Annotated in this window: 50 protein-coding genes and 1 tRNA gene (1 of these 51 running past the window's edge); 18 read left to right on the top strand and 33 right to left on the bottom strand. The window is 70.1% G+C overall.

Features of this window, described 5'->3' with window-relative positions; genetic code table 11:
• The 13 genes from ACO07H_RS04715 to tssA form a co-directional block, all read right to left on the bottom strand.
• The coding region (locus tag ACO07H_RS04715; RefSeq protein ID WP_422011664.1) for a type VI secretion system Vgr family protein at positions 1-2072 on the bottom strand (2072 nt) is incomplete at its 3' end.
• Positions 2073-2089: 17 nt separating this feature from the next.
• On the bottom strand, positions 2090-4765 hold the full coding sequence (gene tssH, locus ACO07H_RS04720; protein ID WP_422011666.1) for a type VI secretion system ATPase TssH: 2676 nt from the start codon (positions 4763-4765) through the stop codon (positions 2090-2092).
• Between the two features lie 57 nt (positions 4766-4822).
• The gene (gene tssG, locus ACO07H_RS04725) at positions 4823-5893 is read right to left on the bottom strand and encodes a type VI secretion system baseplate subunit TssG (RefSeq protein ID WP_422011668.1); all 1071 of its coding nucleotides are present in this window, start codon (positions 5891-5893) and stop codon (positions 4823-4825) included.
• Positions 5890-7755, bottom strand: coding sequence for a type VI secretion system baseplate subunit TssF (gene tssF, locus ACO07H_RS04730; RefSeq protein WP_422011670.1), 1866 nt, complete (start codon positions 7753-7755; stop codon positions 5890-5892). Before tssF ends, tssG begins: the two co-directional genes overlap by 4 nt.
• 88 nt (positions 7756-7843) lie before the next feature.
• Positions 7844-8377 (bottom strand): type VI secretion system baseplate subunit TssE, encoded by a 534-nt coding sequence (gene tssE / locus ACO07H_RS04735; protein WP_422011672.1) that lies wholly within the window; start codon positions 8375-8377, stop codon positions 7844-7846.
• On the bottom strand, positions 8377-9237 hold the full coding sequence (locus ACO07H_RS04740) for a type VI secretion system accessory protein TagJ (protein ID WP_422011674.1): 861 nt from the start codon (positions 9235-9237) through the stop codon (positions 8377-8379). The genes tssE and ACO07H_RS04740 overlap by 1 nt, the downstream gene beginning before the upstream one ends.
• Positions 9227-9799: a double zinc ribbon domain-containing protein gene (locus tag ACO07H_RS04745; RefSeq protein WP_422011676.1), complete on the bottom strand. Its 573-nt coding sequence runs from the start codon at positions 9797-9799 to the stop codon at positions 9227-9229. The genes ACO07H_RS04740 and ACO07H_RS04745 overlap by 11 nt, the downstream gene beginning before the upstream one ends.
• Before the next feature lie 37 nt (positions 9800-9836).
• Positions 9837-10697 carry a hypothetical protein gene (locus tag ACO07H_RS04750; RefSeq protein ID WP_422011678.1) on the bottom strand — a complete coding sequence of 287 codons (861 nt, stop codon included), beginning with the start codon at positions 10695-10697 and terminating at the stop codon, positions 9837-9839.
• A gap of 1 nt (position 10698) precedes the next feature.
• Positions 10699-11250, bottom strand: a complete 552-nt coding sequence (locus ACO07H_RS04755) for a hypothetical protein (RefSeq protein ID WP_422011680.1) — start codon at positions 11248-11250, stop codon at positions 10699-10701.
• Positions 11251-11404: 154 nt separating this feature from the next.
• Positions 11405-11905 carry an Hcp family type VI secretion system effector gene (locus ACO07H_RS04760; protein WP_422011681.1) on the bottom strand — a complete coding sequence of 167 codons (501 nt, stop codon included), beginning with the start codon at positions 11903-11905 and terminating at the stop codon, positions 11405-11407.
• A 101-nt stretch (positions 11906-12006) separates the two neighbouring features.
• Positions 12007-13500 carry a type VI secretion system contractile sheath large subunit gene (tssC, locus tag ACO07H_RS04765; protein ID WP_422011682.1) on the bottom strand — a complete coding sequence of 498 codons (1494 nt, stop codon included), beginning with the start codon at positions 13498-13500 and terminating at the stop codon, positions 12007-12009.
• Between the two features lie 57 nt (positions 13501-13557).
• Positions 13558-14052, bottom strand: coding sequence for a type VI secretion system contractile sheath small subunit (gene tssB / locus ACO07H_RS04770; RefSeq protein WP_422011684.1), 495 nt, complete (start codon positions 14050-14052; stop codon positions 13558-13560).
• A 97-nt stretch (positions 14053-14149) separates the two neighbouring features.
• Complete coding sequence (gene tssA, locus ACO07H_RS04775; RefSeq protein ID WP_422011686.1) at positions 14150-15232, bottom strand: type VI secretion system protein TssA; 1083 nt, start codon at positions 15230-15232, stop codon at positions 14150-14152.
• Between the two features lie 212 nt (positions 15233-15444).
• On the opposite strand from tssA, the gene ACO07H_RS04780 reads away from it, so the two are divergent.
• From ACO07H_RS04780 to ACO07H_RS04790, 3 genes are all read left to right on the top strand, one after another.
• A complete protein-coding gene (locus ACO07H_RS04780) occupies positions 15445-17289 on the top strand; it encodes a serine/threonine protein kinase (RefSeq protein ID WP_422011688.1) in 1845 nt (614 codons plus the stop codon).
• A gap of 158 nt (positions 17290-17447) precedes the next feature.
• Positions 17448-17975 (top strand): hypothetical protein, encoded by a 528-nt coding sequence (locus ACO07H_RS04785; RefSeq protein WP_422011690.1) that lies wholly within the window; start codon positions 17448-17450, stop codon positions 17973-17975.
• Positions 17976-18118: 143 nt separating this feature from the next.
• The gene (locus tag ACO07H_RS04790) at positions 18119-18685 is read left to right on the top strand and encodes an RNA polymerase sigma factor (RefSeq protein ID WP_422011692.1); all 567 of its coding nucleotides are present in this window, start codon (positions 18119-18121) and stop codon (positions 18683-18685) included.
• 13 nt (positions 18686-18698) lie between these two features.
• Here the strand turns inward: ACO07H_RS04790 and pdeM are convergent, their stop codons facing one another.
• From pdeM to ACO07H_RS04810, 4 genes are read right to left on the bottom strand one after another with little or no spacing between them, the layout of a single operon-like run.
• The gene (pdeM, locus tag ACO07H_RS04795) at positions 18699-19352 is read right to left on the bottom strand and encodes a ligase-associated DNA damage response endonuclease PdeM (protein WP_422011694.1); all 654 of its coding nucleotides are present in this window, start codon (positions 19350-19352) and stop codon (positions 18699-18701) included.
• Positions 19349-21865: a ligase-associated DNA damage response DEXH box helicase gene (locus ACO07H_RS04800; protein WP_422011696.1), complete on the bottom strand. Its 2517-nt coding sequence runs from the start codon at positions 21863-21865 to the stop codon at positions 19349-19351. The genes pdeM and ACO07H_RS04800 overlap by 4 nt, the downstream gene beginning before the upstream one ends.
• Positions 21837-23507, bottom strand: a complete 1671-nt coding sequence (locus ACO07H_RS04805; RefSeq protein ID WP_422011698.1) for an ATP-dependent DNA ligase — start codon at positions 23505-23507, stop codon at positions 21837-21839. The genes ACO07H_RS04800 and ACO07H_RS04805 overlap by 29 nt, the downstream gene beginning before the upstream one ends.
• The gene (locus tag ACO07H_RS04810) at positions 23504-24547 is read right to left on the bottom strand and encodes a ligase-associated DNA damage response exonuclease (RefSeq protein ID WP_422011700.1); all 1044 of its coding nucleotides are present in this window, start codon (positions 24545-24547) and stop codon (positions 23504-23506) included. Before ACO07H_RS04810 ends, ACO07H_RS04805 begins: the two co-directional genes overlap by 4 nt.
• Positions 24548-24723: 176 nt before the next feature.
• On the opposite strand from ACO07H_RS04810, the gene ACO07H_RS04815 reads away from it, so the two are divergent.
• The 4 genes from ACO07H_RS04815 (at position 24724) to ACO07H_RS04830 (ending at position 26848) form a co-directional block, all read left to right on the top strand.
• Positions 24724-24800: transfer RNA gene (locus ACO07H_RS04815), tRNA-Met, on the top strand.
• Between the two features lie 235 nt (positions 24801-25035).
• Positions 25036-25395, top strand: a complete 360-nt coding sequence (locus ACO07H_RS04820; protein ID WP_422011702.1) for a YciI family protein — start codon at positions 25036-25038, stop codon at positions 25393-25395.
• 180 nt (positions 25396-25575) lie between these two features.
• Entirely contained in the window at positions 25576-26085 is a 510-nt protein-coding gene (locus tag ACO07H_RS04825; RefSeq protein WP_422011704.1) for a hemerythrin domain-containing protein, read from the top strand.
• A 262-nt stretch (positions 26086-26347) separates the two neighbouring features.
• Entirely contained in the window at positions 26348-26848 is a 501-nt protein-coding gene (locus ACO07H_RS04830) for a hypothetical protein (protein WP_422011706.1), read from the top strand.
• Positions 26849-27011: 163 nt separating this feature from the next.
• On the opposite strand, the gene ACO07H_RS04835 is transcribed toward ACO07H_RS04830, so the two are convergent.
• Positions 27012-27545, bottom strand: coding sequence for a ferritin-like domain-containing protein (locus tag ACO07H_RS04835; protein WP_422011708.1), 534 nt, complete (start codon positions 27543-27545; stop codon positions 27012-27014).
• On the bottom strand, positions 27538-27828 hold the full coding sequence (locus ACO07H_RS04840) for a hypothetical protein (protein ID WP_422011710.1): 291 nt from the start codon (positions 27826-27828) through the stop codon (positions 27538-27540). The genes ACO07H_RS04835 and ACO07H_RS04840 overlap by 8 nt, the downstream gene beginning before the upstream one ends.
• Positions 27829-28052: 224 nt before the next feature.
• Here ACO07H_RS04840 and ACO07H_RS04845 point away from each other — a divergent pair, with 224 nt between their 5' ends.
• Positions 28053-28688, top strand: coding sequence for a response regulator (locus tag ACO07H_RS04845; protein ID WP_422011712.1), 636 nt, complete (start codon positions 28053-28055; stop codon positions 28686-28688).
• A 16-nt stretch (positions 28689-28704) separates the two neighbouring features.
• Positions 28705-30378: a phosphoglucomutase (alpha-D-glucose-1,6-bisphosphate-dependent) gene (pgm, locus tag ACO07H_RS04850; protein ID WP_422011714.1), complete on the top strand. Its 1674-nt coding sequence runs from the start codon at positions 28705-28707 to the stop codon at positions 30376-30378.
• Between the two features lie 33 nt (positions 30379-30411).
• On the opposite strand, the gene ACO07H_RS04855 is transcribed toward pgm, so the two are convergent.
• Entirely contained in the window at positions 30412-31539 is a 1128-nt protein-coding gene (locus ACO07H_RS04855; RefSeq protein WP_422011716.1) for a mechanosensitive ion channel family protein, read from the bottom strand.
• Positions 31540-31737: 198 nt separating this feature from the next.
• On the opposite strand from ACO07H_RS04855, the gene ACO07H_RS04860 reads away from it, so the two are divergent.
• The 8 genes from ACO07H_RS04860 to ACO07H_RS04895 all read left to right on the top strand — a co-directional run bounded on the left by ACO07H_RS04860 (position 31738) and on the right by ACO07H_RS04895 (position 39663).
• Complete coding sequence (locus ACO07H_RS04860) at positions 31738-31998, top strand: DUF2789 domain-containing protein (protein WP_422011718.1); 261 nt, start codon at positions 31738-31740, stop codon at positions 31996-31998.
• Positions 31999-32116: 118 nt separating this feature from the next.
• Entirely contained in the window at positions 32117-34453 is a 2337-nt protein-coding gene (locus ACO07H_RS04865) for a bifunctional salicylyl-CoA 5-hydroxylase/oxidoreductase (RefSeq protein WP_422011720.1), read from the top strand.
• Entirely contained in the window at positions 34450-35181 is a 732-nt protein-coding gene (locus ACO07H_RS04870) for an SDR family NAD(P)-dependent oxidoreductase (RefSeq protein WP_422011722.1), read from the top strand. The genes ACO07H_RS04865 and ACO07H_RS04870 overlap by 4 nt, the downstream gene beginning before the upstream one ends.
• Positions 35181-35666 (top strand): MarR family winged helix-turn-helix transcriptional regulator, encoded by a 486-nt coding sequence (locus ACO07H_RS04875; RefSeq protein ID WP_422011724.1) that lies wholly within the window; start codon positions 35181-35183, stop codon positions 35664-35666. The genes ACO07H_RS04870 and ACO07H_RS04875 overlap by 1 nt, the downstream gene beginning before the upstream one ends.
• Complete coding sequence (locus ACO07H_RS04880) at positions 35663-36502, top strand: enoyl-CoA hydratase family protein (RefSeq protein ID WP_422011726.1); 840 nt, start codon at positions 35663-35665, stop codon at positions 36500-36502. The genes ACO07H_RS04875 and ACO07H_RS04880 overlap by 4 nt, the downstream gene beginning before the upstream one ends.
• Position 36503: 1 nt before the next feature.
• Positions 36504-37640, top strand: coding sequence for an acyl-CoA dehydrogenase family protein (locus ACO07H_RS04885; protein WP_422011728.1), 1137 nt, complete (start codon positions 36504-36506; stop codon positions 37638-37640).
• A 2-nt stretch (positions 37641-37642) separates the two neighbouring features.
• Positions 37643-39265, top strand: coding sequence for an AMP-binding protein (locus ACO07H_RS04890; RefSeq protein WP_422011730.1), 1623 nt, complete (start codon positions 37643-37645; stop codon positions 39263-39265).
• Complete coding sequence (locus ACO07H_RS04895) at positions 39262-39663, top strand: RidA family protein (RefSeq protein WP_422011732.1); 402 nt, start codon at positions 39262-39264, stop codon at positions 39661-39663. The genes ACO07H_RS04890 and ACO07H_RS04895 overlap by 4 nt, the downstream gene beginning before the upstream one ends.
• A 4-nt stretch (positions 39664-39667) precedes the next feature.
• Here ACO07H_RS04895 and ACO07H_RS04900 read toward each other — a convergent pair whose 3' ends face one another.
• From ACO07H_RS04900 to dctP, 11 genes are all read right to left on the bottom strand, one after another.
• Positions 39668-40996 carry an acetamidase/formamidase family protein gene (locus ACO07H_RS04900; RefSeq protein WP_422011734.1) on the bottom strand — a complete coding sequence of 443 codons (1329 nt, stop codon included), beginning with the start codon at positions 40994-40996 and terminating at the stop codon, positions 39668-39670.
• Positions 40997-41043: 47 nt separating this feature from the next.
• The gene (locus ACO07H_RS04905) at positions 41044-41943 is read right to left on the bottom strand and encodes an acyltransferase domain-containing protein (protein WP_422011736.1); all 900 of its coding nucleotides are present in this window, start codon (positions 41941-41943) and stop codon (positions 41044-41046) included.
• Positions 41940-42794, bottom strand: coding sequence for a triphosphoribosyl-dephospho-CoA synthase (locus ACO07H_RS04910; RefSeq protein WP_422011738.1), 855 nt, complete (start codon positions 42792-42794; stop codon positions 41940-41942). The genes ACO07H_RS04905 and ACO07H_RS04910 overlap by 4 nt, the downstream gene beginning before the upstream one ends.
• A complete protein-coding gene (gene mdcG / locus ACO07H_RS04915) occupies positions 42791-43423 on the bottom strand; it encodes a malonate decarboxylase holo-[acyl-carrier-protein] synthase (protein WP_422011740.1) in 633 nt (210 codons plus the stop codon). Before mdcG ends, ACO07H_RS04910 begins: the two co-directional genes overlap by 4 nt.
• Positions 43424-43425: 2 nt before the next feature.
• Entirely contained in the window at positions 43426-44124 is a 699-nt protein-coding gene (gene mdcE / locus ACO07H_RS04920) for a biotin-independent malonate decarboxylase subunit gamma (protein WP_422011742.1), read from the bottom strand.
• Positions 44125-44598: 474 nt separating this feature from the next.
• Positions 44599-45474, bottom strand: coding sequence for a biotin-independent malonate decarboxylase subunit beta (locus ACO07H_RS04925; RefSeq protein ID WP_422011744.1), 876 nt, complete (start codon positions 45472-45474; stop codon positions 44599-44601).
• A 71-nt stretch (positions 45475-45545) separates the two neighbouring features.
• Positions 45546-45848 (bottom strand): malonate decarboxylase acyl carrier protein, encoded by a 303-nt coding sequence (gene mdcC, locus ACO07H_RS04930; protein WP_422011746.1) that lies wholly within the window; start codon positions 45846-45848, stop codon positions 45546-45548.
• An 11-nt stretch (positions 45849-45859) separates the two neighbouring features.
• Positions 45860-47533, bottom strand: coding sequence for a malonate decarboxylase subunit alpha (gene mdcA, locus ACO07H_RS04935; protein ID WP_422011748.1), 1674 nt, complete (start codon positions 47531-47533; stop codon positions 45860-45862).
• A gap of 13 nt (positions 47534-47546) precedes the next feature.
• Complete coding sequence (locus ACO07H_RS04940) at positions 47547-48905, bottom strand: TRAP transporter large permease (RefSeq protein ID WP_422011750.1); 1359 nt, start codon at positions 48903-48905, stop codon at positions 47547-47549.
• Complete coding sequence (locus ACO07H_RS04945; RefSeq protein WP_422011752.1) at positions 48902-49471, bottom strand: TRAP transporter small permease; 570 nt, start codon at positions 49469-49471, stop codon at positions 48902-48904. Before ACO07H_RS04945 ends, ACO07H_RS04940 begins: the two co-directional genes overlap by 4 nt.
• A 7-nt stretch (positions 49472-49478) precedes the next feature.
• The gene (dctP, locus tag ACO07H_RS04950; protein WP_422011754.1) at positions 49479-50501 is read right to left on the bottom strand and encodes a TRAP transporter substrate-binding protein DctP; all 1023 of its coding nucleotides are present in this window, start codon (positions 50499-50501) and stop codon (positions 49479-49481) included.
• Between the two features lie 171 nt (positions 50502-50672).
• On the opposite strand from dctP, the gene ACO07H_RS04955 reads away from it, so the two are divergent.
• Positions 50673-51338 (top strand): GntR family transcriptional regulator, encoded by a 666-nt coding sequence (locus tag ACO07H_RS04955; protein ID WP_422011756.1) that lies wholly within the window; start codon positions 50673-50675, stop codon positions 51336-51338.
• Between the two features lie 654 nt (positions 51339-51992).
• Here the strand turns inward: ACO07H_RS04955 and ACO07H_RS04960 are convergent.
• Together ACO07H_RS04960 and ACO07H_RS04965 are read right to left on the bottom strand one after the other, a co-directional pair.
• The gene (locus tag ACO07H_RS04960) at positions 51993-53915 is read right to left on the bottom strand and encodes an elongation factor G (RefSeq protein ID WP_422011758.1); all 1923 of its coding nucleotides are present in this window, start codon (positions 53913-53915) and stop codon (positions 51993-51995) included.
• Positions 53916-54418: 503 nt separating this feature from the next.
• Positions 54419-55919: the 3' portion of a tryptophan halogenase family protein gene (locus tag ACO07H_RS04965; protein ID WP_422011760.1), read on the bottom strand. Its footprint extends 38 nt past the window's final position; 1501 of the gene's 1539 nt are visible here — the last part of the coding sequence; its start codon lies beyond the right edge, outside the window — the gene reads right to left on this strand; it ends in the stop codon at positions 54419-54421.

The following is a 55919-nucleotide window of genomic DNA, read 5'->3' on the forward strand; positions in this document are numbered from 1 at the left end:
AGCGTGATGACGGAAGCGCCGCAGACGATCTTGATGCCCGCCGTCGCCTCCAGCACGATCTCGGCACTGCCCTTGGCCTTGACGTTGATGCCTTCCATCAGCACGTCGGCCGCGGACTTGAGCGACACCTTGCCCGTGGCCTGGCCGACCAGGTTGCCCGTCGACTTGAGGTTGATCGCGCCGTCGGTCTGCACGTTCACGTCACCGGCGGACTTGAGCGCCGTCTTGCCGGTCACGTCGATGCTCAGGTCGGCGCCGACCTTGAGGCTGTAGTCGGTGGCGAGCTCGATCTGCCAGGAGGCGCCGCCGGTGGTGAAGACGTCGCCGGCCACCGTGGTGTGGAAGTCCTTGCCCAGGTCGTGCTTCACGTCCTTGCCGACGTTGAGGTACCAGTTCTCGCCCACCGCTTCCTTGACGGTCTTGACGACCTTGCGCGACTCGTTCATCGCCAGGTGGTCGAAGGTGTCGCCCTTGACGTGGCGGTAGAAGTCCTTCTGGGACTGGAACCAGACGTGCTCGCTGCCTTTGGTGTCGCAGAAGCGCAGCTCGTGGTTGGCGTCCTCGGCGCCGTCCTTGGTGGAGTGGCTGATCCACGTGGCCACGTCGGCGTGCGCGGGCAGTTCGTGCGGCGGCGGGTTGGCGTCGTTGTGCACGGAGCCGGTGACCAGCGGACGGTCGGGGTCGCCGCCGATGAAGCTCACCACCACCTCGTGGCCCACGCGCGGCAGCATCCACAGGCCCATCTTCTTGCCGGCCCAGGGCTGCGCGACGCGCACCCAGCAGGAGCTGTTCTCGTTCTTCTCGCCCTTGCGGTCCCACGGGAACTGGATCTTGATGCGGCCGTTGACGTCGGTCTCGATCTCGTTGCCCGAAGCGCCCACCACGGTGGCGATCTGCGGCCCGTACATGCGCGGGCGCGGCGTGCTGCGGTCCGGGCGGAACACGCCGCTGGTGGTGTTCAGCGCGATGACGTGGCCTTCGAAGCCGTCGCGCCGCCGCTTGATGGACTTGATGTCGGAGATGGCTTCGTGGTCGCCGTACTCGGCGCGGAAATCGCAACCGACGATCAGGTACTCGGTGTTCTCGCTGGCCAGCGGCGCGTCGCTGAGCTTGAAGGTCGTGCCGCAGACCATGTCGTAGGCATTGGTCGTGCCGGTGTGCAGCTTCTGCATCGACTGCGCGGCCTCGACCAGCCGCTTGGCGACGGCGGCGGCTGCGGTGGACGCGCTCTTGCTCGTCGCCACCGTCTGGTTCAGCACCGCCTTGGCGGGGAACTGGTAGATCTCCGCCTCGCCCAGCTTGGCGCCGGCTGACGGGCCGGCGTGGGTGGCCTCGATCTCGGTGGCCGACGCCAGGTAGTCGTAGTCGCGCACCACGGCCTTGACCGAGCGCGCCTCCTCGACGGTGTGCCATTCGGTCATGCAATGGTCGCCGTCGAACTTGTTCGACCAGGCCACCGGTTCGGCGCTGTCGCGGCTGCTGTGCTGGCTGATGGCGTCCACCATGACCAGCGTGTGCGCCGTGGCGCTGTGCTCGAAGAAGTAGTACACGCCGTACTCTTCGAGCAGCCGGCTGACGAAGTCCAGGTCGCTCTCTTCGTACTGGAGGCAGTACTCCAGCGTCGGCAGGTCGGCGGCCTTCTCCAGCTTCCAGTCGTAGTCGCTGCTGTAGTCGGTGAGCACCTCGCTGACGATCTCCTTGACCGTCTTGTTCTGGAACACGCGCGAGTTCCGGCTGCGGCTCGCGAACCACAGCCACGGCTGGACGACCAGGTCGTAGCGGTCGTAGCGGCCGTGGCGCTCGCCGCGCTGGACCTTGATGACGTAGCCGTCGATGTGCCGCTTGCTGCCATGCACGTCGAACGTGATGTGCGCCTTCTTCCCCAGCAGGCCGTGGATGTCCACGCGCTCGCGGCCCGTGAGCAGGGAGTGGTTGCCCACCACGTCGACCGTGTACTGGGGCAGGCGGTTCAGGCGCTCGCTGCCATCGACGCGCAGCACCTTGAACTTGTCGTCGTCACCGCCGACGGTGATCGACATGACGTGGGCGCTACCCCCGAGCAGTGCACTCATGGAAGCCTCTGTGCCGGTCAGTCGAAGGCGTAGCTGAAGTCACCGTCCGCCACGCCCAGGCCCACGCGCTGCAGCGGCTGGCCCGACGCGGTGCGCGACAGGTACTCGATGGAGACCTTGGGCAGCACGGTGTTGGTCAGGATGGCGTCGATGATGCGGCCGCCCGACTCCGCGTTGTTGCAGCGCTTGACGATGAGTGCCACCGCTTCGTCGCTGTACTCGAACGGGATGCGGTGGTTCTCGGCCACGCGCTTGACGATGCGGCCCAGCTGCAGCCGCACGATGCGCGCCAGCATCTCGTCGGAGAGCGGGTAGTAGGGGATGGTGACGATGCGGCCCAGCAGCGCCGGCGGGAACACCTTCTGCAGCGGCTCGGTCAGGGCGGTCGCCAGCGACTCGGGGTCGGGCAGCAGCTCGGGGTCGCGGCACATGTTCATGATGAGCTCGGAACCCACGTTGCTGGTCAGCAAGATGATGGTGTTCTTGAAGTCGATCATCCGGCCTTCGCCGTCTTCCATCCAGCCCTTGTCGAAGACCTGGAAGAACAGCTCGTGCACGTCGGGGTGGGCCTTCTCCACCTCGTCCAGCAGCACGACGCTGTAGGGCCGGCGGCGCACCGCCTCGGTCAGCACGCCGCCCTCGCCGTAGCCCACGTAGCCCGGAGGCGCGCCCTTGAGCGTGGAGACGGTGTGCGACTCCTGGTACTCGCTCATGTTGATGGTGATGACGTTCTGCTCGCCGCCGTACAGCGACTCGGCCAGCGCCAGCGCCGTCTCCGTCTTGCCGACGCCGGAGGTGCCGCACAGCATGAACACGCCGATGGGCTTGTTCGGGTTGTCGAGCTTGGCGCGCGAGGTCTGGATGCGCCGGGCGATCATGTCCAGCCCATGCTGCTGGCCGATGACGCGCTGGCCCAGCGTGGCGCCCAGGCGCAGCACGGCTTCCAGCTCGTTCTTGACCATGCGGCCGACGGGGATGCCGGTCCAGTCGGCGACGACGCTGGCCACGGCCTGAGCGTCCACCGACGGCAGGATCAGCGGCGCATCGCCCTGCAGCTCGGCGAGCTGGGCCTGCGCGGCATGCATCTCGGCGAGCAGCGCGTCGCGGTCGGGCTGGGCAGAGGCGGCCTCGTCGACGGGTTGGCCGTCGCCGCGCAGCTTGGCGCGCAGGTCCAGGATCCTGGCGACAACGTCCTTCTCCTGCTGCCAGCGCGCTTCGAGCGTGGCCAGCCGGGAGCGCTCGTTGGCGAGCTTTTCTTCCACCGAGACACCGCGGTCGCCGATGTGCACGCCCACCTGGGCCTCGCGGCCGATGATGCCCTGCTCGATCTCCAGCGACTCGATGCGGCGCTTGCAGTCCTCCACCTCGGCCGGCATCGCATGCTGGCTGACGGCCACGCGGGCGCAGGCGGTGTCCAGCAGGCTGACGGCCTTGTCGGGCAGCTGGCGGGCCGGGATGTAGCGGTGCGACAGCTTGACGGCGGACTCGATGGCCTCGTCCAGCAGCTGCACCTTGTGGTGCTTTTCGAGCACGGTGGCCACGCCGCGCAGCATCAGGATGGCCTTCTTCTCGTCCGGCTCCTCGACCTGCACGGTCTGGAAGCGCCGGGTCAGCGCCGGGTCCTTCTCGATGTACTTCTTGTACTCGGCCCAGGTCGTCGCGCCCACGGTGCGCAGGTTGCCGCGCGCCAGCGCCGGCTTCAGCAGGTTGGCGGCGTCGCCGGTGCCGGCCGCGCCACCGGCGCCCACCAGCGTGTGGATCTCGTCGATGAACAGGATGATGGGCGTCGGGCTGCCCTGCACCTCGTCGATGACCTGGCGCAGGCGCTGCTCGAACTCGCCCTTCATGGACGCGCCCGCCTGCAGCAGGCCGATGTCCAGCGTCAGCAGCGTCACGCCCTGCATGGGCGGCGGCACGTCGCCGCGCGCCAGGCGCAGCGCGAAGCCTTCCACCACGGCCGTCTTGCCGACGCCGGCCTCGCCGGTCAGCAGCGGGTTGTTCTGGCGGCGGCGCATCAGGATGTCGACGATCTGGCGGATCTCGTCGTCGCGGCCCGTGACCGGGTCGATCTCGCCCTTGCGGGCCTTCTCGGTCAGGTCGACGGTGAACTTCTTCAGCGCCTCCTGGCGGCCCATGGCGGCCGGCGCCATCGCGCCTTCGGCCTGGCCGGGCTGGGCGCCGTTCAGCGCGCTGCCGTCGGTGGCACCCAGGCCCGCCTCGCCGGTCTTGCCGACCAGGCTCTGCAGCTTGTCGGCCAGATCGTCGGCCTTGATCTTCTCGAACTGGCGCGAGATGCCGAACAGCGCCTCACGCAGCGAGCGCGTGGAGAGCAGCGCCAGCAGCAGGTGGCCGCTGCGCACCTGGGCGTCGCCGTACATCAGCGTCGCGTAGACCCAGCCTTGCTGGATGGCGTGCGTGATGTGCTCCGAGAAGTCGCTGATCGCGGTCGAGCCGCGCGGCAGGCGGTCCAGCGCGGTCGTCACGTCACGAGCGAGGGCGGCGGCGTCCAGGCCGTAGTGGCGCACGATGGCGCTCACGTCGGACTCGTTGTTCTCCAGCAGCTGCGTGAGCCAGTGGACCAGCTCCACATAGGGGTTGCCCCTGAGCTTGCAGAAGACGGTGGCGCCCTCGATGGATTTGTAGGCCAGCGGGTTGAGCTTGCCGAACAGGGCTTGGCGGCTGATGTCTGTCATTTCCGGTTCTCCTCGGTGCTTGGTGGCACGAGGGCACGGTTCAGTTCCGCAACCGGCTCAATCCAGATGCGCGGGCGCCAGCGAGGCCTTCAGCGGCGTGCGGCAGATGCTCTCGACATTCATGATGAGCTGGTCCGCCCGCTTGCGGGGGCGGCGCGAGTTCAGCCAGGCGCTGCGCCCCAGCATGCCGATGCCGGGCCGCCGGCCCAGCGGGCACAGCGGCACCTCGTCGGGCTTCAGGCGCAGCTGCACGTCCCACGTGAACTCGCCGCCGACGTACTGGCGCACCATGGCCTGCAGCGCCTCCAGCTGCGTGCCGCCGGGCAGCAGCGCGCGGAAGGCCGGCCAGCTCAGCGGGCCGATGACGATGCGGAACTTGTGCTGCACGTCCCAGACGCTGCGGCCCAGCACCGCGCCTCGGCCCAGCGCGGGCGCGCCGAAGCGGGTCAGGTGGGTGCGCTCCTCCACGTCCAGCGGCATCCAGTGCCCGGCGAACTGCTGCACCAGCACCGGCACGCCGAAGTGCAGGCTGATCCAGGACTGCAGCCCGTCGGCGTCGCGCGCCGAGCGGGCCAGGCGGCCGGCGAAGAAGAGCTTGGGGAAGTCGCCCAGCGCGTCGCGCTCGCGCTGCGAGGGCTCGGCCAGGCCGATCAGCGCGCCGACGTGGCGCACGATGGGGGCCTCGCGGCCACGGGCCATGCCCACCACCGGGTTGGCGCGCGCCCAGGCGCGGTAGAACAGCAGGCCGAAGCGGTGCAGCAGCATGTCCACGAAGGCCGCGAACGTGCGGTCGCCGTGGTGCATCAACCGCTCGCGGGCGTACTCGGTCAGGTGGGTCGGCAGCGCGCCGTTGGGCCCGAACAGGCCCAGCACGCGCTGCACCATGCGCGGCGGCCCGTGCGGGTTGGCCTCCATGCGGATGATGGGCGTGGGCGGGAAGTTGAGCGCCGGTTCGCCGGCGAAGCGGATCGGCTCGTCGCCCGGCCGCGACGCGTCGCCCAGGCGAGGCTTGTCGGCGTGGGCGGCTTCCAGCCGGCGCAGCGCCTGGAACAGGTCGAACCGGCCGGGCCGCTCCGTCAGCGCCTGCAGCAGCGCGGCGGCGTCGTCGGCGCCAGGTTCGGGTGTCACAGCAGTGTGCGGGCGCCGGCCAGCGGCGCCCACCGTTTGAGTTCGCCGCGCGTGCGCGAGACCAGCAGCGTCTGCACGAAGCTGTTCATCGACACGTGGCGGCTGAAGTAGTGGTGCAGCACCGCGCCGAGCAGCGTGGCGCTGCCGCCCTCGAACGACAGCTCGTCGACCGTCAGCTGCACCTCCAGCCCGCGGCCGAAGGCGATGGGCCCGGGCATCGGATGGCGGCGCACCACGGGTGTCACGCGCACGTCGCGCAGGCCCTCGATCTGGCGCTGCAGCGCCGGTGGCGCGCCCTGTGCGAACACGCCCACCAGTTCGCGCAGCGCCAGCGCGCCGCGCGTCGGGTCCTCGTTGACCAGCGACAGGTAGTTCAGCGACAGCAGCGACAGCAGCCGCCAGGCCAGCGCGCCTTCGCGCGCCGCACCCACGGGCCTGGACGGGCCGGCGACGATGCTCACGCCCTGCACCGGTGCACGGGTCTCCAGCGTCAGCGCGTTCTGGCCGTTGCCGCTGGGCATGAACAGCGGCAGGTCGCGGTTGGTGCAGCGCACCTCGGCGCCCAGCTGGCGCAGCTCGCGGCGGTAGGGTGCGCGCTGCAGGTCCACCAGCGACAGGAAGACTTCGGAGCCGACGTAGGCCGAACGCGGGCCTTCGCGCTTGCTGCGGTCGCTCTTGAGGCGCGGCTCGCGCTGGCAGCTGAAGAAGCCTGCGGCGCCGGCCGGGTCGGCATGGGGCACGTCGAACAGCGGCAGGAACTGCAGCTCGTCGGTCTCGCTGGAGAAGCCCGTGACGGTGGAAACGTCGAAGACCTCGAAGTCGTTGCCCGCGAGCCGGTCCGGGATGACCTGGAAGGCGGTGCTGCTGTCGTCCACCTTGATGCGCTCGGCGCGGCGCTCGAACAGGTTGACGGCCGGCACGCAGTTCAGCGAGAAGTTGGCGGGCTCGCCGCTGCCCTCCAGCGACGGGTCATGCCGGTCGAACAGGAACACCAGCTCGAAGCTGTTGCCCGGCGCACGGGCAAACGCCTGCGCCAGGCCGCCCACGTCCACGAACAGGAAGCGCTGCGGGAAGGCGAAGTACTCCTGCATCAGCCGCGTGCCGGACAGGCCGCGCAGCGTGACGGGCAGCATGGCCTCGTCGTCGGCCAGGCCGGCATGCCGCACATGGCTGGGGCCGAGGAACACGCGCTGCGCGTCGCGCCCGCCGGTGCCGGCGAGCACGCCCACGCAGCGGCAGGTGAGCAGCTCGTGCAGCTTGAGCGCCACGTCCTGCAGCCCACCCATGAAGAAGCGCAGGCTGTTCAGCGGCAGCTGCGCGAAGCGCAGGCCCGCAGGCAGCTCCAGCCTGACGCGCACGCCGCTGCCGGGACGCTTGCGCAGCGGCAGGCTGCTCATCGGGATGTCGGTGGCGCTGAGGAAGTACTCGACCTGCGCCACCTTGATGGGCGTCAGCGTGACCGGCTGGGCGGTGCGGAACTCGCAGCGCGTGGGCCCCAGCGCGGTGCGCGGGCCCATCAGCGCGCTGCCCCGCGGCAGCGTGAAGCCGGCGATCAGGTTGGGGTCGCTGCCCGGCGTGAGCTGGGCCACCAGCATGGACGGCAGCGGCGCGCCGAGGTTGGGGCTGACCATGTCCAGCAACGCTTGAGCGAGCTGCGGGAACTCGGCGTCCTGCTTGAGCTGTACGCGTGCGGCCAGGAAGGCCGCCCCTTCCAGCAGGCGCTCGACATAGGGGTCGGCGACCTCCAGGCCTTCCATGCCCAGCCGGCCGGCGATCTTGGGGAACTCGCGTGCGAACTCGCCCCCCATCTCGCGGAGGTAGCGCAGTTCCTGGTTGTAGTAGCGAAGGAGGCGGGGGTCCATGGGCGAGGCGCATTCTCGGGCGCCTTGCACCCCAGGGTAAGTGGCGGTCGGTGCCGGTTGGTTCCCCGCAACCCGATGGCAGGCAGTTTCAGGCCCGCATGTCGCGCACGGCCGCCTGGCCAGTGTCGACATCCACGTCGGCGTTCAGCACCAGCTCCAGTGGCACGGGCTGGTTCCACATCTGGCCCTTGATGGTCAGGCGCAGGCTGGTCGGGCGCAGGCCGGTGCTCATGTCGTTGAGGATGCGCACCTCGACCGAGGCGGGGTCCAGCCGCGGCTCGAAGCGGATGATGGACTGGCGCACCTGGGCTTCGATGATGGGGAAGTTGTGCACCGAGAACGCCTGGCCGGTCAGCGGCAGGATGCCGAAGTTCAGCACCGAGTCGCGGGCATGCGGCACGCTTTCCCAGAGCTCGGCGCGCTCGGGGTCGTCGCGCTGGCGCGGGTCGGGCTCCTGGCACACGGCGTTGAACAGCCAGGACAGGTCGCGCAGCACCGCCTCGCGGAGCTGGCGGCGGTTGAGCACACGGGCCTCGACGGACTCGACCTGGGAGCCGGCGTCGTTGTCGGTGAGCCGGTCCAGCAGCGAGGGCTGCAGCCGGTCCTGCGCGCCCAGGGCCATCAGTCGGCCTCGACGGCGGCTCCGGGTGCCGCTTCGAGTGCGTCGGGCACGTCGAAGATGATCTCGCGGATGGTCATCAGATCGTGGTCGCCGACATCGCTCGCCAGCACGCGCTGGCCCAGGCCGGTGTAGCGCTCCTCGCCAGGAGCGGGCTCCCACACGGTCTTGCGCGCCAGGCAGATCAGGCCGTCCTCGCTCTTCTCGGAGCCGGGGTAGCGGGTGGGCACCAGCGCCACGCTGGTGCCGCCGTTGGTGAAGCTGAGCTGGGCCGGCATCCACACGCAGTCGCGCAGGTCTTCGGGCGGGTCGAACTGGATCTTGGCCAGGTGATGGAAGGGCACCCAGGTGTAGTGGCCGTTCAGGCAGACCTCCAGGAGGGGGCCCAGGCGCGAATCGGCGTCGGCCAGCCATTCGAAGCGCTCGCCGTTCAGCGTGCCGGCGCTGGTGGGCGCGGCCTCGAAAGCCTTGGTGGCGAGGTCCGCGGCGAGCTGGTCGGCGCCCTGTGCCTGCTGGTTCAGCGACTCGATCAGCTGCGCCACCCAGGCCTCGGGCTGGCCGAACACGACCGGCGTGCGCTTGCCGGCGAACACCTGGGCGCGCAGCAGCTCGCAGCGGATGGCGTGGCCCACGGTCTCGCGCATCGGGATGGCCAGCTTGTCCATCTCGGCCACGACGTTGAGCTGCGTGTGCGCACGCTCCCAATGGCCCAGCACGCTGAGCAGCTGCGACATGAAGGTGCGCAGCTTGGCGTCGGCCGGCTTGGCGCGCACGGCCTCGGTCAGCCGGGCGAGGGCGGTGCGCGGGTCGCCGGCGCGGACGGCCTCCTCGGCGGCTTGTTGGGGTGTCAGTTCAGAAGCCATGGCCGCAGTCCGTGCAGAAGCGGGCTTGCCGCGGGAGGGTGACGCCGCAGGCCGGGCAGCTCTTGTGCGTGCTGGCCATGTCGAAGCCGCATTCAGCGCAGAAGCGCCCGCCATGGCTGGGCGACTGGCAGTTGGGGCAGGTGGCGCCGCCGCCGGCGGATGCGCCATAACCGCTGGTGTCGGCGGTGTTGGACGCCGCCTTGGTGGCGCACTCGCGGCAACTGCCGGTGCTGCTGTTCCAGCATTCGCGGCCCACCCACTTGCGGCAGCTGTCGCAGCGCTCGTAGAGCGCCGCGGCGGCGGCCCGCGCTTCCTCCAGCGCGTCCCCCTTGGCGCCGCTGGACCCCGCCTCGGCAAAGGCACCGGTGGCGCGGCCGGCCTTGTTCAGGTCGTAGAACATGAACGCGAAGCGGTTCAGCCAGCCGGTGATCTGGCCCTTGCGGTAGGGCTTGAAGGCGGAGCGCGAGGTCTCGCCGCACTTCTCGCAGAAGAACTCGAACTGGAAGCCCGCCGACACGTCGCTCATGGACGTGCTGATGTCGCGGTAGTTGGTCAGCGCCAAGTCGAACTCCCGAGGTGGACAGCCGTGGCAATGAAACTCATATCGGGGACCCGGTGTTCTTCATCGTGAAGGCGCGTACCGTGCCCTGCGTGATCGTCTTGATGCCGGCCTGCACGGCGTTGCCGTGCGAGTAGTGGGACGGCGGGTTCTTGTAGACGTAGGCCAGCGAGCCGAACTCGCAGGTCCACTCTTCCACCATCTCGGTCATCGTGTCGGTCACCACGACCTGCAGCTGGTAGTCGAGCAGGCGGATCTTCTGGATGGTGAACACCAGCGAGGTGCCGTCCATGACGGTGGCCGAACGCTTGTGGATGGTCAGCGTACCGGACGGGAAGACGTCGCCCGCCTTCATCGAGTTCAGCATCTGCGTGGTGGCGATGTCGACCGACTTGGTGAACGTGAACTCGAAGTTGCGGTTGCGGTCGGCGTCCTCGATCTCGGCCTCGCGCTGCGCGCTTTCGATGTCGTCCGCCGTCAGCGTGGCGGCGCGCTCGATGCCGTTGACCGCGTCCATGGCGCTCTGGTGGGCGTCGGCCAGTTCCTTGCGGCGCACCTTGTACTGGCGGTCCAGCGCCTGGCGGCTGGCGGTGTCGTCGGCGGCGTCGCGTTCGCTGATGTACTCCTGGAACGCGCGGTTGCGGTCGCGTTCGCTGTCCTGGAGGGCATGGCGCTTGCGGATCTCCAGGCTGCCGCGCTTGTCGACCAGCGATTTGGCCTTGTTGTACGCGTCTTCGCGGCCTTCTGCGTTCTTGCGCTCCTCTTCGTTGTGCAGGTTCCAGCTCAGCGACTCGATGAGCACCTGGCCCTGGAAGAGGTGGGACACGGCTTCCCCGGCCACCGGCACCCGCGTGGGGCGCAGCAGGATGAGGAAGATATCGGCGCCGGTGTTGGACGACATCTCAGAGCAGCGATGGGGGGTGGAAGAACGGCGCGGTGGGCAGGTTGTCCTTGCCCAGCGTCTTCAGGTAGGTCATCTTGATGTGCTTGAAGTTCAGCACGTAGGTCTCGATCAGTTCCTTGGAGAGGCCGTCGTCGCGGACATCGAGCGAACAGCTTTCGAAGTAGCCCTGGGTGGCCACCAGGATGAAGCCTGGCTGGTGGATGAGGCGCCCCTGCTGCTTGATGTGCAGCACGGTGATGGAGCAGCTGACGACGGGCAGGTGGTTGTCCACGCAGAAGTGCAACTGCGACGAACCCACGTCGAAGCGCTTCTTGAAGCGCAGCGGCTCCATCTTGATGGTGACCGTCTTGCCCAGCCCCGCCATGGAGGCGGCGGCGCTCGCCAGGCCACCCAGGCCGCTCTTCTTCTTGGCCTTGGGGTCCTTCAGCGCATGCATGCCCCAGTCGAATTCCAGGATCTCGACGGAGCCTTCCCAGCCTTCGAGCAGGCCTTCGCCCACCACCGGCCCGGCGCCGGTGATGAGCTGCATGAAGATGTTGGAACGGCTCATGGGGACCCCTCGCCCGCCGGGTACGGCAGCCGGTTCCGCGAGCGGACGGCGATGCTTGCGGCATGGCGCCGCCAGCCCATCGCCAGCCCGGGCCGGCTTGGAGCGGCCCGGCGCCCGGCCCGGAATGCGTACTCGGACAAGACGTCGCCCGGTATCAGGCCGACGGCGACGCGGTGCCGGCCGGGATGTCCCAGTTGTACGTCTTGGGCGCGCCCAGCTTGCCGGTCTTGTTGTCCTGCGGCTTGTATTCGATCTTGACGGTCTTGAAGACCATTTCGATCTTCTGCGCCACGGAGCCTTCCTCGGTGCCGCTCTGGTTCACCTTGGTGATGAAGCAGCCTTCCATCGTCATCGTGTAGTACGTCTCGGGCGTGGCCGAGCCGGTGGTCTTCATCATCTGCAGCTCGACCTTGGGGAAGGCTTTGCCGGTGCAGATGTAGCCCAGGATGACGGTCGACGAGGTGTCGAAGTAGTGCTCCCAGTTCATCTTGCCCGGGTTGGGCTTGCCGACGGAAGCGCCGCCGCCCTTGGTCCAGCTGGTCTCGGCTTCGACTTCCCAGTCCCAGCCCTGGATCTCGATCCACTTTTCCTTGCCCTTCTGGATGGACTCGCCATCGGCCTTGTCGAAGAACGTGAGGAATGCATTGACTGCCATGTTGATATCTCCTGTAGGGGTCTAAACGCGCGCGGGTTGGTTGGGGGGTGAAGCGAAGAGCCCGTCCTGCTCCCGCGCGGGGCAGGCTCTCCGACCTGTGTTCAGGCCGACTTTTCGGACGGCAGCTTGGACACCAGGCGCAAGGACACGGTCAGGCCCTCGAGCTGGTAGTGCGGCTTCAGGTAGAACTTGGACTGGTAGTAGCCCGGTGCACCTTCCACCTCCTCGACCTCGACCTGTGCTGCCGCGAGCGGGCGCATGGCCTTGGTTTCCTCCGAGGAGTTCATCGGGTCGCCGTCGACGTAGTTCAGGATCCAGCTGTTGAGCCAGTCCGCCATCGCGTCACGCGACTTGAACGAGCCGACCTTGTCGCGCACGATGCACTTCAGGTAGTGGGCGAAGCGGTTGCAGGCGAAGAGGTAGGGCAGGCGGGCCGCGAGCGCCGCGTTGGCGGTGGCGTCGGGGTCGTCGTATTCGGCGGGCTTTTGCAGCGACTGGCCGCTGATGAAGGCCGCGAAATCGCTGTTCTTGCGGTGCACCATCGACAGGAAGCCGTTCTTGCTCAGCTCGGCCTCGCGGCGGTCGGAGATGGCGATCTCGGTCGGGCACTTCATGTCCACGCCGCCGTCGTCGGTCGGGAAGGAGTGCGTGGGCAGGTTGGTGACGGCGCCGCCGGACTCGATGCCGCGGATGCGCGAGCACCAGCCGTACTGCTTGAACGAGCTGTTGATGTTCACCGCCATCGCGTAGGCGGCGTTGGACCAGGTGTACTTGCTGTGGTCGGCGCCTTCGGTGTCTTCCTCGAACGCGAACTCCTCGACCGGGCTGGTCTTGGCGCCGTAGGGCAGGCGCGACAGGAAGCGCGGCATGCACAGCGCCAGGTAGCGCGCGTCGTCGGACTCGCGCAGCGAGCGCCAGGCGGCGTATTCCGGCGTCGTGAAGATCTTGGTCAGGTCGCGCGGGTTGGCGAGCTCCTGCCAGCTTTCCATCTGCATGACGCTGGGCGCGGCACCGGTGACGAGCGGCGCATGCGCGGCGGCCGCGATCTTGGCCAGCTCGCCCAGCAGCTCCACGTCGGGCGGCGTGTGGTCGAAGTGGTAGTCGCCCACCAGGCAGCCGTAGGGCTGGCCGCCGAACTGGCCGTATTCCTCTTCATAGAGTTTCTTGAACAGCGGCGACTGGTCCCAGGCCGTGCCCTTGTAGCGCTTCAGCGTCTTGCTCAGGTCCGTCTTGGACACGTTCATGACGCGGATCTTGAGCTGCTCGTCGGTCTCGGTGTTGTTGACGAGGTAGTGCAGGCCGCGCCAGGCGGATTCCAGTTTCTGGAAATCCTCGTGGTGCATGATCAGGTTGATCTGCTCCGTCAGCTTCTCGTCGATGGCCGCGATCATGGCCTCGATGGTCTTGACGGCGTCGTCGCTGAGCAGCGTCGTGTTGGACAGCGCCTGCTGTGCCAGCGTCTGCACCGCCTGCGCCACGGCGCCGCGCGCCTCGTCCGTCTTGGGCTTGAACTCCTTGTTCAGCAGTGCCGCGAAGTCGTTGCCTTCGAAGGTCACGCCGGCCAGGGCCGATGCTGACTGTTCCGCTTGGGTCATGTTTGAAACTCCGGTCGTTTCAGTGGTGTTCTTGGGGTGCTGCGGCTTGTTCGGCCGTCATTCCGACTTCGGCGCGTCGGTCAGCGTCTTCAGCAGCGTCGGGTCGGCCAGCACCTTGGCGATGAGGTCGCCGGCGCCGCTCTTGCCGTCCATGTAGGTGATCAGGTTGGACAGCTGCTGGCGGGCTTCCAGCAGCTTGCTCAGGCCGTCCACCTTGCGCGCCACGGCGGCGGGCGAGAAGTCGTCCATGCTCTCGAAGGTGATGTCCACCGGCAGGCTGCCTTCGCCGGTCAGCGTGTTGTCGACGTTGAAGGCGACGCGCGGCTTCATGGACTTCATGCGCGAATCGAAGTTGTCGACGTCGATCTCGAGGAACTTGCGGTCGGCCACCGGCGGCAGCGGCTCCTCGGGCTTGCCGGACAGGTCGGCCATCACGCCCATGACGAAGGGCAGCTGCACCTTCTTCTCGGCGCCGTACAGCTCCACGTCGTACTCGATCTGCACCCGCGGTGCCCGGTTGCGGGCGATGAATTTCTGGCTGCTCTTGCTCATCTCAATGCTCCTTGCGGATGGGATTCAGGTGTTCAAAGGTCGGTTGCCGCGATGCGCGCGGCACGGCGATGGACGGCGGCGATGCAATCCACTGCGGTCACTCCAGGCTCTCGGGGTCCACGCCCAGCATGCGGGCGACTTCACCGACCGCCTCGGGGGCGAACTCGCGCACCAGCTGCAGGAAGTTGCGGTCGATCAGGCGCTGGGCCCGGCGCAGCAGGTTGGCCGCCGGGTTGGTGGGTTCGTTCTTTTCAAGGTAGGCGCAGACGAGGTCGATGGCGCGCACCGCATCGGCACGGCTTTCGATGCTGCCCAGGCCGCCCCCCCCGCGGCTGCGGCGGCCGGCCGGGGCCGCGTCCTCGCCGTCGATGCCCAGGTCATTGAGCATGTCGGCCAGGCCGCCCGTCTCGTCGTCGGCACCTGCCGGTCGCGGTGACACCGAGGCGATGCTGTCCAGCATGCTCCGCAGCGGCGAGAAGTCCGGCAGCTCGCCGAAGCCCAGGCGCAGGGACAGGCACTCGTTCAGCGAGGCCAGCGCGGCGATGGCTTCGGTGGCCTGCGTGCCGACCTGCGGGTTGTCGGCCACGGCGTCGGCCAGCATGCTTTCGACCTGCCCGCGGGAGGGCGTCGACTCGTCGTCGCGCGGCACCAGGTCGCCCACGGCGATCTCGATGTCGCGCACCGTCAGCTGGCCGATGCTGCGGTCGTTCAGCACCAGGCTGGCGCGCACGTCGCCGAGCGTCACGTCCAGGCTGGCCAGTTCGGACAGCACATTGACGCGGGCGAAGGCGTCGCCGTCGTCCAGCCGCGGGTGCAGTTCGTCCCACCAGCGCGTCAGCAGGTATTCGAACAGGCGCAGGCCCGGCGCCAGCACCGCGAAGCTGTCCAGGCGCAGCCGGGCGCGCAGCCACAGGTTGGCCACGCGCAGGTCGCGGGTGCGGCTGTTGAGTTCTTCGGCCTGGCTCAGCACCGCGCGCCAGTCGGGCGGCTCGGCGGCGGCGAACTGGCTCTCGGGCTTGCCCGCGGCGGCCTGCGTCAGCGCCAGGAAGTCGTTGTCGTATTCCAGGTCGGTGCCGCAGGGATCGTCTTCCGAGACCGGCTCCAGCCACGGCGCCAGCGCCGGGTCGCTGCTGAGCGACAACGCGGGATCAGGCGACTCGTCGAAGGAAGTGGTGTCCATGGATGTGCGGAAAAGGGCGCTGCGAGCCGTTTCTGGGCCTGCCGCGGTGCGGGGCAGACAGGGGCTCGGCGGTTAAGTAACCGGGGTTGCGGCTTAGTTCCCTGGGGGCGCCGGCAGCGACAAACTTGTCCCCCGGATGCGGGAACGGTTTGCGCCCGGGCGACACTCACCATCCTGGGCACGCGCACCCGCGCCCGCCGCCACGCCGCACGATGAACTCTCCCGACTCCAGCGATCCGGACGCCAGCCACGACAGCGACGCGACCATCATCCGGCCGATCCCGCGCGCGCCGGCTCCGGCGGCCGTGGTCGCGCCGACCGTGGATGCGCCCACGGAGATGGTCAGCCCGCCCGTCGCCCCGGCGCCGCCGGCCGAGCCGCCGCCCGCGCGCGGCGAAGGCGGCAACGCCTTGCCCGTGGGCAGCCGGCAGGCCGAGTTCGAGGTCACCCGCGTGCTGGGCGAAGGCGGCTTCGGCATCGTCTACCTGGCGCGCGACCATGCGCTGGAGCGCATGGTCGCGCTGAAGGAATACATGCCCGCCGCACTGGCGCTGCGTGGCGACCAGTCCCAGGTGCGGGTGCGCTCCGAGCGCCACCGCGACACCTTCGAGGCAGGCCTGAAGAGTTTCATCAACGAGGCGCGGCTGCTGGCGCAGTTCGACCATCCGTCGCTCGTCAAGGTCTACCGGTTCTGGGAGGCCAACGGCACCGCCTTCATGGTCATGCCCTTCATCGAAGGCCAGACGGTGAAGGACACGCTCAAGGCCATGGGCGAACCGCCGAGCGAGGCCTGGCTGATGGAGATGCTGAGCCCCCTGACCGAGGCGCTGCTGGTGCTGCATGGCGAGAGCTGCTACCACCGCGACATCGCGCCGGACAACATCATCCTGGTGGCCGGCAGCGGCCGGCCGCTGCTGCTGGACTTCGGCGCCGCCCGGCGCGTCATCGGCGACATGACGCAGGCGCTCACCGTCATCCTCAAGCCCGGGTACGCGCCCATCGAGCAGTACGCCGAGGTGCCCAGCATGAAGCAGGGCCCCTGGACCGACGTCTACGCGCTGGCCGCCGTCATCTACTGCGCCATCACCGGCAAGACGCCGCCGCCCAGCGTGGGCCGCATCGTCAAGGACGACTACGTGCCGCTGGCGCAGGCCGCGCAGGGCCGCTACAGCGACCGCCTCGTGCAGGCCGTGGACCGCGCGCTGCAGGTGCTGCCCGACCAGCGCACGCAGTCCATGACGCAGTTCCGCGAAGAGCTGGGCCTGGCCGGCGAGTACACGCCCAAGGCCGGCCAGATGGCGACACTGATCCAGACGCCGGCTGCGACGCCCGCGAAGGCGGCGCCAGCCCCCGCCAAGGCCGGCGGCGTGCCGAGCCGCACGCCGCTGCTGGTGGCGATCGGCCTGGCCGTGCTGGCTGCCTTGGGCGTGGGCGGGTATCTCGCGACCCGGCCTGCCGCGCCGGCCGACACGCCCGCGGCCACCGTCGCCCCCGCACCCTCGCCGGCGCCCGTGGCTGCGCCGGTCGCCCAGCCGGCGCCGGCACCCAAGGACCTGCTCGGCCAGTTCCAGCAGGTCGTTGCGCAGCACAGCGGCGGCTTCGAGGTGCAGGCCCAGGCCGAGCGCAGCCAGTTGCGCATCGACCGCGACGACCTGCGCTTCAGCGTCACGTCCTCGCGCGAGGGCTATGTCTACGTGCTGCTCGCCGGCCCGGATGGCAGCCTGATGCAGCTCTACCCGAACGACAAGTCGCGCAACAACCGCGTCGCGGCCAACCAGACGCTGAAGCTGCCGCAGGCCAGCTGGCCGCTCAAGGCCAGCGAGCCGGCGGGGCTGGAGCATTTCCTCGTGCTGGTCACGGCCGAGCCGCGCAGCTTCGTGCCCTGGGCGACCGAGAAAGACCCGTCCTACGGCTTCCTGTCGCTGCCCGCCCAGGGGCCCGCCACCGGCGCCGCGCCGGGCGCGCCCACCTGGCTGCTGGGTCAGCCGGACTGTGGCCGGCCCAACTGCTCGGCCGAGTACGGCGCGGCCTTGTTCAGCGTGGCAGCGATCCGTTAATTCCTTTTCCTTCGTTGGCGCGAGGGAGCGGGGTGGGAACCCGGCTGCCGTCGCGGTTACCTATGGATGACTGCAGATCCGCGCCGAACGCGGCTCGGCGATCCTCCTTCCGACCTCGGGACCGCGTTCTGAACCGTAGCCAAGCCCCGGTCGCCCCCTTGGAGGCGACACCCCACCTGCCGTTGCTGGATGCGTTCATGCACGCCGCGGCGCGTGGGCCGCTGCTGTGGGCCGCGTCTGTGGAGGGCCGGCTGGAGGTGTGCAGCGGCGCCACGCCCGCGCCGTCGGCGTCCGACCAGGTCGGCCAGCTGTTCGTCATGGCGCTGCGCCGGCAGTTCGGCGACGCGGCCAGCGCCATCGCCGAGCGTGAATGTGCGTTGGGCCTGCAGCCGCGCCGCATCCTGCCCGCCCGCACGGTGCGCCGTGCGGCGGCCTGCGCGGAGTCGGCGTTCAGCCTGCTGAGCGCCCAGGCGCACCTGCTGCAGATCGAGTTCTCCGCGGTCATGATGGGCTGGCGTTTCCGCCGGCTGGCCGAAAGCCTCGGGCTGGATCCCGGGCTGCTGAGCCCCGACCGCCGGCAGGCGCTGGACGCCGCGCTGGCCGCCGACTTCTGCGCCGGGCCGCCGGTCGACGCGGCGGCGGTGACGACCCAGTTGCGGGCGCTGTTGACGCAGGCCGTGCACTAAGTCACGAATCGTTCCCGGCCCGAGGGAAAACCCCGCCCTCGAAATGCGGGATGGAGCGTGCGGCGACTGTCGCAGGTCGCCGCGCTGCGGCGTCTGTTCGACAAGGCGGCCATGTCGGTCGCAGCACCCGCTCGGAGCCCGTGATGCAGCCCCAGTGTTCCTCGATCCGTATCCCGGCCGTGGCCGCCGACCCGAACGTCATCTTCTCTGAGCTGTTCGGCGAGCACCGCGACCGCCTGTACCGCTTCGTGCTGCGGCACATCGGTGACAGCACGGAAGCCGAGGAACTGGCCCAGCAGGCGTTCGTGGAGGCGGCGCGCACGTTCGAGCAGTTCCGTGGCGAGTCGCAACTGTCGACCTGGCTCTACGGCATCGCGATGAACCTGGTGCGCAACCACCTGGCGCGCGCGCCGTCGCGGCTGTACCGCTTCGAGGACGAAAGCGCGCTGGATGGCACGCCCTGCACGCAGGCCAATCCCGAGCAGCAATGCCACATGAACCAGCTGATGAAGCTGCTGCAGACCGAGCTGGACGGCCTGATGCCCGAGATGCGGGAGGTGCTGCTGCTCGTGGCCATGGACGACATGAGCTACGAGGACGCCGCGGCGCTGCTGTCCGTGCCCATCGGCACCGTGCGCAGCCGCGTGTCGCGCGCGCGCTCCCACCTGCGCAACCGGCTGCAGGCGCGCGGCGCCCAACTGCCGTTCTGAGCCTGCGCGCCGCTCAGGGCAACCAGGACACCTGCCCGTCGCCCAGCACCGCCACGTCGGCGCGCTGGCGGGCCAGTTCCTGCCGCCGCAGCGTCATCGCGCCCGTGAGCCCGCCGAACGCGGGCAGCACCAGCGCGTTCGGGTAACGCACGAAGCAGGGCCGGCGCAGCCGGTCGCCCGCCCGGCTGCGCAGGACGATGGCCGGATGCAGATGCCCGGCCAGCGTGAAGCCCGGCGCGTCCGCCGGCGGCGGCTCGTGCGCGGCGGTGAGCAGCGGGCCGAGCGCCAGCGTGCCGCGCACGGCGGTGACGGGCAGGCCGTCGGGATGGATGCGGCGGTCGTGGTTGCCCAGCACCAGCACGGTGTCGAGGCGCTGGGCGAATACGGCCACCGCGTCCAGCAGCGACGGCGTGAGGCCTTGCGCGCCATGCCAGAAGTCGCCCAGCACGACCAGCCGCGTGGCGCCATGCCGGTCTGCCAGCGCCTGCAGCCGCGCCAGCGTCTGCGCGCTGGCGCCGGCCGGCACTGCCTGGCCCTGGGCGCGGAAGGCGGCGCCCTTGCCCAGGTGCAGGTCGGCCGCGAACAGCGTGCGTGCGGCCGGCCACCACACGGCGCCCTCGGCCAGCAGTTGCAGCGTCTCGCCGGCGGCCTCCAGGGGCAGGCTCATCGGCGGCTCCGCCGTGATCGCGCCCGCGGCGCGGGCTTGCTGCTCTCCTGCCCGAAGCTGAGCCGCGCGCCCACGTCCTGCGGCGCGCTGCCGCCCGCCGCGGCTTCCAGCTCGCCCAGCATGCGCGACAGCCGCTGCGCCAGCGATTCGGTCGAGACCCGCTCGCGCAACCGCTCCACCAGCAGCGGGAACGCCAGCGGCGTGGGCCGCGCCGGATGCTGCACGTCCAGCTGCTGGCCCGCCAGGCGCTGCAGCGTGCTGCCGAGCGCGTCCACGTCCAGCTCGGCCGACAGCAGCTCCTCCTCGGCCTGGCGCAGCAGCCGGTTGGCCGGGTCGTGCTGGCGGAACACGTCGAAGTACAGCGACGCCGACGCCTGCAGCTGCCGCTGGCTGCGCGCCTCGCCGGGGTGGCTCTGGAAGATCAGCCCCGCGATGCGCGCGATCTGCCGGAAGCGCCGCCGCGCCAGCTCGCCTGCGTTCAGGCTGGCCAGCACCTCCTCGCGCAGCACCGCACCGTCCACCGGCGCCAGCAGCGCGGGCAGGCGCGCCGCCCAGTCCACCTCTGTCGCGCTGAGCAGCTCGAAGCCGTAGTCGTTGATCGCCATCGTGAACGTGGCCGCCATGTCGCGCCCGACGCGCCAGGCCAGCAGCGACGCCAGGCCCAGGTGCACCGTGCGGCCCGCGAACGGGTACAGGAACAGGTGATGCCCGTCCGCCGAGCGCAGCACCTCGGCCAGCAGGCGCTGCGGCCCGGGCAGTGCCGACCATTCGGCCTGCAGCGACAGCAGCGGCCGGACGAAGCGCATCTCCGCATCCGACCACCGGCCATGCGCGGCTTCGTCGAAGCGCTGCAGCATCGCGCCGGCCAGCGTGTCGGAGATGGGGAACTGCCCGCCGTCCCAGCGTGGCAGCACGGCGTGGCCGGCCTTGGCGATGCGCACATAGGCGGTCAGCCCCTCGGTGCGCACCAGCTCCAGCGCGCGGCCGCCGAGCAGGAACACGTCACCCGCCTTCAGCCGCGCGATGAAGCTCTCCTCCACCGTCGCGATGCGACCGCCGGTCAGGAACTGCACGCTCACCGACGCGTCCGACACGATGGTGCCGATGTTGCTGCGGTGCCGCCGCGCCAGCCGCGCGTCCGGCACGCGCCACACGCCGTCGTCGTCCGGCATCACGCGCTGAAAGTCCGGGTAGATGCGCAGGCTCTCGCCGCCGTGGCGCACGAAGGCCAGCGCCCACTGCCAGGCCTCGTCGCCCAGGTCCCGGTAGCTGGGCGCGGTGCGCACCTCGGCCAGCAGTTCGTCGGGCCGGAAGCCGCCGCCCAGCGCGACCGTGACGAGGTGCTGCACCAGCACGTCCAGCGGTGCGCGTGGCGGCCGGCGCGGCTCGATGTGGCCGGCCTGCACGGCCGCGCGCAGCGCCGAGGCCTCGACGATCTCCAGGCTGTGCGTGGGCACCATCGTCACGCGCGAGCGCCGGCCCGGTGCGTGCCCGCTGCGGCCGGCGCGCTGCAACAGCCGCGCCACGCCCTTGGCCGAGCCGATCTGCAGCACCTGTTCCACCGGCAGGAAATCCACGCCGAGGTCCAGGCTCGCGGTGCACACGACGGCCTTCAGCGTGCCGGCCTTCATCGCCGCTTCCACCCAGCGGCGCATGTCGGCGTCGATGGAGCCGTGGTGCAGCGCGATCAGTCCGGCCCAGTCGGGCCGCGCGTCCAGCAGGGCCTGGAACCAGCGTTCGCACTGCGAGCGCGTGTTCGTGAACACGAGGCTGCTGGCCGCCGCGTCGATGCGCGCGACGACCGCGGGCAACATGGACAGCCCCATGTGGCCGCCCCAGGCGAAGCGCTCGATGCGGGCGGGCAGCAGCGTGTCGATGGCGATCTGCTTGTCCTGCCTGCCCTGCACGAGCACGGCGTGCGGCGCCAGCGTGTCGCGTGCCTCGTCCAGATTGGCGAGCGTGGCGGACAGGCCCCAGGTCATCAGCGCCGGGTTCCAGCGGCGCAGCCGCGCGAGCGCGAGCTGCAACTGCACGCCGCGCTTGCTGCCCAGCAGCTCGTGCCATTCGTCCACGACCACCAGGCGCACGCGCTGGAGCACGTCGGGCGCGTCGGCGCGGGACAACAGCAGGCTCAGCGACTCCGGCGTCGTCACCAGCGCCGTGGGCCAGCGGCGCTGCTGCGACGCGCGTTCGCTGCTGCCGGTGTCGCCGGTGCGCGCAGCCAGCGTCCAGTGCGGGGCGAGGGCGCTCGCCGCGTCTTGCAGGGCCAGCAGCGTGTCGTGGCTGAGCGCGCGCATGGGGGTGATCCACAGGACGGTCAGCGGGGCCTCGGTGTCGGCCAAGGTTTGTAGTGCGCCCAGCCACACGGCCAGTGTCTTGCCCGAGCCGGTCGTGGCGTGCAGCAGGCCCGAGCGGCCCTTGGCCATCTCCCGCCAGACCTCGCGCTGGAACGGGAACGCCTGCCAGCCGCGCGTGGCCAGCCACTCAGTCGGCGGCCGCGTCTTCGTCGCCATGCGGGGCGATCTCCATCAGTGCGCGCAGCGTGGCCAGTGTGTCGGCCTCATGCAGCGGCTTGTCGTCGCGAATGCGCAGCATCCTCGGGAACCGCACCGCGATCCCGCTCTTGTGCCGCGTGCTCGCCTGAATCCCCTCGAACCCCAGCTCGAACACCAGCGACGGCCGCACGCGCCGCACCGGGCCGAACTTCTCCACCGTCGTCTTGCGGATCACGCGGTCCACGCCGCGGATCTCCTCGTCGGTGAGCCCCGAGTACGCCTTGGCGAACGGCACCAGCGACAGCTCGCCCCCCGGCGCGTCCAGCGCCGCCTGGGCCTCCGCGGCGTCGCGCGGGGCGCGGTTCCACACGGCGAAGCTGTAGTCGGTGTACAGGTTGGCGCGCCGACCGTGCCCCGCCTGGGCGTAGATCAGCACCGCGTCCACCGTCAGCGGCGCGACCTTCCATTTCCACCACGCGTTGCCGGTGCGGCCGATGCCATACGGCGACTCGCGGTGCTTGAGCATCAAGCCTTCCACACGCCGGTCACGCGAGCCCTCGCGCGCCGCGGCGAGCCCGGGCCAGTCGGCCGCGTCCAGCAGCGGCGAGGTCGCGATGCCCAACTGCTCCAGCCGCGCGCGCCGCACCTGCATGGGTTCGGCGCGGCGGTCCATGCCTTCGCTCTCCAGCAGGTCGTAGGCCAGCAGCCGCACCGGCGCCTCGGCCAGGATGGCCTTGGACAGCTGGGTGCGGCCGATGCGCTTTTGCAGCAGCGCGAACGGCGCCGGCGCGGCCTCGCCGGCGTGCCAGGCCAGCAGTTCGCCGTCGACGACCGTGCCGTCCGGCCACGCACCGGCCGCCGCGGCCACCTCGGGGAAGCGCTCCGTGACCAGCTCCTCGCCACGCGACCAGATCCACACCTGGCCGTCGCGCTTGACCACCTGCGCGCGGATGCCGTCGTACTTCCATTCGGCCAGCCAGTCGCTGCGAGCGCCCAGCGTGGCCGGCTCCGACTGCAGCGGATGCGCCAGGAAGAACGGGTAGGGCTGCCCGCCGCGCGCGCCGCTGGTGTCCTCGCGCAGCAGGCCCTCGAAGCGCGCTGCGGTGGGCGGCGTGTCGATGTCGGTGTAGCCCATCATGCGTTGCGCGATGCCGGCCGCATCGGCCCCCGACCATTCGGCCAGCGCGCGCTGCACCAGCAGCTTGCTGACCCCCACGCGAAAGCCGCCGCCCACCAGCTTCACGAACATGAAGCGCTCGTTGGCCGACAGCCCGCGCCAGGCGCGCAGCACGGCGTCGCGCCGCGCCGTGGCGTCCAGCGCCCGCATCGGCAGGATGCGCTGTTCCATCCAGTCCGCCAACGGCTCGTCGAAGCGGTCCACGGGGTCGGGCAGCACGTAGGCGATGGCCTCCGCGAGGTCGCCGGTGACCGCGTAGCCGGCCTCGAACAGCCAGTCGGGCAGGCCCGCCGCCTCGCAGGCGAGCGCGCGCAGCTCGCTCGTCGGCACCGCGCGCCGCGGCCGGCCGCCGGCCAGCAGGTAGACCGCCCAGGCGGCATCTCGCGGCGGCGCGTCGGCCAGGTAGCGCTTCAGAGCGGCCACCTTCGCGAGCGTGGACGTGCTCGCATCCAGCGCGAGGTACAGCGCGACGAAGCGCTTCACGCCTCGCCCTCCGTGCCGCCGTCCAGGCCGCCGTGGGCCTCGTCGCCGTACTCGGTGGCGAAGGCCTCGGCCTGCAGGCCCAGCTCGGTCAGGTAGCGCACCAGCGTGCCTTCGTCGCCATGGGTGACGATGACGCGCGGTGCGCCGGTGGCGCGGATGGCCGACAGCAGCCCGGGCCAGTCCGCGTGGTCGCTGAACACGAAGCCGCGGTCCACGCCACGCCGCCTGCGCGCGCCGCGCAGCCGCATCCAGCCGCTGGCGAAGGCGTCGCTGTGCGGCCCCAGGGACTTCGCCCAGCGGCTGCCCTGCACGGCCGGCGGGGCGATGACCAGCGCGCCGCGCAGCGCCTTGAAGTTCGTTTCCGGCGTCACGGTGGCCACCTCGGGCAGCGCCACGCCAGCCTGCCGGTACGCGGCATTCAGCCGCGCGACGGCGCCATGCACCAGCACCGGCCCGGGCGCGTCTGCCGTGGCAAGGCCGGCCACCAGCCGCTGCGCCTTGCCCAGGCTGTAGCCCATCAGCAGCGCATGCCGACCCTGCGCGGCGCAGTCGGCCCACCAGGCGCGCATGTCTGCCAGCACGTCAGACTGCGGCGCCCAGCGGTAGATGGGCAGGCCGAAGGTGCTCTCGGTGACGAACACGTCGCAGCGCACCGGCTCGAACGGCGCGCAGGTCGTGTTGCAGTCGCCCGCGCCGCTGACGAAGTAGTCGCCCGCCACCACCCACACCTCGCCGCGGTGCTCGATGCGCACCTGCGCCGAGCCCAGCACGTGGCCGGCCGGGTGCAGGCTCACGGCCACGTCGCCGATACGCCGGGGCTCGCCGTAAGCCAGGCCTTCCAGCGCGGCGCCATCGCCCAGCCGTGCGCGCATCAGGCCCAGCGCATCGGCGTGCGCCAGATACGCGGCGTGGCCGGGGCGGCAATGGTCGGCATGGGCGTGCGTGATGACAGCACGCGCCACCGGCAACCAGGGATCGATGTAGAAGCCGCCGGCTTCGCAGTACAGGCCTTGCGCGCGGCGTGTGACCAGATCGGGCATGGCGGCAGTGTGCCCAATCCGCGCCGCGGCTTGTGGGCGGCACACCACGCATGCGCCGTGCGCTTGCACCGCCCCGGCGCGCGGGCCTACAGGCGGGTGTCGTCGATGCGCCTTGTCACTCGCCGAAAGGGAATTTGCCCAGCTGATGAAACCTGTGCTAAACTGCTAGCTTCAGTCGCGGGGTGGAGCAGTCTGGTAGCTCGTTGGGCTCATAACCCAAAGGTCGTAGGTTCAAATCCTGCCCCCGCAACCAAGAAATTAAGGGTCCTGTGAAGGACCCAGCAAAGCCCGCCCAGTGCGGGCTTTGTCGTTTTCGGGTTTGTCGCCGACGCGGTGCCCCGGTGAGCATCGATGGCCTTGGCGGCAACGGCTGACGGGCACAGCGCCCGCGCCGCACCGCTTGTCTCGGCAGCTTGTCGAGTCTGCGCAAGCCCGTTCGTCGTGTGATGGTGCCGGCCCAAAGGGGCCGCCGAACCAAGGAGCAAGACGTGACCCAGTACCTGATCTCGTTCAACGATGGCGCGATGAGCCATGTCCCCGAGGCTGACTTCCCGGCCGTGGGCAAGGCCGCGGTCACAGTCGTCCTGGCGGCGATGGACGCGGGCATCTTCGTCTTTGGCGGCGGGCTGCTGGACCCCGCGCTGACGACCGTGGTGGCCACGGACGGCACGCGCACCCAGGGGCCGGACGCGGCCTGCAAGGACTTCATCGGTGGATTCACCATCGTCGACGTGCCCAGCAAGGAAGAAGCCTGCCACTGGGCCGCCAGGATCGCCGCGGCTTGCCGCTGCGCCCAGGACGTGCGCGAGTTCATGCCGGTGCCGCCCGAAATGGCTGCCCGCACGTGACGGACCGCGTCCGGCGCCAACGCTTGTGTCGAGGGCGCCGCGACGGGTGCCCGTGGCACCGGCGCGCGATGGTCGCCGGGTTCGCATCGGCGCCGGACTACGCCTGATTTTCCCAGCGGCCTGCAACCCGCGCCCGGGTCCGGCTTGAGCATGGGGCTCCCTTTCAACTGGAGACCCACCATGCCCACAGCAGCCCAGTCTGCAACCCCCACCCGCGCGCGCAAGCCGGCCGCCAAGCCCACACGCGCGCCGCGCCAGCAAGATGCCGTCGCCATGCTGCGCGAGGACCACAAGAAGGTCGCCGCGCTCTTCGACGAGTACGAGAAGGCCCGCTCCGCGAACGTCAAGCGGCGCCTGGTCGAGTCCATTTGCGCTGAGCTGACCGTCCACACGACGCTCGAAGAAGACATCTTCTACCCGGCTTTCAAGGCCGCGTTGAAGGACAAGGAATTGGTGCCGGAGGCCAAGGTCGAACACCAGTCGGTGAAGGACCTGATCGCGCAAGTCCGGGGCCGGGAGCCCGACGGCGAGGACTTCGATGCCAAGGTCAAGGTGATGGGCGAATTCGTCAAGCACCACGTCAAGGAGGAACAGAACGAGATGTTCCCCAAGGCGACGAAATCCAAGCTCGACCTGGTCGAGCTCGGCCGGCAGATGGCCGAGCGCAAGCAGCAACTGATGGCGCAGTGACGCATCACGGGCGACCTGCGCCGCGCCGGTGGCCGGCGCGGGCCGCCGCTGCGGTCGCGGTTCGCCTGCGCGCCTGCCGCTCGCCGGCCGTTGGAGCGGCCCGCAACGCATGGCCCGTGCGAGGGGTTCCGGACCGACACGCTGTCGGTCTGCGGCGGCGGCCCTCCCTCCGCTTGTCCGATACGCGTTGCCGAATGCTGCCGACGCCGGGCGCTCGGCCCCTCGCCCATGATTTGTCCATCCAAGACGAGGTTTGCGCACCATGAAGTCCCGCCTGATCCTTTCGATGTTTGGCTTGTGGATGGCCGGTCACGCCGGGGCGCAAAGCGCAGCCGGCACCACCGGCGGGCAGCCGGCGCTGGCCGGCCAGGCTGCCGCTTGGTCGGCCCTGGCCGACCCGGACCTGAACTGGCGCGACCCGCAGTGGTTGAGCCGGCAGCGCGAGCTCTCGCGCTGGCGCTATCAGCTCGGGCTGGAGCAGCAGGTGCGCTCACCGGTTCAACTGGGTCCGCAGGCCTCCGTGCGAGAAGCGGTGTGGGCGGGCGTGAGCTATGACCTGACCCGCAAGCTGCGCGGCGGCATCGAGGCGCCGGTCTGGCAGCGCGATTCCGGCTGGGCATCGCGCATGGCGTTCGAGCGGCCCAAGTCCGAAGGCCTGGTGGGCCTGCGCGGTGCATTCACCTACAGCCTCAGCCCCCAGAGCCGCCTGATGCTGCGCCCGCAGGCGCGTCGCGTGATGCTCAGCTACTCAGCCACCTGGTGACGAGTGCTGCGCCAAGGTTCAGCCTTGGAACGCCCGCTGACCGCACGACGTCAGCGGGCGTATTCCATGGGGTTCCGTGCGCGCCCCGGGAGCTGAAAGGGGAAGGTCGACGAGGACGAAAGAAAGCCGGCACCAGGCCGGCTTTGCTGGGTCGCGGGCCGTGTCAGGCGCGCGTCATCCAGTCGCTCAGTTCATCGGCGTGCTCTTCCTCGTCGGCGAGGATGTCTTCCAGCAGGCGGCGCGTCGTCGAGTCCTTGTCGGCCACCAGGTGGATCATCTGGCGATAGCTCTCGACCGCCACGCGCTCGGCCGTCAGGTTGGACTTGATCATGCCCTTGAGCTCGTTGATCTCGTCGTAGCCAGCGTGGCTGCGGTCCAGCAGGCCGACGGGGTTGAAGTCCGGTTCGCCGCCGAGCTGCACGATGCGCTGCGCCAGCCGGTCCGCATGGCCCAGTTCGGCGTTGGCATGCACGAGGAACTCCTCGGCGATGGCCGGCGATTCCAGGCCCTTGGCCATGTAGTGGTGGCGGCGATAGCGCAGCACGCAGGTCAGCTCGGTCGCCAGCGCGCCGTTGAGCAGGGCGACGATGTCGTCTCGCCACGGGCCGTAGGCGGGCGTGACGGCGCCATCGTCCAGATGGCTGCGCGCGGCGTCGAGGCCGGCTTCGTTGAGCTTCAGGGTCTGCTTCTCAGTCATAGCGTGCCACCTTGGTTGTGTCTTCCAGTGCCCCCTGCCGTTGCGGCGTGAAGGCGTTTGCCTGTCGCAACTGTCGTGGCTGGGTGGCTGCGGCGGCATCGGCGCCCGTGCTGAGCGTCTGTCGGACGTGGCTGACGCGCTGGCCTTCGCGCAGCGCTTCGCCGCGGCGGATGTTGTCCTGCATCGTGTCGACCAGCGCCGCCAGGAGCGCCGCGGCCAGCAGCGCCGCGACGCTGAACATCAGCCAGCGCGGTGGCGCGAAAAGCGCCAGGGTGTCGTTCAAGGCCTTCATGGGCTGCTCCTCGTCTGCTCGGTGCGGCCCCTCAGCCGCGTGGCCCAGACTGTGCAAAAACGCCAGCGCCGGCGGTGCCGGCCGGCCACGCAAGCCGGGGTAGGACAAGCGGCGGGTGGTGCAAATAAATCTGAGGCCTTGTAGGACACGGCTGATCGCATCCCGCCGATGCGGGGGCTAGGCTTGCATCCGTCCAATAGATCGAGGGGACTTCCATGATTCGCATCGGCATCGTTGACGACCACGCCATCGTGCGTTCCGGCCTGCGCCAATTCCTGAGCGACAACGTCGACCTCCGTGTCACCGGCGAGGCGGCCAACGGTCGCGACGCGCTGGAACTGGCGCGCGGCGGCGACGTCGACGTGCTGCTGATGGACATCTCCATGCCCGACCAGAGCGGCGTGGATGCGCTGGGCGCCATCCGTGCGCGCTTCCCGGATCTGCCGGTGCTCATCCTCAGCGGCTTCCCGGAGGCGCACTACGCCACCGCGCTGCTGCGCCAGGGCGCCAGCGGCTACCTGAACAAGGAATGCGACCCCGAAGACATCGCCAACGCGATCCGCACGGTGTCGCGCGGCCGGCGCTACATCAGCCCGGCCGTGGCCGAACTGCTGGCCGACGGCATGGCCGGTGGCGACACCGACAAGCCGCTGCACGAGTCGCTGTCCGAGCGCGAGCTGCAGGTGTTCCTGCGCCTGGCCAAGGGCGAGACGGTGGGCGACATGGCCAAGGCGATGTTCCTCAGCGTCAAGACCGTGAGCACCTACCGCACCCGCGTGCTGGAGAAGCTCAAGCTGCAGACCAACAGCGACCTGACCTACTACGCGCTGAAGAACGGCCTGATCCAGTAAGCCGCCGGGGCGCAGGATGAGCGTTCCTATCCTCCCGCAGCCCGGCCAGCCCGCGCCGCCCGATGTGCTCATCGACGTCGAGGCGTTGCGTGAGGCCTACTTCTCGCGCCGGCCCGACCCGGCGAGTGCCGAGCAGCAGGTCGTCTTCGGCACGTCGGGCCACCGCGGCTCGGCGCTGGACGGCTCGTTCAACGAGTGGCATGTGCTGGCCATCACGCAGGCCATCTGCGACCACCGCAAGCAACAAGGCATTGCCGGGCCGCTGTTCCTGGGCATCGACACGCATGCGTTGTCGGAGCCGGCCCTGGCCAGCGCGCTGGAAGTGCTGGCCGGCAACGGCGTGGAGGTGATGCTGGCGCCGCCCGGCCAGTTCACGCCGACACCGGCGGTGTCCTTCGCCATCCTCGAACACAACGCCGGCCGTGAGGGCAGCGCGCGGGCCGATGGCATCGTCGTCACGCCCTCGCACAACCCGCCGCGCGACGGTGGCTTCAAGTACAACCCGCCGCATGGCGGCCCGGCGGACAGCCGCATCACCTCGGTCATCCAGGCCGGTGCGAACCACTACCTGCGGCATGAACTCGCCGGCGTGCTGCGCGTGGATGCCGAGCGCGCGCTGGCGCGGCCGACCTGCCATGAGCACGACTTCCAGGCCCGCTACGTCGCGGCCCTGGGCGAGGTCATCGACTTCGACCTGATCCGCGCCTCGGGCGTGCGCCTGGGCGTGGACCCGCTCGGCGGCGCGGGCGTGGCCTACTGGCCCGCCATCGCGGAGCGCTACCGCCTGCCGCTCACCGTCGTCAGCGACGTGGTGGACCCGCAGTTCGCCTTCATGCCGCTGGACTGGGACGGCCAGATCCGCATGGACCCGTCGTCGCCCGATGCCATGCAGCGCCTCACGCAGCTGCGCGACCGCTTCGACGTGGCGTTCGCCTGCGACACCGACCATGACCGCCACGGCATCGTCACGTCCAGCAGCGGCCTGCTGCCGCCCAACCACTACCTCAGCGTCGTGGTGGACTACCTGCTGCGCTACCGCCCCGGCTGGCATGCCGATGCCGCCATCGGCAAGACCGTGGTGACCACGGCGCTGATCGACCGCATCGCCCGCCACCTGGGGGCGCCGGTGTTCGACGCGCCGGTGGGCTTCAAGTGGTTCGCGCCGGGCCTGCTGGACGGCAGCCTGGGCCTGGGCTGCGAGGAGAGCGCGGGCGCGTCCTTCCTGCGCCGCAACGGCCGGGTGTGGACGACCGACAAGGACGGCATCGCCGCCGCGCTGCTGTCCGCCGAGATCACCGCCCGCCAGGGCCGCGACCCCGGCGCGTGCTACGCCCTGCTCGCTGCCGAGCTGGGCGCGCCGCTGGCCGACCGCGTGCAGGCCAAGGCCACGCGCGAGCAGAAGCAGCGGCTGGCCGCGCTGACCGCCAGCGAGTTCACGGCCACGTCGCTGGCGGGCGAGCCTGTCGACACGGTGCTGAGCACAGCGCCCGGCAACGGCGAGCCCATCGGCGGCATCAAGGTGACCACCGCCAGCGGCTGGTTCGCCGCGCGGCCGTCCGGCACGGAAGACCTGTACAAGATCTACGCCGAGAGCTTTCGTGACGAGCAGCACCTGCGGCAGCTGCTGCAGGAGGCGCAGGCGCTGGTGGACGGTGCGCTCGCCAACGGCGCATCCGGCGCGGCCGGCTGAGCCCTGGTGCGCCGTACCCTCGGCGGCGATCCCTCAACCCGCGGCGAGCGCCGCCTGGGGCCGCTCCCCTGCCAAGGCAGGCGGAGCCGGCGGCTGGCCGGCCGCCACGACGTTGACCGTGCGCGTCGGGAACGCGAAGCTCAGGCCCCGCTGCTGGAAGGCGCGCATCAGCGCCAGGTTCAGCGCCTGCTGGTGGTCCATGTAGACCTCGAAGTCGGCGTCCTTCACGCGGTAGACCACCTCGAAGTCCAGCGAGCTTTCGCCGAAGCCCTTGAAGTGGGCGCGGACGAATTCCAGCTGCTCGTCCGCCTCGATGAGCTCGCGCACCAGCTTGGGCACTTCTTCCACCTGCTCGGCCGTCGCGTCGTAGGTGATGCCGAACTTGAACAGCACGCGCCGCGTGCGCAGGCGCTTGAAGTTGGACACGGTGCGCTTGAGCAGCTCGGCGTTGGACATGACGATCTGCTCGCCGCCCAGGCTGCGGATGCGCGTGGTCTTCAGCCCCACCTGCTCGACCGTGCCGTTCACCTCGCCGACGGTGATGGAGTCGCCCACCTCGAAGGGCTTGTCCACCGCGATCACCAGCGACGCGAACAGGTCGCCCAGGATGTTCTGCACCGCCAGCGCGATCGCGATGCCGCCGATGCCCAGGCTGGCGACGAAGGCCGTGATGTTGACGCCCAGGTTGGACAGCACGGCCAGCACCACCACCACCCACAGCGTGCCGCGCAGCGCCCAGCCCAGCAGCGTCGCCGAGGCCGACGGCACCGCGCCATGGCCGTGGCGCAGCTGGTGCGCGGCCAGGATCTGCGCCGCCGCCTGCTGCAACCAGAGGCCCAGCTGCAGCGCCACGATGACGAACCACAGCTGCGAGATGCGCCCATGCCAGCGGTCATCCAGCGGCAGCATGCTCAGGCCCACCAACACGCCCACGAGCCAGATCAGCGCACCGTGGGTGCGCTCCAGTACGCTGACAAGTGCGTCGTCCACCGTGGTCGTCGTGCGCTGCGCCAGCGCCCGCATCCGGCGCACGACCAGGCGCAGGCCGGCCTTGATGACGACGATGGTCAACGCGCCCGCCAACACGGCGAGCAGCACCTCGGTCCAGGCCACGTCGGGCCAGGCGGCCTCGATTCGGGCCAGCATCTCATTCCACGTCATGTCGCGCTCCGGCAGTCTTCATCTGCGACACCGTAGGCCGCGGTGCGCGGTGAGTCTGTCGGTGATCGACAGCCGGGCCTGTGGGCGTTGACCGACACGGCGGGCCGCTCGATGGACGAGGCTTTGGCTGACACCGGGTGCCGACGCGCTCCCCTAAGGTCACGTCGAACCTCAGCCAATTCAAACCAAGGACCCACGATGGACACCGCCACCAGCCATGACATGACCGAACTCTTCTGCCAGCTCGGCCTGCCGGACTCGCCGGAAGACATCAAGCGCTTCATCGCCGAGCACAAGCCGGTACCCAACGAGCTGAGCCTGCCCGACGCGCCGTTCTGGACGCCCAGCCAGCAGGCCTTCCTGCGCGAGCAGTGGCGCGCCGACGATGGCGACTGGACGCTGCTGGTGGACCAGCTGAACGCCGCGCTGCGCGAGCACCCGGCGCCCGAAGACCTCTGAAGCCGCCCGCGGCTGAGGCTGCAGGCGCGCTGTCCGGGTTTGTCCGGGCGGAGCTTGGCGTCAATTTGATTGACGCTTGAACTATTGATTCCTAAAGTGCTGCGCAAGGAACACATCCATGCGTATCACCTGCATTGGTGGCGGCCCCGCCGGCCTCTACTTCGCCCTGCTGATGAAGAAGGCCGACCCGACACATGAGGTGCGGGTGCTGGAGCGCAACCGCGCGGGCGACACGTTCGGCTGGGGCGTCGTGCTGTCGGACCAGACGGTCGAGGCGCTGCGGACGGCGGACCCCGCGACGGCGGAGCAGATCAGCGACGCCTTCAACCACTGGGATGACATCGCCGTGCACATCGGCGGTCGGCGCATCGTGTCGGGCGGCCATGGTTTCTGCGGCATCGGCCGCAAGAAGCTGCTGAACATCCTGCAGTCCCGCTGCGAGCGGCTTGGCGTTGAGCTGGTCTACGAAACGGATGTGGGCGATGACGCTGACATCGACGCCGATCTCATCATCGCCGCCGACGGGTTGAACAGCCGCATCCGCCAGAAGTACGCCGCAACCTACCAGCCCGACATCGACCTGCGCGCCTGCCGCTTTGTGTGGCTGGGCACGACAAAGCTGTTCGACGCCTTCACCTTCGACTTCCAGCAGACCGAATGGGGCTGGTTCCAGGCCCACGCCTACCGCTTCGATGACACGCATTCGACCTTCATCGTCGAGGCGCCGGAAGATGTCTGGCGCGCCGCCGGCCTGGAGGAGATGAGCAAGGAAGACGGAATCGCCTTCTGCGGGCAGCTGTTCGCCGGTGTGCTGGACGGCCACACGCTCATCTCCAACGCCAGCCACCTGCGCGGCTCGGCGCAGTGGATACGCTTCCCGCGCGTGGTCTGCAAGACCTGGGTGCACCGCAACGACCGCGGCACGCCTGTCGTGCTGATGGGCGACGCGGCGCACACGGCACATTTCTCCATCGGCTCGGGCACCAAGCTTGCGCTGGAAGACGCCATTGCCCTGGCGCGCGACATCCAGTCGCATGGCGACCTGAGCGAGGCGCTGAAGGCCTATGAGGCCGCGCGCAGCATCGACGTGCTGCGCATCCAGAACGCGGCGCGCAACTCGACCGAATGGTTCGAGAACGTCGAGCGCCATGCGCGGCTGGCGCCCGAGCAGTTCGCCTACTCGCTGCTGACGCGCTCGCAGCGCATCTCGCACGAGAACCTGCGGCTGCGCGATGCACGCTACGTCGGCGAGTTCGAGCGCTGGCTGGCGGGTCAGGCCGGCGTCGATGCCGAAGTGCCGCCGATGTTCACGCCCTTCAGGCTACGCGGCCTGACACTGAAGAACCGCGTCGTCGTGTCGCCCATGGCGCAGTACAGCTGCGAGGACGGCGTCCCCGGCGACTACCACCTGGCCCACCTCGGCGCACGGGCGCAGGGCGGCGCGGGCCTGGTGTTCGCCGAGATGACCTGCGTGTCGCCCGACGCGCGCATCACGCCGGGCTGCCCGGGTCTGTGGACGGACGAGCAGGGTGCGGCGTGGCAGCGCATCGTCGCCTTCGTGCACGCGAACAGCAGCGCGAAGATCGCCATGCAGCTCGGCCACGCCGGCCCCAAGGGCTCGACCTGCGTGCCGTGGGCGGGTGGCGACGACCAGCCTCTGGCAGCGGGCCACTGGCCGCTGATCGCGGCGTCCGAACAGCAATACCTGGCCGGCATCAGCCAGCTCGCCCGGGCGATGACGCGGGCCGACATGGACCGGGTGCGTGATGACTTCGTCGCTGCCACGCGCCGTGCCGCCGCCGCGGGCTTCGACTGGCTGGAGCTGCACTGCGCGCACGGCTATCTGCTGTCCGCCTTCATCTCGCCGCTGACCAACCATCGGGACGACGCGTATGGCGGCCCGCTGGAGAACCGGCTGCGCTACCCATTGGAAGTCTTCATCGCGATGCGCGCGGCGTGGCCCGACGACCGGCCGATATCGGTGCGCATCTCGGCTCACGACTGGGTGCCGGGCGGCACCACGCCCGAGGACGCCGTGGCCATCGCCGCCGCGTTCAAGGACGCAGGCGCGGACCTCATCGACGTGTCCTCCGGCCAGGTCAGCAAGGCGCAGAAGCCGGTCTACGGGCGCATGTTCCAGACACCTTTTGCGGAAAGCATCCGCAACCGCGTCGGCATCGCCACGATGGCGGTGGGCGCCATCTCCGAGGCCGACCACGTCAACAGCATCATCGCGTCCGGCCGTGCCGACCTGTGCGCCATCGCCCGGCCGCACCTGGCCAACCCGGCCTGGACGCTGACCGAGGCCGCGCGCATCGGCTACCGCGGGCCTGTTGGCCTGGAATGGCCGAAGCAGTACCTCTCAGGCAAGAGCCAGCTCGAACGCGAGTTCGAGCGCCAGCGCGCCGGGAACGTGGCCGCGGCCGAGCAGGCGAACAAGGCGTTGGGCGTATGAAGCACGCGGTCATCACGGGGGGAGGAAGCGGCATCGGCGCGGCGGTCGCGAAGCGGTTGCTGGCCAATGGCGCGCGGGTCACGCTGATGGGGCGCAGCCTGGCGCGTCTTCAGGCGCAGCGGGCCTCGTTGGGCGATGTGGCCATCCAGGTCTGCGACGTGGCCGACGAGGCCAGCGTCGCGGCGGCATTTGCCGCCGTGGGCGATGTGGGCATCCTCGTCAACAACGCCGGCCAGGTCGAGACGGCGCCGCTGCACAAGACCTCGCTCGACCTCTGGCAGCGCCTCTTGAACGTCAACCTCACCGGCACCTTCCTGTGCAGCCGCGCCGTGCTGCCGGGCATGCTGGCGCTGGGCCAGGGCCGCATCGTCAACGTGGCCAGTACCGCGGCTCTGAAGGGCTATGCCTACGTGGCAGCCTATTGCGCGGCCAAGCATGGCGTGCTGGGCCTGACCCGCGCGATGGCCCTCGAAGTGGCCACCAAGGGCGTGACGGTCAACGCCGTCTGCCCCGGCTACACCGAGACCGACATCGTCGCCAACGCCATGGCCACCATCGTCGCCAAGACCGGCCGCACGGCGGCGCAGGCGAGGGCGGAGCTGGCCAGGGCCAATCCGCAGGGACGCTTGATCCAGCCTGAAGAAGTCGCCGACACCGTGGCCTGGCTGGTCAACGCCGCCGGCGTCAACGGCCAGGCCATCGCCGTCTGCGGCGGGGAGACGATGTGATGGCGGCGGAACCGATGGACCTCGAAACCCGCCTCTCCGACGACGACCACCAGGCCTTGAAGCTCTGGCTGCGCCTGCTGTCCTGCACGACGCGCATCGAGGACCAGATCCGCCAGCGCCTGCGCGCCGACTTCGCCACCACCTTGCCGCGCTTCGACCTGCTGGCACAGCTGGAGCGCCACCCCGACGGCCTGACCATGCGCGAACTGTCCAAGCGCCTGATGGTGACCGGCGGCAACGTGACCGGCATCACCGACCAGCTCGAAGGCGAGGGCCTGGTGCTGCGCGAGACGCGCGCCGACGACCGCCGCAGCTTCATCGTCAGGCTCACGCCGCAGGGCCGGCGCCAGTTCAAGCGCATGGCCGCCACGCACGAGGGCTGGATCGTCGAGCTTTTTGCGGGCTGGAGCCCGGCGCAGAAGACGCAGATCCACGACTTGCTCGCGCAGCTGAAAACGCATCTTGCGAAGAAGGACACCGCATGAATCCGCACCTCTCCTCAGGCAACAGCCAGAGCCTCGCCGGCTACGTGCCCGAACACTTCGGCTGGCAGCAGCACGGCGCCGTCGGGCTCATCACGTTGAACCGGCCCGAGCGCAAGAACCCGCTGACCTTCGAGTCTTATGCCGAGCTGCGCGACCTGTTCCGCCGCCTGGCCCATGTGCAGGAGGTCAAGGCCATCGCCATCCAAGGCGCCGGCGGCAACTTCTGCTCGGGCGGCGACGTGCACGAGATCATCGGCCCGCTGACCGGCATGGCCATGCCCGAGCTGCTCACCTTCACGCGCATGACGGGCGACCTCGTCAAGGCCATGCGCGCCTGCCCGCAGCCCATCCTCGCGGCCATCGACGGCGTCTGTGCCGGCGCGGGTGCCATCCTGGCGATGGCGTCCGACCTGCGCGTGGGCACGGCGCGCAGCAAGACGGCCTTCCTGTTCACCCGCGTGGGCCTGGCCGGCTGCGACATGGGCGCCTGCGCGATGCTGCCGCGCATCGTCGGCCAGGGCCGCGCGTCGGACCTGCTCTACAGCGGGCGCAGCCTGGGCGGCGAGGAGGCGCTGGCCTGGGGCTTCCTGAACCGCATGGCGGCGCCCGAGCAGCTGCTGGACGAGACGCTGAAATGGGCCGGTGAGATCGCCAGCGGCCCCAGCTTCGGCCATGCGATGACCAAGCGCATGCTGCATCAGGAATGGGCCATGGGCGTGGACGAGGCCATCGAGTCCGAAGCCCAGGCCCAGGCCATCTGCATGATGACGCAGGACTTCCACCGCGCATACGAAGCGTTTGCTGCCAAGCAGAAGCCGGCGTTCCAGGGGGACTGACATGGACCATCTGGACTGGCCTTTCTTCGACGCGAAGCATCGAGAGCTGGCGGCGTCGCTGGACGCGTGGTGCGGCGAGCTCTTGCACGTGCACCACGACGGCGACATCGACGCGCAATGCCGCAGGCTGGTCGCGCAACTGGGAGCGGCCGGCTGGCTGAACCACGCGGTGGCCGGTGACGGCCAAGGGATCGACACGCGGGCCATCTGCCTGATCCGTGAGACGCTGGCCCGGCACGACGGTCTGGCCGACTTCGCCTTCGCCATGCAAGGCCTGGGCTCCGGCGCCATCTCGCTGCAGGGCACGCCGGCCCAGCGCGAGCACTACCTGCCGCGCGTGGCTCGGGGCGAGATGCTGGCGGCCTTTGCGCTGTCCGAGCCCGAGGCGGGCTCCGACGTGGCCGCCCTGCAGTGCAGCGCCACCGAGGACGGCGACAGCTATGTGCTCAACGGCGAGAAGACCTGGATCTCCAACGGCGGCATCGCGGACTTCTACGTGCTGTTCGCGCGCACCGGTGAAGCGCCCGGTGCGCGCGGCATCTCCGCCTTCATCGTCGACGCCGGCCTGCCCGGCTTCGAGATTGCCGAACGCATTGACGTCATCGCGCCGCACCCCCTGGCCCGCCTGCGCTTCACCAACTGCCGCGTGCCCAAGACCCGGATGCTGGGCGCGCCCGGCGAGGGCTTCAAACTGGCCATGCGCACGCTGGATGTCTTCCGCACCTCCGTCGCCGCCGCAGCGCTGGGCTTTGCGCGCCGGGCCTTGCAGGAGGGCCTGGCCCAGGCCAAGGCCAGGCCGATGTTCGGCGCCCGGCTGGCCGACCTGCCGCTGACGCAGGCCAAGCTCGCCGACATGGCCTGCACGGTGGATTCGTCCGCGCTGCTGGTCTACCGCGCCGCCTGGCTGCGCGACCAGGGCAAGACCATCACCCAGGAGGCTGCGATGGCCAAGCTGATGGCGACCGAGGGCGCGCAGCGGGTCATCGATGCGGCCGTGCAGCTCTTCGGCGGGCGCGGCGTGCGGCGCGGCGAAATCGTCGAGTCGCTGTACCGCGAGATCCGCGCGCTGCGCATCTACGAGGGCGCCAGCGAAGTGCAGCAACTCATCATCGGTCGCGAGCTTTTGAAGCAGGCTTGAACATGCATCCATCGGCCCATGTGGACACGTTCGCCCGCGACCACCTGCCGCCGCAGGACCAATGGCCCGAGCTGGTCTTCGACGGTCCCGAGCTGCAGTTCGGCCCGCGGCTGAACGCGGCCACCGAGCTGCTGGACCGCTGGGTTCAGGACGGCCAGGGCGGCCGCCCCTGCGTGCAGGGCGCCGGGGTGCGCTGGACGTACGCCGAACTGCAGGTCGAGGCCAACCGCATCGCCCACGTGCTGGTGAACGAACTGGGCGTGCTGCCCGGCAACCGCGTGCTGCTGCGCGGCACCAACACGCCGCAATTGGCGGCCTGCTGGTTTGCCATCATCAAGGCCGGCGCCATCGCGGTCGCGACGATGCCGCTGCTGCGCGCGGGCGAACTGGGCAAGGTGATCGCCAAGGCCGAGGTCACGCATGCGTTGTGCGACGCGGCGCTGGCCGACGAACTCGCTGCGGCGCAGTTGCACAACCCGATGCTGCGCGGCATCTGCCACTTCCGCAGCGCGGCGCCCGACGGAATGGAAGCCCGCGCCGCGCGCCAGCCGGCCACGTTCGGCAACGTGGACACCGCCAGCGACGACTGCGCGTTGATCGCGTTCACGTCCGGCACCACGGGCGAGCCCAAGGGCACGATGCACTTCCACCGCGACGTGCTGGCCATCTGCCGCTGCTGGCCGCCGCACTGCCTGCAGGCGACCGCGAGCGACGTCTTCATCGGCAGCCCGCCGCTGGCGTTCACGTTCGGGCTGGGCGGCCTGCTGCTGTTCCCGATGAGCGTGGGCGCGTCGGCCGTGCTGCTGGAGAAGGCTGCGCCGGACCTACTGCTCGCCGCAATTGCCGAGCACCGCGCGACGGTCTGCTTCACCGCACCCACGTCCTACCGTGCGATGGCGCCGCTGGTGGGCCGGTTCGACATCGCCAGCCTGCGCAAATGCGTCAGCGCCGGCGAGGCGCTGCCGGCCGCGACGCGCGCGCTCTGGAGGCAGACCACCGGCATCGAGCTGATCGACGGCATCGGTGCGACCGAGCTGCTGCACATCTTCATTTCGCACACGGAGGGCGAAGCCAGGCCCGGTGCGACCGGCAAGCCGGTGCCCGGCTACCAGGCCTGCGTCCTCGACGACGACGGCCGGCCGCTGCCGCCCGGGCGCATCGGCCGCCTGGCCGTCAAGGGCCCGACCGGCTGCCGCTACCTCGCCGACGACCGCCAGCTGCACTACGTGCACGACGGCTGGAACCTGACCGGTGACGCCTACCTCGTCGACGACGACGGCTACTTCGTCTACCAGGCGCGCACGGACGACATGATCATCTCCGGCGGCTACAACATCGCCGGCCCCGAGATCGAGGCCGCGCTGCTGGGCCACCCGGCCGTGGCCGAGTGCGCCGTCATCGGCGTCCCGGATGAGGAGCGCGGCCAGCTCGTGAAGGCGTTCGTCGTGCTGCGCGACGGCCATGCCGGCGACGTGCGTGCCTTGCAGGAGCACGTGAAGGCCGCCATCGCCCCGTACAAATACCCGCGCGCCATCGAGTTCCGCGTGAACCTGCCGCGCACCGAGACCGGCAAGCTGCAGCGCTTCAAGCTGCGCGACGCCGCTCCCCAGGACCGCACCCCATGACCAAACAAATCCTGCAACCCGCCGGCTGGACCCAGCCGCGCGGCTATGCCAACGGCGTCGCCGCCAGCGGCCGCCAGGTGTTCGTCGCCGGCCAGATCGGCTGGAACGAGCGCTGCGAGTTCGACAGCGACGACTTCATCGCCCAGGTGCGGCAGGCGCTCGCCAACATCCGCGCCGTGCTGGTCGAGGCCGGCGCCGCGCCCGAGCACATCGTGCGCATGACCTGGTACCTCATCGATAAGCGCGAGTACATCGCCCGTGGCCGCGAGGTCGGCCAGGCCTACCGCGACGTGCTGGGCCGCGACTACGGCATCGCGATGAGCGCGGTGCAGGTGTCGGCGCTGATGGAGGACCGCGCCAAGGTGGAGATCGAGGTCACGGCCGTCGTGCCGGCGTAGAACGCTACTCGGCCTTGTTCATCGGCAGCTTCTTCGGCAGCAAGGCCTTGGGCAGCCGCGCCGCCACGCCCACGCTGCGGCCTGCGAGGTTGGGCACGCTGTAGCGCACTGCGGTGCCCAGCACCTGCGCAGCCTCGGACAGCGTCAACCCGTAGTCCTGCTCCAGCCAGCGGATGAGGCCGGTGCTGGCGGCCTTCAGCGCGTCGTCCAGCGAGCCCGCCTGGCCCAGCGCCATGATCTCGGTGGCCGACTCCACGCGCGGCAACGGCAGCGCGCGGCCCTTGATCAGCTCGACGCGGAACGACACGTCCATCGACGTCTCCAGCGCGTACTGCGAGGTCTCGCCATCGCCCTGCAGCGCGTGCGCGTCGCCCAGGTACAGCAGTGCGCCGGGCTGCTGCACCGGCAGGTAGACGGCGGCGCCTTCGGCGACTTCGGGGAAGTCCATGTTGCCGCCCGTGCGGCCGGTGTCGCCGGTGGACATCGGCGCAGAGCCGAAGCCCGGCGCCAGCGCCAAGCCGCCCAGCATCGGGCGCAGCGGCACGGCGAAGTCCTTCAACGCGCCCTTCGCCCCATCGGGCCGGGCGGTGCCCGCCTTGCGATCCAGCGTCCAGCGCACCGGCTTGCCCAGGTCCCCCGCGCGGCTCACGAGGCTGCTGCCCAGCGCGCGGCCGACGATGGTGTCCAGGCTGTCCGCCCAGTCGCGGTTGGGCGTCAGCTTCAGCAGGTGCACCACCAGCGTGTCGCCCGGCTCCGCGCCGCTGACGAAGAACGGCCCGGTCTGCGGATTGCCGAACAGTGCGCGCGTGACGCCGTGCTCGTCGACGCCACCGGAGTCGATGGTGCGCGTGTGCACGGTGTCGCCGGGCCAGATCGTCAGCACCGGGGCGCGGTCGGCGGTGAAGAGGTTGGAGAAATCCTTGGGCTCGTGGACATGCGCCTGCGCGCCACCCGCCGGTGGGTCGGGCAGCAGCCGCGCCACGAAGCGGTGGCGCAGGCGGACGCCGGCGTGGTTGGAGTCGGGCCAGTCGGCCTCGCCGGCGAGGTGGCTGCCGTCCACGCGGGCCTCGTAGCGGTAGGTCTCGCCCTTGCCGTCGCGTGCGGTGAAGCGCAGCGTGCCATCGGCGGCGACCGTGCCGTCGAGCGTGTCGCCATCCAGCGTGCCGCTGAGCCGCTGGCCGTCGCGCACCAGCGCCAGCGTGGCGTAGGCGGCATTGCCCCACAGGTCGGTGGCGACGAGCCAGCGCTGCGTCGTTGCCGCCAGCGTGAGGAGGGGCGACAGCAGCAGCGCGGTGGCCAGGGCGCGCCTGCAGGTGGACGTGAGCATGGGCATGGCGGCCGATTGTGGCCGGCGAGCAGTGAGCCGCCCCGTGTCGCCGGTCACCGGTCCAGCGCGTGGCGGACCCAGGACAGCACGGCCTCGGCGCTGCGGAACTCGTCCACCGAGCGCACGGGCACGTCCGGGTGGCTGGCGGCCCACAGCCGGGACAGCGTCGTGCCGGGGCCGACCTCCAGCACGCAGCGAGGCCGCCGTTCGGCCAGCGTCGCCAGAGCGCGCTGCCATTGCACGGTGTGGGCGATCTGCTCGGCCAGCGCGTGCTTGAGCGCGTCGGGCCGGCGCAGCGCGCCGCCGTCGAGGTTGGCGATGAAGGTGCTGGCCAGCGGTCGCCACGGGCGTGATGCGATCTCGGCCGCGAACCGCGTGACGGCCGGTGCCATGCGCGGCGTGTGCGAGGCCACGCGCACGGCCAGCGGCTTGACCTCGGCACCGCGCGCGACGAGTGCCGGCGTGGCTGCGGCGATGGCCGCCAGCGAGCCGCCGAGGATGGCGCGGTCGGGCGCGAGGTCGATGGCCAGGTCCAGCCCGAAGCGCTCGTCGACGGGGCCCTGCACGGCGACGAGGCCAGCCGGTTCGTCGCCGCTGGCTGCGTCCATCGCGGCCGCGCGCCGGGCGGCGAGGTCCAGTGCTTCATCCACGCCGAACGCCCCAGCCGCCGCGGCCGCAGGCAGCTCGCCGACGCTGTAGCCGAGCACGGCATCGGGGCGCGGCAGGTGCGGCGCGAGGCAGGCCCAGGCGGCCAGCGAAAGCCCGGTCAGCAGGGGCTGAGCCTGGCGGTTGGCGGTGGCCCACTCGGTGTCGATGAGGCGCTGTCGCCAGCCGTCGCCCAGGTGCGCGGCAAGTGCGGTGAGGGCCGGCTGCGCCAGGGGCTCCCGGTGCACCCAGACCAGCATGTCGGGGTGCTGCACGCCCTGGCCAGGGAACAGCAGCGTGAGCGTCATGCCGTGCAGACGCGGTCCAGCCAGCAGGCGGCGGCGAGCAGGTCGGCGGCGCCGCCGGGCGAGAGATTCCGGTCGACGAAAGCGACGTGCAGCGACTGCGCACGCAGGATGGCGGCTGGGTTGGCTGCGCCGCCCGCTTCGAGAAAATCCCGGGCCTGCTGCTGCGCCCAGCGCAGGCCGTCGAGCCCGCCCCGGTGCGCCAGGTTGGTGTCGTCCAGCACGGCCATCACCTCGAACAGCGCCTGCAGCCGCGCGAGCCGTGGGCCGAGGTGCGCGGTGCGGCGCAGCGCCGGCAGCGCCACATCGAACAGCACCGGGAAGCCCAGCGCCGCTTCGGCGGCCGCGGGGCGCAGGCCGTGGCGTTGCGCGGCGCTGCGGCCGTTCGAGAGGCCGTTCGAGAGGCGCGGGTGGCGGGCCAGGTCGTCGAGGTCTCGGCCCCAACGCTGCAGCAGCGTGGCGCGGAGTGCCGATGGCGACGGCGCATCGCCGCGCGCCTGCAGCCACCCCCCGGCTGCGCACAGCAGGCCGAGCGTGAACACGGCGCCGCGGTGCGTATTGACGCCTCCGGTCGCCACCAGCATGCGTGCTTCGGCGGCAATGCCCAGCCGCTGCAGCGCCGTGAAATCGGCATCGGCCGCGCCGGCCGTGGCGATGGCGGGGAAGTAGTGGCGCAGCGCGAACAGGCTGCGCAGCAGCGTGCCGGCGGTCATGTCGCAGTGGCTGCCGTTGTCCACGAAGGACACGAGCCCGGGCTTGGGGGCCAGCGCCAGCTCGTCGTACAGCGCCACCGTGGCGGCGCGGCCGAGTGCCGCGGTGTCCACCGCAGGCGCCACGCGCGGCAACGCGCTCACAGCGTCTCCAGCGCGACGCCGTCCAGGCGTTTCACCAGCACTTCGCGCACGCGGCCTTCGCGCAGCTGCAGCCACTCGCGCCAGGCGATGGCCGCACCATCGGGGAACAGCAGCTCGCCGTCGAGGCGCGGGCCGGCCACGCCGGTGCCCAACTGCAGCAGCGTGGCGACGCGGTCGGCCAGCGTGTCGCTGTCCACGGCGATGTGCAGATCGATGTCGGACCCGGGCCGCAGGTAGCGCAGCCGGGTCAGCTTCTGCCAGCCGTGGCTGCCGTGCACGCGCGGGCTCACGCCCAGCCGGCCCAGCTCGGCGCACAGCGCGCGCCACGGCATGCGGGCGGCGGCCGGCAGCATCGTGGCAACGTCGGCCGCGGCGGGGAAGCCGCCGCAGTACATCAGGTGTTCGCGCGCCACGCGCAGCCCGAGCTTGCGACGGCCCCAGCGCGCGGGCATGGCCAGGCCGACCGCGAGCGACGCGTCATCGGGCGACTGCCGCGTGACCACCAGGGGCAGATGCTCCCGCGCCCAGTGCGCGAGGCACTGGCGCGAGGGGCCGTCCGGCGCCTGCGGCAGCAGCGCCTGCCAGCCGGCGTCGGACAGCCAGACGAGGCGGTGGCGCGCCAGCTCCATGGTCAGGCGGTGAGGACGCGCGCAGTGACGTCGGCGGCCATGAGCCGGCCGCCACGGGCTGCACCGTCATGGGCACGTTCGTCGGTGGTGGGGGCGTTCAGCAGAGCGTCGCGCAGCGCGGCCTGCAGGTCGCCCGTCCAGAGGGCCTGGACGCCGCCCATCGCCACATAGTTCTCGACGCCGGGGGCGAACACCGGGTTGCTGCGCGACAGCTCGGCCAGCGTGTCCTCGGACAGCTTGGTCACGCGCGCCATCGCCGGCAGCCGCATGACGCGGATCTCGGCCTCGGGCAGCGCGTAGCAGGCGTCGGCGATGAGGCCGGAGGTGATGAAGCCGCCGGACAGCGCCTGGTCGTAGATCAGCCCGATGACGCGGTGGCCGTGGCGGCGGGCCAGGTCGATGCAGCAGCCCAGGTGCGCCATCGCGCGGTGGATGCCCAGCAGCTCGTCGCGGCGGCGCAGCTGCTGGCCCTGGGTGTCGATGAGCAGCAGGATGGGGCGGCCGGGGTGGTCGCGCATCGTTCGCAGCACGACGGCGGCCTGGGCGAGGGCCATGGCGACGCCTATGGGGGCGTGGTGAGTGGTGCCGATGACGGTGATCGGCTGGCCGTCGAAGTTCGCCTGGCCATGAAGGAGGTCGCCTTCGGTTTGAATCGTGTGATCGGTGCCGAAGAGGGATTGGGTGAGGGCTTGCCAGTTCATTCGGCGCTCGCTGAGTTGGCTTTGTGGCAAGTAAGGTGCCGGAATTTCGCCCCGGCGGGCGACCTACTTTCTGGGCCGCCAGAAAGTAGGCAAAGAGCTCCCCCCGAACGCGCCGCCCTTCGCTTCGCTACGGGTTCCCTGCGGTACTCAGTCCTTGAGGGCCCGTGCGGAACTCGCTTTGGCTGTTCCTGGGGCTCCCCTTCGAAACCGCTGAGAAGCGCAGAAGACCAAGGCGCGTGCGCAGCACGCATCGACGACTGACTTCGCGACGTTTGTTTGAACGCAGCGTAGCGAAGTGAGTTCGGCGCGGCCTTGGTCTTCGAGCATCGCAAGGCACCCCGCAGGGGCGGTTTTGCAGGAGCGATTTCTTTGCTTACTTTCTTGTTCGCACAAGAAAGCGAGTCGCCCGCCGGGGCGAGTCCCGGCAAACGTGGCGTCAACCCGAGGCTTGAGCAGCGACCCATGACCGACATCTCAACCCACCCGCGCCGCAACCACTTCAGCCGCGCCCCAATCGGGCACCAACTCGGCATCGACCACGCCCATCGACCGCCACAACGCCACCGCATCGGCCCCAGCCGGCGCATCCGTCAGTCGCCGCTCCAGCAGCGCGTGCTCTGCCTCCAGCCCCTCCAGCGTCAACGGCCGATGACGACCAAGCGCCTCGACAGCGGCAACACGAAACACCGCCATGTCGTCCTCCACCAGCACGTCGCAGTCCCCCATCAGGTAGCGATGCTTGCCACCCGTCGTGCGCCACACCAGCGCGCGATCCTTCGAATCAAACTCCTCGACCCCGTGCGAGGCCTCGATGACCTCAGGCCCCGACATCGCATGCCGCGCGATGTCGCTCATGACGATCCAGTCCGCGCAGCGCGCGACGATGCCCATGCCGCCGAAGCAGCCGTTGGCGCCGCCGATCAGCACGAGGGTGGGAATGCCGGCCGCGCGCAGGTCCAGCAGTGCGCGCATCACTTCGCTCACGGCGATCAGCCCGGCGTTGGCCTCGTGCAGGCGCACGCCGCCGGACTCGGCCAGCAGCAGCACGGCGTCGGGCTTGTCCAGCAGGGCACGACGGAACAGGCCCGTGAGCTTGGCGCCATGCACCTCGCCCACGCCGCCGCCCATGAACTCGCCTTCCTGAGCAGCGACGAACACCGACCGGCCGGCCAGCGTCGCGCGGCCGATGGCCACGCCGTCATCGAACGCGGCGGGCAGTCCCAGCTGCGCCAGATGCGGGCTGGTGACGCGCGCGGCGGGCGGCAGCCACTCGTGGAAGCTGCCGGGGTCCAGCAGCAGCGCCAGGCGCTCGCGCGCCGAGCACTCGGCAAAGCTGATCGCCGTGCTCACTGAGGCACCCTTCGCGCCGCGCGCCGTCCCGCCAGGCGGGAGCTGAGCGCCTTCGGGCGGCCGTGCGGCGCTCATGGCAATCCCGCCGCGGCCTGGTCCAGCCGCAAGCTGACGACGGCCGGCGTGGCGCCCATGTCGTTGATGGAGACGCGCGCGCCGGCCAGGCCGTGGCGGTCGTGGAAGTCACGCACGACGGCCTGCCAGATGGGCGCGAAGCCGCGCGCGGACGTGGCGACCTCGAAGGTGCAGTCGCTGCCCGCGGCGGGCTCGACCATGACTTCGAGATTGCCGGACGCGACGACGCCCACCAGCACCGGCGCGAAGCCGGCCGGCAGCGGCCGGCGGCCGGGCAGCGTGAAGGACAAGGATTCCATGCCGGCTTGCATCACCAGTTCCTGAAGCGTGCGGGTGGGCGATAGAGCCCGCCGGACGCGCGCACAAGGTCGCGCATGGAGCGGGCGGCGAGCAGGTTGCGTGTCGCGTCGCGCGGGTCGATGCCGAGGTCGGCCGGGCGCTGGATGACGCCGCGGTCGCGCAGGTTCTCCACCATGCGGCGGTCGCGCGCCAGGCCGACTGCCGTGTAGCCGGCCACGCCGCGGATGGCCTGCTCGCGTTCTTCGTCGGTGCGGCACAGCAGCAGGTTGGCCAGGCCTTCCTCGGTCAGCACGTGGGTCACGTCGTCGCCGTAGATCATGATGGGCGGCAGCGGCATGCCGGCTGCTTCAGCCAGCTGCCAGGCGTCCAGCGTCTCGACGAAGGCGGGCTGCATGTGCTCGCGGAAGGTCTCGACGATCTGCACGACCAGCTTCTGCCCGCGCGGGGTGCCGGCAGCCCCGGTGCGGCCGGCGCGCGCCTGCTGGCCGGCCTTGAGCCAGGCGGCGCTGGCATGCCGGCGGCCGCGGGCGTCGGCCCCCATGTTGGGCGCGCCGCCGAAGCCGGCGATGCGGCCCAGCGTGGCGGTGGAGGAGTTGCCCGCCAGGTCCATCTGCAGCGTGGAGCCGATGAACAGGTCGCAGGCGTAGTGGCCCGCAGCCTGGCAGAACGCGCGGTTGCTGCGCATGGCGCCGTCCGGGCCGGTGAAGAACACGTCGGACCGCGCGCGGATGTAGTCCTCCATGCCCAGCTCCGAGCCGAAGCTGTGGATGGACTCCACCCAGCCGGCCTCGATGGCCGGGATCAGCGCGGGGTGCGGGTTCAGCGCCCAGTGGCGGCAGATCTTGCCCTTCAGGCCCAGCGACTCGGCATAGGTGGGCAGCAGCAGCTCGATGGCCGCCGTGTCGAAGCCGATGCCGTGGTTGAGCCGCTGCACGCCGTATTCGGCGTAGATGCCCTTGATGGCCATCATGGCCATCAGCACCTGCACCTCGCTGATCTGCGCGGGGTCCCGCGTGAACAGCGGCTCGATCCAGTGCGGGCGAGGCGCGGGCACGACGTAGTCCACCCAGCCGGCGGGGATGTCCACGCGCGGTACGCGCTCGACGATCTCGTTGACCTGGGCGATGACCAGGCCGCCGCTGAAGGCCGTGGCCTCGACGATGGCCGGCGTGTCCTCGGTGTTGGGCCCGGTGTAGAGATTGCCCTCGCGGTCGGCCGACTGCGCAGCCACCAGCGCCACCTGCGGCGTCAGGTCGACGAAGTAGCGCGCGAACAGTTCGAGGTAGGTGTGGATGGCGCCGATCTGCAGCCTGCCCTGCGACACCAGCCGTGCCAGGCGCTGGCTCTGCGGGCCGGAGAAGGAGAAATCCAGCTTGGCTGCGATGCCGTTCTCGAACACGTCCAGGTGCTGCGGCAGCGACAGCACGGACTGCACCATGTGCAGGTCGTGCACGCGCGCCGGGTCCAGCTGCACCAGCGCGTCGGCGAGGAAGTCGGCCTGCTTCTGGTTGTTGCCTTCCAGGCAGACGCGGTCGCCGGGCTCCAGCGCGGATTCGAGCAGCGCGACGACCTGGGCCGCGTCGACCTGCTTGCCGCTCAGGCCGTCGCCCAGGGACTGGGCGACGCGCGCCAGGCGCGCTTCACGGCGCTGCGCGCGGCGGTTCCAGGGCAGGGGCGCCTTCATCGTCGGTCTCGCTTCAGTGCACGCGCGGCGCGCCCATGACGAGGTCCGGGAGACCCGTCGCGATGCCCGGGAAGATGCAGATCAGCAGCACCGCGAACAGCATCAGCACGACGAACGGCAGCACGCCCCAGATGATCTTGTTCAGCGGGATGTCGGGCGCGATGTTCTTGATGACGAAGATGTTCAGGCCCACCGGGGGGTGGATGAGGCCGGTCTCCATGACGATGGTCATCAGGATGCCGAACCAGATCAGGTCGAAGCCGGCGGCCTTCAGCGGCGGCAGGATGATGGGCGCCGTCATCAGGATGATGCTGACGGGCGGCAGGAAGAACCCGAGCACGATGACCAGCAGCAGGATGGTGGCCAGCAGCACCCACTTGGACAGTTGCATGCCCACGATCCACTCGGCCGCCGCCTGGCTGATGTGCAGGTAGCTCATCACGTAGCTGAACAGCAGCGACATGCCGATGATGAACATCAGCATCGTGCTTTCCTTCAGCGTGGAGCCGAGGATGGGCGCGAGGTCCTTGGGCCGCCAGACGCCGTAGATGACGGCGATCAGCGCCAGCGCCAGCACGGCGCCCAGGCCCGCCGTCTCGGACGGGGTCGCGAAGCCGCCGTACAGCGCCACCATGACGCCGATCAGCAGCAGCACGAAGGGCACCACGCGCGGCAGCATCTCGAACTTCTGGCGCACGCTGAACGTTTGCGTGGACAGCAGCGGCGAGTCGACGCCGGTGGTCTTGAACGCGCGTTCGGCCTGCTTGAATTCCTGCAGGTAGCGCACGACGGCGTAGGCCGCGAACAGCGCCACCAGCAGCACGCCCGGCATGATGCCCGCGAGGAACAGTCGGCCCAGCGACTGCTCGGCGGCGACGGCGTACAGGATCATCGTGATGGACGGCGGCAGCAGGATGCCCAGCGTGCCGCCCGCGGCGATGATGCCGGCCGCAAAACCGGGCGAGTAGCCGCGCTTGCGCATCTCGGGGATGCCTGCCGAGCCGATGGCCGAGCAGGTGGCGGGGCTGGAGCCGGCCATGGCCGCGAACAGCGCGCAGGCGAACACGTTGGCGATGCCCAGGCCGCCGGGCACGCGGCCCATCCACACGTGCAGCGCGGCGTACAAGTCCTGGCCGGCCCGCGACTTGCCGATGGCGCCGCCCTTCAGGATGAACAGGGGAATGGACAGCAGCGTGATGCTGGCCATTTCCTCGTAGACGTTCTGGGTGACGGTGTCCAGCGCCGAGGCCGGCATGAAGAAGGCCATGAAGAGGACGGCCACGCTGCCCAGCGCGAACGCGATGGGCATGCCCGAGAACATCAGGATCAGCGTGACGACGCCGAACAGGGAACCGAGTGCAAGCATGCTCATCGCACGTCTCCTTTGGCGCCCTTCAGGCCGTTCAGGCGGGCGGTGAACTGCAGCAGCAACTGCACGGTGAGCAGCGTCATGCCCAGCGACATGAGGCCATAGGGAATCCACAGCGGCGGCGCCCAGGACGACGACGTCGTCTGGCCGTCCACCCAGGCCTCGTGCAGCAGCGTCCAGCTCTTCCAGGCGAAGAACGCGCAGAAGGCGGCGCACGCCAGGTCCACCAGCGCCAGGCGGATGCGGTTGGCCCAGGGCGGCAGCACGCCGCCGAGGAACTCGATGCCCACATGCCCGCGCAGCGCCTGCACGAAGGCGCTGCACAGGAAGGTGGCGCCCACGAGCAGGAAGACCGAGGCCTCGTCCTGCCAGTCTGTGGAGGCCTTGACGAGGTAGCGGGAGAAGACGCTGTAGGTGAGCACCAGGGAGGCGATCAGCAGCGCGAGCATGCCCATGACCACCATCGCGCGGTTGATCCACAGCACCACCACGGCCACGGGCCGCAGCAGCGAGGGCAGGTCGGGGTCCAGCACGATGGTGCTGCCGCCGGTGTCGAGGCCGTGGCTCATGCGGACCTCAGATCAGTTTCTGCGCGGCCTTGAGCAGCGCGGCACAGCTGTCGTTCTTTTCGCCGAAGTCCTTCCAGGCCGTGTCGCGTGCGATGGCTTGCCACTTCTTCAGCGTCGGCTCGTCCATGTCGACGACCTTGGCGCCGGCCTTGGCGTACAGCTCGGCGGCGGCCTTGTCGTCGGCCTTGGCGGCCTCCGTGGCGAAGGCTTCCAGCTCGGCACCCACGGCCATGATGACGTCCTGCTGGGCCTTGGGCAGCTTGCTGAAGATCTCCTTGGACATCATCAGCGGCTCCAGCATGAACCAGTAGGTGCGCTGGCGGCCCGAGGTCAGGAACTTGGCGATCTCCTCCAGCTTGAAGGAGATGAAGCTGGTGGACGACGTCATCGCCGCGTCCATCGCGCCGGTCTGCATCGCGGCGTAGATCTCGTTGGACGGCAGGCTGATGACGGAGGCGCCGGCCTGCTTGAGCATCATGTCCATCTCGCGGCTGCCGCCGCGCACCTTCAGGCCCTTGGCGTCGTCCGGCGTCAGCAGCGGCCGCGCGCGGCTGGCCACGCCGCCGGCCTGCCAGACCCACGACACGATGACGATGCCCTTGTCGTCCAGCGTCTTGGCCAGCAGCTTGCCGACCTCTGCGTTCTTCCACTGCGCACCGACCTCGTAGCTGGGCACCAGCGCCGGCATCAGGCCGATGTTGGTCTCGGCCACCTCGCCGCCGGCATACGACAGCGGCACCAGGCTCATGTCCAGCGCACCCTTGCGCATCGCCGAGAACTGCGAGTTCGTCTTCATCAGCGACGAGCCGGGGTAGACGGTGGACTTCAGCGCGCCGCCCGTGCGCTTCTCGCACTCGGCCGCGAAGCGCCGGCACAGGCGGTCGCGGAAGTCGCCTTCCGTGAGCGTGCCGCCGGGGAACTGGTGGGAAATCTTCAGCCCGCCGGTCTGGGCGGAGGCCGTCAGGGCCGGCAGGCCCAGTGCGCTGGCGCCCATCAGGCCCAGCATGTCGCGTCGATCAAGGCTCATCACGTTGTCTCCTGGAAGTTCTGGCTTCGATGGAAGGTCGGGGCCGATCTGCGCCAGCCGCTCTGATTACGCATATTAGTGATTCATGTATACATTGCATATGGCTTGCGCATAAGTGAATACCCGGCCTGAGTTCAGGAGGAGGTGCCACGCATGCGTCACTAAAATTGGTGCATGAGCCGACTGTCCGAAACCCTGCGCGAACGCATCGAGGAAGAGATCGCGACGGGGAAGCTGGCGCCGGGCACGCACCTGGACGAGGTGGAGCTGACGCAGCGCTTCGGCATGTCGCGCACGCCGGTGCGCGAGGCGCTGAACCAGCTGGCGGGCGAAGGGCTGGTGGAGATTCGCCCGCGCCGTGGCGCGGTGGTGGCGCAGGCCACGCCGCAGCGCATCGTCGAGATGTTCGAGGTGATGGCGGAGCTGGAGGCGATGTGCGCGCGCCTGGCCGCGCGGCGGCTGACGGCCGTCGACATTCAGCGGCTGGAGGCGGCGCACGAGAGCTGCCGCAGTGCGGCCGCCGGGCTCGATTCCGACGCCTATTTCTACGCCAACGAGGCCTTCCACGAGGCGCTGTACCGCGCCAGCCACAACGGCTTTCTTACCGACCAGTCGCTGAACCTGCAGCGCAAGCTGCGGCCGTACCGCCGCCTGCAGCTGCGCGTGCGCAACCGGGTGTCGCGCTCGTTCGAGGAGCACCAGGCGGTGCTGGATGCGCTGAAGGCGGGGGACTCGGATCGCGCGGTCGTGGCGATCCGCAGCCACGTCATCGTGCAGGGGGAGCGGTTTGCGGACCTGCTGTCGATGATGCAGTCGGAGGCGGCGTCGGTGGCCGCTTGAGGTTGCGGGCTCGCTGCTGCTGGTTGTTGGCTGCTGTGGTGCCGGGAGTTCGCCCCGGCGGGCGACCTACTTTTTGAGCGACCAAAAAGTAGGCAAAAAGTCGCCCCCGACCGCGCTGCCCTCCGCTTCGCTGCGGGTTCCCTGCGGTGCTCGGCCTTCAAGCCCCCGCGCCGAACTCACTTCGCTACGCTCCGTTCAAACAAGCGTCGCGAGTCAGTTCTTGAAGTTCGCTGCGCGAACGGGCTTGAAGTCCTGCGCTCCTCGGCAGAGGGGGAGTGAAGAACAGCCGGCGCCAGCCGGCTTCCGGGTTTGGCTGCTGGCTGTTGGGCTGTTAGGAAACTCCCCCTTAAAAACCGCCGAGCAGCACAGAACGGCGAGGCGCGAGCACAGCTCGCATCAACTTCTGACTCCGCGCTACTGTCCGAGCAGAGCGTAGCGGCGCGAGTTGAGCGCGGGCCTCGCCGTTCGAGCAGCGCAGGGAACCCGCAGGGCGGTTTTCTTGCCTACTTCTTTGGGCGTCCAAAGAAGTAGGTCGCCCGCCGGGGCGAGTCCCGGCACCACAGCAGGCGCCCCGCAGGGGTAAGTTAGACCCCCATCGAGATTCGGCGTCACCAAAAAAAGGGCGAGAAGCCTCTCAGCTTCTCGCCCTCCCAGTCAGGCCGCCAACGCCGCCACCCGCGCCGCCGGCACCTCCGCGTAGTGATCCAGCTGCATCGTGAACTGCGCCCGCCCCGACGTCATCGCCCTCAGATGCCCGATGTAGCCGAACATCTGCGCCAGCGGCACATGGGCGCTGATGACCACCGCGTTGCCGCGGGTGTCCTGCGCGTGCACCTGCCCACGCCGGCGCAGCACGTCGCCGATGACGTCGCCCACGTGGTCGGCCGGCGTGATGACCTCGACGGCCATCACCGGCTCCAGCACCACAGGCGCCGCTTTCAGCACGGCCTCGCGCAGCGCGTTCGCCGCCGCCAGCTCGAAAGCCAGCGCGGACGAGTCGCGCACGTGGAAGCTGCCGTCCACGAGCGTGGCCTCGAAGTCCACCAGCGGATGGCCCGCGAACGGGCCCGCCTGCGCGGCGCGGCGGATGCCGGCCTCGACCGCCGGGATGAACTCGCGCGGGATCGCGCCACCCACCACCGTGTTCGCGAAGCGGATGCCGGTGCCACGAGGCAGCGGCGCCACGCGCAGCGTCAGCTCGGCGAACTGGCCGGGGCCGCCGCTTTGCTTGCGGTGCAGGTGGTGCACCTCGGCCGCCGCCGCGATGGTCTCGCGGTAGGCGACCTGCGGGCGGCCCACCTGCACTTCCACGCCGAAGCGCGTGCGCAGCTTCTCCACGGCCACTTCGAGCTGCAGCTCACCCATGCCGGACAGCAGCGTCTGGCCCGAGTCGGCATCCTGGCGCAACCGCAGCGACGGGTCCTCGCGCACGAGCACGGCCAGGCCCTTGGCCAGCGCCGCGGTGCCGTCCTGGTGCCGCGCCTCGATGGCCACGTCGATGACGGCTTCGGGCACGGCGATGCTTTCCAGCACGGGTGCGTCCTTCCGGTCGGCCAGGGTGTTGCCGGTCAGCACGTCCTTCAGGCCCACGACGCCCGCGATGTCGCCCGCGACCAGTGCGTCGCGCTCGACGCGACTGTCCGCGTGGATCTCGTACAGGCGCGACACGCGCTCGGCCTTGCCGGTGCTCGCGTTGAACACCGTGTCGCCGCGGCTCAGCCTGCCGCTGTAGACGCGCACGAACACCATCGCGCCGTGGTCGTCGGCGGTCAGCTTGAACGCGAGCGCCGACAGCGGGCCGTGGGTGTCCACCGCGCCGGGGGCTTCACCGGGGCGCGGAAGGTAGGCGACGACGGCGTCCAGCAGCGGCTCGACGCCGCGGTTGCGGAAGGCCGAGCCGGCCAGCACGGGCACGAGTTCGCTGGCGACGGTGGCGGTGCGCAGGCCGGCGCGCAGCGCGTCCACGGACGGCTGTTCGCCGCGCAGCCAGGCGTCCAGCAGCGTGTCGTCGCGGTCCCAGACGAGCGCCTGCATGGTCAGCAGGTCCACGACGCCGCGGAACTCGGCCTCGGCGCCGATGGGCAGCTGCAGCGGCAGCGCACGCGCACCGAGCCGCTCCTGCATCATCGAGACGACGCGGGAGAAGTCCGCACCGGCGCGGTCCAGCTTGTTGACGAAGGCGATGCGGGGCACGCGGTAGTCGTCCGCGAGGCGCCAGTTGGTCTCGGTCTGCGGCTCCACGCCGGCCACGCCGTCGAAGACGACGACGGCGCCGTCCAGCACGCGCAGCGAGCGCTTGACCTCGATGTTGAAGTCGATGTGCCCGGGCGTGTCGATCAGGTTGATCTGCGTGCCGTGCCAGTGCACGGTCGTGGCCGCGCTGTGGATGGTGATGCCGCGCGCGCGCTCCTGCGGGTCGAAGTCCATCGTCGTGGCGCCGTCGTGCACTTCACCGATGCGGTGGTTCTCGCCGGTGTAGAACAGGATGCGTTCGGTGGTCGTGGTCTTGCCGGCGTCGACGTGGGCGATGACGCCGATGTTGCGCAGGTTGCGAAGGGTGCTGGTGTTCGAGTTCATGGCGATTCCTGGATGAGTGAGGGGCCAGCCCCTCGGCGGAATCGCCGAAGCAGCTAGCGCAGAAGCAGGACGCCGAAGCGCGCACGAGACAGGCAGGGGCTGGCCGCGCTCCGGCGCTCGGGAATCGTGGCGATCAGCTTGTCGAAGGTGCGCGTGCGCATGATTGAAATCGGTGCAGGAAAAACAAAACCCCGGGAGGGACGGGCCTGCCGGGGTTGGTTGCTCCGGAAGGCGGGCGCCTTCCGAACACGGTCGAAGGGCGCTTCAGTGGTTGAGGCGGGCTTGCGTCGTGGGGTTGAGCTTCATGATGGGCGTGATTGTCGGTCTGTGTGCAATGTCGGGCCGGGCGTGGGGCTTTCAAGCTCACGGTATTGCCGGGGCGGCAGCCAGACGAAAAAAAGGCCGCTTGCGCGGCCTCGCCAAGTGGCGACAAGGACGGCGCCCCAGCGTGTGAGCACCGCCGAACCAGAGGTGCCCTGGTTCAGTCCGCTGGCATCTCGGGGTCAGGCGGGCTGAGCTGCGGGGGCCGGCATGGTGGCTGTCGCCGCGCAGTGCTTGGCGATGAACTCGGCGTGGGTGGGCATGACCCGGACACACTTGGCGACGACCTGGCGGACGTTCTCGAGATAGGCAAGCACTTCGGCGTCATCCGGTTGATCGGCGAAGGGGTGATGACCCTGCGGCATCAGGCCTTGCCCGACCATCACCTGCAGCCAGCTCGATTCGGCGAACAGTTCGTCGCTGCGCCGGTAGACGCGGCCGTTGGAGGCGAACAGCGCCATCTTGCGCGCCAGGCGCTCCGGGATCTCCATCCCTCGGCAGTACTTCCAGAACGGCGAGTCGTCGCGGCGCGTGAGCTTGTAGTGCAGCACCAGGAAGTCGCGCACGTTGTCGAACTCCTCTCGCGTCAGGGCGTTGTATTCCTCAATGTCCGTGGCGTCGAAGCCGGCGTTGGGGAAGAACTCCAGGATGCGCGCGATGGCCATGTGGATCAGGTGGATGCTGGTGGACTCCAGCGGTTCGAGGAAGCCGCTGGACAGCCCGACGGCCACGCAGTTGGCTATCCAGAAGCGCCCCGAGCGGCCGGTGCGAAAGCTCAGGTGGCGCGGCGCCGCGGTGGGCCGGCCGTCCAGCCCGGCCATCAGGATGGCTTCGGCCTCTTGAGGCTCCATGAAACGGCTGCTGTAGACATGGCCGTTGCCGGTGCGGTGCTGCAGCGGGATGCGCCACTGCCAGCCGGCGGCATGCGCGGTGGAGCGCGTCATGGGCAGCAACGGGTCCACGCGCTCGCAGGGCACGGCGATGGCGCGGTCGCAGGGCAGCCAGTGCGACCAGTCCTCGTAGCCGGCCTTGAGCGTCTGCCCGATGAGCAGCGCGCGCATGCCCGTGCAGTCGATGAAGAAGTCGCCCGCGATGCGCTCGCCGCTGTCCATGCGCAACGCCGCGATGTGGCCGTTCTCGTGCTGCTCCACGCCCGCCACCTTGCCCTCGGTGCGGCGCACGCCGCGTTGCTCGGCGTAGCCGCGCAGGAAGCGGGCGTAGAGGCTGGCGTCGAAGTGGTAGGCGTGGGCGATCTCGGCCAGCGGCGAGCCGGGCATGTCGGGCCGCGCGCGCATGAAGCGGGCCTCGCGCGGCGCCGCCGTGTTGATCGAATACTCGCCCAGCGGCCGGGCCTTGCCCTGCTGCGCCATGCGCAGCCAGAACTGGTGGAAGGGCACGGTGTCCTCGGGCTGGCCGATGCGGCCGAAGCCGTGGATGTAGCGTGCGCCCACGGCGCCCCAGTCGACGAACTCGATGCCCAGCTTGAACGAGCCCTGCGTGGCGCGCAGGAACTCGTCCTCGTCGACGCCGAGCGCCCGGTTGAACTCGGTGAGGTTGGGAATGGAGGCCTCGCCCACACCGATGATGCCGATCTCGTCGGACTCCACCAGCCGGATTTGCACACTGCCGCCCAGCGCCTTGGCGAAGGCGGCAGCGCTCATCCAGCCGGCGGTGCCGCCGCCC

Origin of the sequence: Roseateles sp., assembly GCF_965229315.1 — a bacterium.
Classification (GTDB): domain Bacteria; phylum Pseudomonadota; class Gammaproteobacteria; order Burkholderiales; family Burkholderiaceae_C; genus Pelomonas.

What these genes read in the sequence shown, in the direction of transcription:
- tssH (WP_422011666.1), bottom strand. Translation starts at nt 4,765, where the DNA reads ATGACAGACATCAGCCGCCAAGCCCTGTTCGGCAAGCTCAACCCGCTG.
- tssF (WP_422011670.1), bottom strand. Translation starts at nt 7,755, where the DNA reads ATGGACCCCCGCCTCCTTCGCTACTACAACCAGGAACTGCGCTACCTC.
- tssE (WP_422011672.1), bottom strand. Translation starts at nt 8,377, where the DNA reads ATGGCCCTGGGCGCGCAGGACCGGCTGCAGCCCTCGCTGCTGGACCGG.
- ACO07H_RS04740 (WP_422011674.1), bottom strand. Translation starts at nt 9,237, where the DNA reads ATGGCTTCTGAACTGACACCCCAACAAGCCGCCGAGGAGGCCGTCCGC.
- ACO07H_RS04750 (WP_422011678.1), bottom strand. Translation starts at nt 10,697, where the DNA reads ATGTCGTCCAACACCGGCGCCGATATCTTCCTCATCCTGCTGCGCCCC.
- ACO07H_RS04755 (WP_422011680.1), bottom strand. Translation starts at nt 11,250, where the DNA reads ATGAGCCGTTCCAACATCTTCATGCAGCTCATCACCGGCGCCGGGCCG.
- ACO07H_RS04760 (WP_422011681.1), bottom strand. Translation starts at nt 11,905, where the DNA reads ATGGCAGTCAATGCATTCCTCACGTTCTTCGACAAGGCCGATGGCGAG.
- tssC (WP_422011682.1), bottom strand. Translation starts at nt 13,500, where the DNA reads ATGACCCAAGCGGAACAGTCAGCATCGGCCCTGGCCGGCGTGACCTTC.
- tssB (WP_422011684.1), bottom strand. Translation starts at nt 14,052, where the DNA reads ATGAGCAAGAGCAGCCAGAAATTCATCGCCCGCAACCGGGCACCGCGG.
- tssA (WP_422011686.1), bottom strand. Translation starts at nt 15,232, where the DNA reads ATGGACACCACTTCCTTCGACGAGTCGCCTGATCCCGCGTTGTCGCTC.
- ACO07H_RS04780 (WP_422011688.1), top strand. Translation starts at nt 15,445, where the DNA reads ATGAACTCTCCCGACTCCAGCGATCCGGACGCCAGCCACGACAGCGAC.
- ACO07H_RS04790 (WP_422011692.1), top strand. Translation starts at nt 18,119, where the DNA reads ATGCAGCCCCAGTGTTCCTCGATCCGTATCCCGGCCGTGGCCGCCGAC.
- pdeM (WP_422011694.1), bottom strand. Translation starts at nt 19,352, where the DNA reads ATGAGCCTGCCCCTGGAGGCCGCCGGCGAGACGCTGCAACTGCTGGCC.
- ACO07H_RS04800 (WP_422011696.1), bottom strand. Translation starts at nt 21,865, where the DNA reads ATGGCGACGAAGACGCGGCCGCCGACTGAGTGGCTGGCCACGCGCGGC.
- ACO07H_RS04810 (WP_422011700.1), bottom strand. Translation starts at nt 24,547, where the DNA reads ATGCCCGATCTGGTCACACGCCGCGCGCAAGGCCTGTACTGCGAAGCC.
- ACO07H_RS04825 (WP_422011704.1), top strand. Translation starts at nt 25,576, where the DNA reads ATGCCCACAGCAGCCCAGTCTGCAACCCCCACCCGCGCGCGCAAGCCG.
- ACO07H_RS04830 (WP_422011706.1), top strand. Translation starts at nt 26,348, where the DNA reads ATGAAGTCCCGCCTGATCCTTTCGATGTTTGGCTTGTGGATGGCCGGT.
- ACO07H_RS04835 (WP_422011708.1), bottom strand. Translation starts at nt 27,545, where the DNA reads ATGACTGAGAAGCAGACCCTGAAGCTCAACGAAGCCGGCCTCGACGCC.
- ACO07H_RS04845 (WP_422011712.1), top strand. Translation starts at nt 28,053, where the DNA reads ATGATTCGCATCGGCATCGTTGACGACCACGCCATCGTGCGTTCCGGC.
- pgm (WP_422011714.1), top strand. Translation starts at nt 28,705, where the DNA reads ATGAGCGTTCCTATCCTCCCGCAGCCCGGCCAGCCCGCGCCGCCCGAT.
- ACO07H_RS04855 (WP_422011716.1), bottom strand. Translation starts at nt 31,539, where the DNA reads ATGACGTGGAATGAGATGCTGGCCCGAATCGAGGCCGCCTGGCCCGAC.
- ACO07H_RS04860 (WP_422011718.1), top strand. Translation starts at nt 31,738, where the DNA reads ATGGACACCGCCACCAGCCATGACATGACCGAACTCTTCTGCCAGCTC.
- ACO07H_RS04865 (WP_422011720.1), top strand. Translation starts at nt 32,117, where the DNA reads ATGCGTATCACCTGCATTGGTGGCGGCCCCGCCGGCCTCTACTTCGCC.
- ACO07H_RS04870 (WP_422011722.1), top strand. Translation starts at nt 34,450, where the DNA reads ATGAAGCACGCGGTCATCACGGGGGGAGGAAGCGGCATCGGCGCGGCG.
- ACO07H_RS04875 (WP_422011724.1), top strand. Translation starts at nt 35,181, where the DNA reads ATGGCGGCGGAACCGATGGACCTCGAAACCCGCCTCTCCGACGACGAC.
- ACO07H_RS04880 (WP_422011726.1), top strand. Translation starts at nt 35,663, where the DNA reads ATGAATCCGCACCTCTCCTCAGGCAACAGCCAGAGCCTCGCCGGCTAC.
- ACO07H_RS04885 (WP_422011728.1), top strand. Translation starts at nt 36,504, where the DNA reads ATGGACCATCTGGACTGGCCTTTCTTCGACGCGAAGCATCGAGAGCTG.
- ACO07H_RS04890 (WP_422011730.1), top strand. Translation starts at nt 37,643, where the DNA reads ATGCATCCATCGGCCCATGTGGACACGTTCGCCCGCGACCACCTGCCG.
- ACO07H_RS04895 (WP_422011732.1), top strand. Translation starts at nt 39,262, where the DNA reads ATGACCAAACAAATCCTGCAACCCGCCGGCTGGACCCAGCCGCGCGGC.
- ACO07H_RS04900 (WP_422011734.1), bottom strand. Translation starts at nt 40,996, where the DNA reads ATGCCCATGCTCACGTCCACCTGCAGGCGCGCCCTGGCCACCGCGCTG.
- ACO07H_RS04905 (WP_422011736.1), bottom strand. Translation starts at nt 41,943, where the DNA reads ATGACGCTCACGCTGCTGTTCCCTGGCCAGGGCGTGCAGCACCCCGAC.
- mdcG (WP_422011740.1), bottom strand. Translation starts at nt 43,423, where the DNA reads ATGGAGCTGGCGCGCCACCGCCTCGTCTGGCTGTCCGACGCCGGCTGG.
- mdcE (WP_422011742.1), bottom strand. Translation starts at nt 44,124, where the DNA reads ATGAACTGGCAAGCCCTCACCCAATCCCTCTTCGGCACCGATCACACG.
- mdcC (WP_422011746.1), bottom strand. Translation starts at nt 45,848, where the DNA reads ATGGAATCCTTGTCCTTCACGCTGCCCGGCCGCCGGCCGCTGCCGGCC.
- mdcA (WP_422011748.1), bottom strand. Translation starts at nt 47,533, where the DNA reads ATGAAGGCGCCCCTGCCCTGGAACCGCCGCGCGCAGCGCCGTGAAGCG.
- ACO07H_RS04940 (WP_422011750.1), bottom strand. Translation starts at nt 48,905, where the DNA reads ATGAGCATGCTTGCACTCGGTTCCCTGTTCGGCGTCGTCACGCTGATC.
- ACO07H_RS04945 (WP_422011752.1), bottom strand. Translation starts at nt 49,471, where the DNA reads ATGAGCCACGGCCTCGACACCGGCGGCAGCACCATCGTGCTGGACCCC.
- ACO07H_RS04955 (WP_422011756.1), top strand. Translation starts at nt 50,673, where the DNA reads ATGAGCCGACTGTCCGAAACCCTGCGCGAACGCATCGAGGAAGAGATC.
- ACO07H_RS04960 (WP_422011758.1), bottom strand. Translation starts at nt 53,915, where the DNA reads ATGAACTCGAACACCAGCACCCTTCGCAACCTGCGCAACATCGGCGTC.